Source organism: Streptomyces roseifaciens, assembly GCF_001445655.1.
GTDB lineage: Bacteria > Actinomycetota > Actinomycetes > Streptomycetales > Streptomycetaceae > Streptomyces > Streptomyces aureoversilis.
Window position 1 is genome coordinate 174295 of sequence record NZ_LNBE01000001.1, and the last position, 55888, is coordinate 230182.

Annotated in this window: 54 protein-coding genes and 2 pseudogenes (2 of these 56 running past the window's edge); 28 read left to right on the plus strand and 28 right to left on the minus strand. The window is 70.4% G+C overall.

Going from position 1 to position 55888, the window contains the following annotated elements:
- A protein-coding gene (locus AS857_RS00685; protein WP_420823901.1) for a DNA alkylation repair protein crosses the window boundary here: on the minus strand, positions 1–137 show its 5' portion. Its footprint begins 535 nt before the window's first position; only the first 137 of its 672 coding nucleotides appear in the window; the start codon lies at positions 135–137; its stop codon lies beyond the left edge, outside the window.
- Positions 138–734: 597 nt separating this feature from the next.
- Between AS857_RS00685 and AS857_RS00695 the strand changes: the two genes are divergently transcribed.
- Together AS857_RS00695 and AS857_RS00700 are read left to right on the plus strand one after the other, a co-directional pair.
- Positions 735–1646, plus strand: coding sequence for a lysozyme (locus AS857_RS00695; RefSeq protein WP_058041108.1), 912 nt, complete (start codon positions 735–737; stop codon positions 1644–1646).
- A gap of 237 nt (positions 1647–1883) precedes the next feature.
- Positions 1884–2204 carry a GatB/YqeY domain-containing protein gene (locus AS857_RS00700; RefSeq protein WP_058041109.1) on the plus strand — a complete coding sequence of 107 codons (321 nt, stop codon included), beginning with the start codon at positions 1884–1886 and terminating at the stop codon, positions 2202–2204.
- A 141-nt stretch (positions 2205–2345) separates the two neighbouring features.
- Here the strand turns inward: AS857_RS00700 and AS857_RS00705 are convergent, their stop codons facing one another.
- From AS857_RS00705 to AS857_RS00715, 3 genes are all read right to left on the minus strand, one after another.
- Entirely contained in the window at positions 2346–3152 is an 807-nt protein-coding gene (locus AS857_RS00705) for a hypothetical protein (RefSeq protein ID WP_144440672.1), read from the minus strand.
- 62 nt (positions 3153–3214) lie between these two features.
- The gene (locus AS857_RS00710; protein ID WP_144440673.1) at positions 3215–3724 is read right to left on the minus strand and encodes a hypothetical protein; all 510 of its coding nucleotides are present in this window, start codon (positions 3722–3724) and stop codon (positions 3215–3217) included.
- 146 nt (positions 3725–3870) lie between these two features.
- Positions 3871–5040 carry an FAD-dependent oxidoreductase gene (locus AS857_RS00715; protein ID WP_058041112.1) on the minus strand — a complete coding sequence of 390 codons (1170 nt, stop codon included), beginning with the start codon at positions 5038–5040 and terminating at the stop codon, positions 3871–3873.
- A gap of 237 nt (positions 5041–5277) precedes the next feature.
- On the opposite strand from AS857_RS00715, the gene AS857_RS00720 reads away from it, so the two are divergent.
- The 5 genes from AS857_RS00720 (at position 5278) to AS857_RS00740 (ending at position 11254) form a co-directional block, all read left to right on the plus strand.
- On the plus strand, positions 5278–5886 hold the full coding sequence (locus AS857_RS00720) for a TetR/AcrR family transcriptional regulator (protein ID WP_058041113.1): 609 nt from the start codon (positions 5278–5280) through the stop codon (positions 5884–5886).
- A 147-nt stretch (positions 5887–6033) separates the two neighbouring features.
- The gene (locus tag AS857_RS00725; protein ID WP_058041114.1) at positions 6034–6639 is read left to right on the plus strand and encodes an ArsR/SmtB family transcription factor; all 606 of its coding nucleotides are present in this window, start codon (positions 6034–6036) and stop codon (positions 6637–6639) included.
- Positions 6636–7925, plus strand: a complete 1290-nt coding sequence (locus tag AS857_RS00730; protein WP_058041115.1) for an MFS transporter — start codon at positions 6636–6638, stop codon at positions 7923–7925. Before AS857_RS00725 ends, AS857_RS00730 begins: the two co-directional genes overlap by 4 nt.
- A 405-nt stretch (positions 7926–8330) precedes the next feature.
- Positions 8331–9218, plus strand: coding sequence for a methyltransferase domain-containing protein (locus tag AS857_RS00735; RefSeq protein WP_058041116.1), 888 nt, complete (start codon positions 8331–8333; stop codon positions 9216–9218).
- Between the two features lie 455 nt (positions 9219–9673).
- Positions 9674–11254: a TROVE domain-containing protein gene (locus AS857_RS00740; RefSeq protein WP_058041117.1), complete on the plus strand. Its 1581-nt coding sequence runs from the start codon at positions 9674–9676 to the stop codon at positions 11252–11254.
- Positions 11255–11276: 22 nt separating this feature from the next.
- Here AS857_RS00740 and AS857_RS00745 read toward each other — a convergent pair whose 3' ends face one another.
- Positions 11277–12134 (minus strand): LysR family transcriptional regulator, encoded by an 858-nt coding sequence (locus tag AS857_RS00745; protein ID WP_058041312.1) that lies wholly within the window; start codon positions 12132–12134, stop codon positions 11277–11279.
- A 156-nt stretch (positions 12135–12290) separates the two neighbouring features.
- On the opposite strand from AS857_RS00745, the gene AS857_RS00750 reads away from it, so the two are divergent.
- Positions 12291–12986: an SDR family oxidoreductase gene (locus AS857_RS00750; protein WP_058041118.1), complete on the plus strand. Its 696-nt coding sequence runs from the start codon at positions 12291–12293 to the stop codon at positions 12984–12986.
- 119 nt (positions 12987–13105) lie between these two features.
- Here AS857_RS00750 and AS857_RS00755 read toward each other — a convergent pair whose 3' ends face one another.
- The 3 genes from AS857_RS00755 to AS857_RS42185 are packed head-to-tail and all read right to left on the minus strand — an operon-like array spanning position 13106 to position 14117.
- A complete protein-coding gene (locus tag AS857_RS00755) occupies positions 13106–13435 on the minus strand; it encodes a branched-chain amino acid transporter permease (protein ID WP_058041119.1) in 330 nt (109 codons plus the stop codon).
- The gene (locus tag AS857_RS42180) at positions 13428–13691 is read right to left on the minus strand and encodes a hypothetical protein (protein ID WP_079109956.1); all 264 of its coding nucleotides are present in this window, start codon (positions 13689–13691) and stop codon (positions 13428–13430) included. The genes AS857_RS00755 and AS857_RS42180 overlap by 8 nt, the downstream gene beginning before the upstream one ends.
- Positions 13692–13730: 39 nt before the next feature.
- Positions 13731–14117 (minus strand): AzlC family ABC transporter permease, encoded by a 387-nt coding sequence (locus AS857_RS42185; RefSeq protein WP_079109957.1) that lies wholly within the window; start codon positions 14115–14117, stop codon positions 13731–13733.
- Here AS857_RS42185 and AS857_RS38450 point away from each other — a divergent pair.
- From AS857_RS38450 to AS857_RS00775, 3 genes are all read left to right on the plus strand, one after another.
- On the plus strand, positions 14116–14265 hold the full coding sequence (locus AS857_RS38450; protein WP_216823926.1) for an Lrp/AsnC ligand binding domain-containing protein: 150 nt from the start codon (positions 14116–14118) through the stop codon (positions 14263–14265). The genes AS857_RS42185 and AS857_RS38450 overlap by 2 nt on opposite strands.
- Positions 14266–14319: 54 nt before the next feature.
- Complete coding sequence (locus AS857_RS00770; protein ID WP_058041120.1) at positions 14320–14850, plus strand: GNAT family N-acetyltransferase; 531 nt, start codon at positions 14320–14322, stop codon at positions 14848–14850.
- A 176-nt stretch (positions 14851–15026) separates the two neighbouring features.
- A complete protein-coding gene (locus AS857_RS00775) occupies positions 15027–15590 on the plus strand; it encodes a hypothetical protein (protein WP_144440674.1) in 564 nt (187 codons plus the stop codon).
- A 200-nt stretch (positions 15591–15790) separates the two neighbouring features.
- On the opposite strand, the gene AS857_RS39740 is transcribed toward AS857_RS00775, so the two are convergent.
- The 3 genes from AS857_RS39740 to AS857_RS00785 form a co-directional block, all read right to left on the minus strand.
- The gene (locus AS857_RS39740) at positions 15791–15943 is read right to left on the minus strand and encodes a hypothetical protein (RefSeq protein ID WP_160330159.1); all 153 of its coding nucleotides are present in this window, start codon (positions 15941–15943) and stop codon (positions 15791–15793) included.
- Between the two features lie 103 nt (positions 15944–16046).
- Positions 16047–19265 (minus strand): tetratricopeptide repeat protein, encoded by a 3219-nt coding sequence (locus AS857_RS00780; RefSeq protein WP_058041122.1) that lies wholly within the window; start codon positions 19263–19265, stop codon positions 16047–16049.
- Positions 19262–19720 (minus strand): hypothetical protein, encoded by a 459-nt coding sequence (locus AS857_RS00785; protein ID WP_058041123.1) that lies wholly within the window; start codon positions 19718–19720, stop codon positions 19262–19264. Before AS857_RS00785 ends, AS857_RS00780 begins: the two co-directional genes overlap by 4 nt.
- A 575-nt stretch (positions 19721–20295) precedes the next feature.
- Between AS857_RS00785 and AS857_RS40805 the strand changes: the two genes are divergently transcribed.
- Entirely contained in the window at positions 20296–20817 is a 522-nt protein-coding gene (locus AS857_RS40805) for a hypothetical protein (protein ID WP_245699520.1), read from the plus strand.
- Between the two features lie 339 nt (positions 20818–21156).
- Here the strand turns inward: AS857_RS40805 and AS857_RS42190 are convergent.
- Both AS857_RS42190 and AS857_RS40815 read right to left on the minus strand, forming a co-directional pair.
- A pseudogene (locus tag AS857_RS42190) lies at positions 21157–21453 on the minus strand (ATP-binding cassette domain-containing protein); the annotation flags it as partial.
- The gene (locus AS857_RS40815) at positions 21414–21797 is read right to left on the minus strand and encodes a hypothetical protein (RefSeq protein WP_245699522.1); all 384 of its coding nucleotides are present in this window, start codon (positions 21795–21797) and stop codon (positions 21414–21416) included. The gene AS857_RS40815 and the pseudogene AS857_RS42190, both read right to left, overlap by 40 nt.
- Before the next feature lie 494 nt (positions 21798–22291).
- Between AS857_RS40815 and AS857_RS00800 the strand changes: the two genes are divergently transcribed.
- Positions 22292–22750: a VOC family protein gene (locus AS857_RS00800; protein ID WP_058041126.1), complete on the plus strand. Its 459-nt coding sequence runs from the start codon at positions 22292–22294 to the stop codon at positions 22748–22750.
- Between the two features lie 68 nt (positions 22751–22818).
- Here the strand turns inward: AS857_RS00800 and AS857_RS00805 are convergent, their stop codons facing one another.
- Entirely contained in the window at positions 22819–23811 is a 993-nt protein-coding gene (locus AS857_RS00805; RefSeq protein WP_058041127.1) for a radical SAM protein, read from the minus strand.
- A complete protein-coding gene (locus AS857_RS00810) occupies positions 23808–24788 on the minus strand; it encodes a helix-turn-helix transcriptional regulator (protein WP_058041128.1) in 981 nt (326 codons plus the stop codon). Before AS857_RS00810 ends, AS857_RS00805 begins: the two co-directional genes overlap by 4 nt.
- Positions 24789–25081: 293 nt before the next feature.
- Here AS857_RS00810 and AS857_RS00815 point away from each other — a divergent pair, with 293 nt between their 5' ends.
- Positions 25082–26803: an MFS transporter gene (locus AS857_RS00815; RefSeq protein ID WP_058041129.1), complete on the plus strand. Its 1722-nt coding sequence runs from the start codon at positions 25082–25084 to the stop codon at positions 26801–26803.
- A 21-nt stretch (positions 26804–26824) separates the two neighbouring features.
- The gene (locus AS857_RS00820) at positions 26825–27652 is read left to right on the plus strand and encodes a VOC family protein (RefSeq protein WP_058041130.1); all 828 of its coding nucleotides are present in this window, start codon (positions 26825–26827) and stop codon (positions 27650–27652) included.
- 40 nt (positions 27653–27692) lie between these two features.
- On the opposite strand, the gene AS857_RS00825 is transcribed toward AS857_RS00820, so the two are convergent.
- Both AS857_RS00825 and AS857_RS00830 read right to left on the minus strand, forming a co-directional pair.
- On the minus strand, positions 27693–29990 hold the full coding sequence (locus AS857_RS00825) for an ATP-binding cassette domain-containing protein (RefSeq protein ID WP_058041131.1): 2298 nt from the start codon (positions 29988–29990) through the stop codon (positions 27693–27695).
- 98 nt (positions 29991–30088) lie between these two features.
- Complete coding sequence (locus AS857_RS00830) at positions 30089–31033, minus strand: Gfo/Idh/MocA family protein (RefSeq protein WP_058041132.1); 945 nt, start codon at positions 31031–31033, stop codon at positions 30089–30091.
- 118 nt (positions 31034–31151) lie between these two features.
- Here AS857_RS00830 and AS857_RS00835 point away from each other — a divergent pair, with 118 nt between their 5' ends.
- The gene (locus AS857_RS00835) at positions 31152–32159 is read left to right on the plus strand and encodes a helix-turn-helix transcriptional regulator (protein ID WP_058041133.1); all 1008 of its coding nucleotides are present in this window, start codon (positions 31152–31154) and stop codon (positions 32157–32159) included.
- A gap of 526 nt (positions 32160–32685) precedes the next feature.
- Here AS857_RS00835 and AS857_RS00840 read toward each other — a convergent pair.
- The gene (locus AS857_RS00840) at positions 32686–33252 is read right to left on the minus strand and encodes a nucleoside deaminase (RefSeq protein WP_058041313.1); all 567 of its coding nucleotides are present in this window, start codon (positions 33250–33252) and stop codon (positions 32686–32688) included.
- Positions 33253–33409: 157 nt separating this feature from the next.
- Between AS857_RS00840 and AS857_RS00845 the strand changes: the two genes are divergently transcribed.
- The 6 genes from AS857_RS00845 to AS857_RS00870 all read left to right on the plus strand — a co-directional run bounded on the left by AS857_RS00845 (position 33410) and on the right by AS857_RS00870 (position 38972).
- Entirely contained in the window at positions 33410–34339 is a 930-nt protein-coding gene (locus AS857_RS00845; RefSeq protein ID WP_058041134.1) for an antibiotic biosynthesis monooxygenase, read from the plus strand.
- A gap of 44 nt (positions 34340–34383) precedes the next feature.
- A complete protein-coding gene (locus tag AS857_RS00850) occupies positions 34384–35763 on the plus strand; it encodes an FAD-binding oxidoreductase (protein ID WP_058041135.1) in 1380 nt (459 codons plus the stop codon).
- Between the two features lie 200 nt (positions 35764–35963).
- Positions 35964–37031 (plus strand): polyprenyl synthetase family protein, encoded by a 1068-nt coding sequence (locus AS857_RS00855; protein WP_063804126.1) that lies wholly within the window; start codon positions 35964–35966, stop codon positions 37029–37031.
- A gap of 65 nt (positions 37032–37096) precedes the next feature.
- A complete protein-coding gene (locus AS857_RS00860; protein ID WP_058041315.1) occupies positions 37097–37732 on the plus strand; it encodes an ABC transporter ATP-binding protein in 636 nt (211 codons plus the stop codon).
- On the plus strand, positions 37729–38529 hold the full coding sequence (locus tag AS857_RS00865) for an ABC transporter permease (protein ID WP_058041136.1): 801 nt from the start codon (positions 37729–37731) through the stop codon (positions 38527–38529). The genes AS857_RS00860 and AS857_RS00865 overlap by 4 nt, the downstream gene beginning before the upstream one ends.
- Complete coding sequence (locus AS857_RS00870; protein WP_079109959.1) at positions 38526–38972, plus strand: SRPBCC family protein; 447 nt, start codon at positions 38526–38528, stop codon at positions 38970–38972. Before AS857_RS00865 ends, AS857_RS00870 begins: the two co-directional genes overlap by 4 nt.
- Before the next feature lie 20 nt (positions 38973–38992).
- On the opposite strand, the gene AS857_RS00875 is transcribed toward AS857_RS00870, so the two are convergent.
- Positions 38993–39646: a TetR/AcrR family transcriptional regulator gene (locus AS857_RS00875; protein ID WP_058041137.1), complete on the minus strand. Its 654-nt coding sequence runs from the start codon at positions 39644–39646 to the stop codon at positions 38993–38995.
- Positions 39647–39801: 155 nt separating this feature from the next.
- Between AS857_RS00875 and AS857_RS00880 the strand changes: the two genes are divergently transcribed.
- The gene (locus tag AS857_RS00880; protein WP_058041138.1) at positions 39802–40446 is read left to right on the plus strand and encodes an SRPBCC family protein; all 645 of its coding nucleotides are present in this window, start codon (positions 39802–39804) and stop codon (positions 40444–40446) included.
- A gap of 82 nt (positions 40447–40528) precedes the next feature.
- Here the strand turns inward: AS857_RS00880 and AS857_RS00885 are convergent, their stop codons facing one another.
- Entirely contained in the window at positions 40529–41122 is a 594-nt protein-coding gene (locus AS857_RS00885; RefSeq protein WP_058041139.1) for an MBL fold metallo-hydrolase, read from the minus strand.
- Positions 41123–41252: 130 nt separating this feature from the next.
- Between AS857_RS00885 and AS857_RS00890 the strand changes: the two genes are divergently transcribed.
- The gene (locus AS857_RS00890; RefSeq protein WP_058041140.1) at positions 41253–42161 is read left to right on the plus strand and encodes a GlxA family transcriptional regulator; all 909 of its coding nucleotides are present in this window, start codon (positions 41253–41255) and stop codon (positions 42159–42161) included.
- Positions 42162–42198: 37 nt separating this feature from the next.
- Here the strand turns inward: AS857_RS00890 and AS857_RS00895 are convergent, their stop codons facing one another.
- The 4 genes from AS857_RS00895 to AS857_RS00910 all read right to left on the minus strand — a co-directional run bounded on the left by AS857_RS00895 (position 42199) and on the right by AS857_RS00910 (position 47536).
- The gene (locus AS857_RS00895) at positions 42199–42900 is read right to left on the minus strand and encodes an aspartate/glutamate racemase family protein (RefSeq protein ID WP_058041317.1); all 702 of its coding nucleotides are present in this window, start codon (positions 42898–42900) and stop codon (positions 42199–42201) included.
- 165 nt (positions 42901–43065) lie between these two features.
- Complete coding sequence (locus AS857_RS00900; protein ID WP_058041141.1) at positions 43066–43983, minus strand: galactosyltransferase-related protein; 918 nt, start codon at positions 43981–43983, stop codon at positions 43066–43068.
- A complete protein-coding gene (locus tag AS857_RS00905; RefSeq protein ID WP_160330161.1) occupies positions 43971–45962 on the minus strand; it encodes a glycosyltransferase in 1992 nt (663 codons plus the stop codon). The genes AS857_RS00900 and AS857_RS00905 overlap by 13 nt, the downstream gene beginning before the upstream one ends.
- 20 nt (positions 45963–45982) lie before the next feature.
- The gene (locus tag AS857_RS00910) at positions 45983–47536 is read right to left on the minus strand and encodes a carbamoyltransferase C-terminal domain-containing protein (protein WP_058041143.1); all 1554 of its coding nucleotides are present in this window, start codon (positions 47534–47536) and stop codon (positions 45983–45985) included.
- A gap of 191 nt (positions 47537–47727) precedes the next feature.
- Between AS857_RS00910 and AS857_RS00915 the strand changes: the two genes are divergently transcribed.
- Both AS857_RS00915 and AS857_RS00920 read left to right on the plus strand, forming a co-directional pair.
- A complete protein-coding gene (locus AS857_RS00915; protein WP_144440675.1) occupies positions 47728–48579 on the plus strand; it encodes a galactosyltransferase-related protein in 852 nt (283 codons plus the stop codon).
- Positions 48572–49510, plus strand: coding sequence for a sulfotransferase family protein (locus AS857_RS00920; RefSeq protein WP_058041145.1), 939 nt, complete (start codon positions 48572–48574; stop codon positions 49508–49510). The genes AS857_RS00915 and AS857_RS00920 overlap by 8 nt, the downstream gene beginning before the upstream one ends.
- On the opposite strand, the gene AS857_RS00925 is transcribed toward AS857_RS00920, so the two are convergent.
- The gene (locus tag AS857_RS00925) at positions 49492–50565 is read right to left on the minus strand and encodes a glycosyltransferase family 2 protein (protein WP_058041146.1); all 1074 of its coding nucleotides are present in this window, start codon (positions 50563–50565) and stop codon (positions 49492–49494) included. The genes AS857_RS00920 and AS857_RS00925 overlap by 19 nt on opposite strands.
- Positions 50562–52256 carry a carbamoyltransferase C-terminal domain-containing protein gene (locus tag AS857_RS00930; protein ID WP_079109961.1) on the minus strand — a complete coding sequence of 565 codons (1695 nt, stop codon included), beginning with the start codon at positions 52254–52256 and terminating at the stop codon, positions 50562–50564. The genes AS857_RS00925 and AS857_RS00930 overlap by 4 nt, the downstream gene beginning before the upstream one ends.
- 580 nt (positions 52257–52836) lie before the next feature.
- On the opposite strand from AS857_RS00930, the gene AS857_RS39745 reads away from it, so the two are divergent.
- On the plus strand, positions 52837–53451 hold the full coding sequence (locus AS857_RS39745; RefSeq protein WP_058041149.1) for a hypothetical protein: 615 nt from the start codon (positions 52837–52839) through the stop codon (positions 53449–53451).
- On the opposite strand, the pseudogene AS857_RS42505 reads toward AS857_RS39745, so the two are convergent.
- Positions 53430–53522, minus strand: a pseudogene (locus tag AS857_RS42505) (DUF4259 domain-containing protein); the annotation flags it as partial. The gene AS857_RS39745 and the pseudogene AS857_RS42505 sit on opposite strands and share 22 nt — an antisense overlap.
- A gap of 284 nt (positions 53523–53806) precedes the next feature.
- Between AS857_RS42505 and AS857_RS00945 the strand changes: the two are divergent.
- Positions 53807–54844 carry an amidohydrolase family protein gene (locus AS857_RS00945; RefSeq protein WP_245699523.1) on the plus strand — a complete coding sequence of 346 codons (1038 nt, stop codon included), beginning with the start codon at positions 53807–53809 and terminating at the stop codon, positions 54842–54844.
- A 104-nt stretch (positions 54845–54948) separates the two neighbouring features.
- Here the strand turns inward: AS857_RS00945 and AS857_RS00950 are convergent, their stop codons facing one another.
- Positions 54949–55888: the 3' portion of a M14 family metallopeptidase gene (locus AS857_RS00950; RefSeq protein ID WP_107105476.1), read on the minus strand. Its footprint extends 443 nt past the window's final position; the window shows 940 of its 1383 coding nt (coding positions 444–1383); its start codon lies off the right edge, out of view — the gene reads right to left on this strand; its stop codon occupies positions 54949–54951.

Here is a 55888-nt window from a genome sequence, read left to right on the forward strand (position 1 = left end):
AGCCGCTTCGCGAGCGCGCGCAGCTTGCCGAGGTTCACACCGTGATCGTCACCGTGTTTCTCGTTCACCGCGCGGGTCTTCGGGTCATCGAGCCCGGCCAGCTCGGCCATCACCTCGGCCAACGCCGTCTCGGCCACCTCAGCCTCCTGTCCATCACGTGCGAGATTCAGCCTACGACGGTTCACGATCGGCCTCGCCCGGTTCACCACGGCCGGCCGTCGCACCCCCGCACGCGTCGTACCGGTCCATATCGCACAGGTGTGCGTCACGGGTCATCCGGCTGCCTGCCACCTCGTGCGCTGCCGGGGCCTTGATGTGAGCGTGGCAGTACAGCGTGGAGCCCGAGAACTGCGAGGAGGTGATCGTCGTGGCGGGACCGAACAGGGAGGTTCCGGGCGAGGACATCGTCAAGGGCCGGCCGATACGTCCTCGGCGAGCCGGGGGGTCCGGACCGGACCGGGCCGGGTCGGCCGCAGAGCGTCGACGTGTCCGCCTTCGTGGACCTTGCCCGGGCCGAGCCCGTCATGGTTCTGCACCACGACACCCGCCGCGACCGGCTGATCAATACCTTGATGAAGCAGACCGGCAAGCACAAGACGGCCTGACCTGCGCACCGCGGGTCTCCGCCGCGGGCCGCATCTCCGTCCGCAGCCGGATAGATGGAATGGTCATACCAATGCGGTGACCGTTGAATTCCCCGCTCCCTCCCCCCACCATGGCCTCGGAGGCACCTCATGCCCGAGCACCACTCCGGCCCGGGCCGCCCGCATCCCCCCACAGCGGCGGCCATCCTCCTCTCCCTGCTGACCGTACTCACCCTGCTCGTCACTCTCCCCGGTACCGCCGCCGCGGTGCCCGGGAACGACATCCGGCCGACCCACCCCGAGCAGGACTGGATGGGCTCGACCATCCGCGCCCACGAGGGCGAACGCGGCCCGGTCGCCAAGGGCTCCTCACTGCCCGACCCCTCGCTGCCCGACCTCCCCCTGGCGGGCCCCCCGGCGAGCGCCTCGGTGAGCGCCGGGGTCAAGGGCGTGGACGTCAGCAGCCACAACGGCAACGTCTCCTGGTCCAAGCTCTGGAGCAGCGGCATCAGATTCGCCTACGCCAAGGCGACCGAGGGCACCAGCTACACCAACCCCCACTTCACCCACCAGTACAACGGCCCGTACGACGCGGGCATGATCCGGGGCGCGTACCACTTCGCTCTGCCGGGCAACTCCAGCGGCGCCGCACAGGCCGACTACTTCGTCGACCACGGCGGCGGCTGGACGGACGACGGCTGGACTCTGCCGGGCGTGCTCGACATGGAGTACAACCCCTACGGCAGCACCTGCTACGGCCTGAGCACGGGCCGGATGGTCGACTGGATCGAGGACTTCCTCGACGCCTACCGGGACCACACCGGGCGCGACGCGGTGATCTACACCTCGACCGCGTGGTGGAAGAAGTGCACCGGCAACCACGGCGGATTCGGCAAGTACAACCCGCTGTGGGTACCGCGCTACGGCTCTTCCTCCGGTGAGCTCCCGAACGGCTGGGACTTCTACACCTTCTGGCAGCACACGAACACCGGCCCCACCGTCGGCGACCACGACCGCTTCAACGGCTCGTACGACAGGCTCGAGGCGCTCGCCTACGGCTGACCGGGCCACGGGGTGAACGACGGTGGGCCCTGGCTCCTCGGCGCCGGGGCCCGCCGTCGTTCACCCACCAGCAGCCAGTACTGCGGTCTAGCCTCGTGCTTCTTGTCGGGGGTGGAGTACCCCAGTTGGCGGGAAGCCCGGTGCTGCACGTATATCGCGTTGTGAGCCCATGGGCAGGCGCATAAGGTCATCGGCATGTCTGTACGTCTTCGTATGCGTCAAGCACTGCCGGAAGCGATGCGCGCCCGTGACAAGGCCGCAGTGAGCGCCCTGCGCGCGACACTGGCCGCGCTGGACAACGCCGAGGCGGTGCCCGTGGACGAAGCGCAGCTCCGCGGCGTGGCCCTTGAGCATGCGCCGGTCGGTGCCGGCGCCACCGAAGCACCGCGGCGTGAGCTGAGCGAGCACAGCATGGTGGATGTCGTGCGCGCCGAGGTCACCGAACGGCTGGAGGTCGCAGCGCAGTTGACCGCACCCGCGCATGCCGACCGAGCCGCGCAGCTCCGCGCGGAGGCTGCCGTGCTGCTTCGCTTCCTCGACGGCCCCCGCGCCGCATAGGATCCGGCGCTGCATCACCTGCGTACGACGAGCAGGAGCAGGAGCAGGAGCAGGAGCAGGAGCAGGGCAGGCCGGGAATGGGTGCGGTCGGCGTGCGGTCGGGCGCGCTCCGGGGCCGCCCCGAGTTTGAGCCGGCTCTTGTTACGGCCCGGCGTCGGGTTGTGTGATCTCGACCAGGCGCGGGGCGGAGAAGCACCAGCGCAGCCACAGCACTGATTCGATGTCCCAGAAGGGTGCCGCGGCCAGGCCGTCCGCCACCGGGATGCGGAACCCCTGGGCCGCGACGATCGCGCGCAGGGTCATGTGCACCCCGGCGAAGTCCCGGGCGGCCTTCGCCCAGTCGGGGTAGACGTCGTCGCCGCGGACCAGCGGGTAGCGCCCGACGAAGGCCGCCCAGTCACATGCGCCGCCGATGTCGAGGACGTCGGCGGTGAGGTCGGTGACCGGCAGCTCCCAGGTCTGCCAGGGCAGGGGGTGGAGACTCGATCCCAGATCGAGATACATCCGCCACATGCCCGGCCCGTCACGCCGCGCCGTGGACGTGTAGAGCCCCAGGTGGAACGGCTTCGTGCTGGGCGGACCGGAATCCCCGCCGGGCTCGGTGAACCGCTCCCGGTCCGGGGCGGGCCGCCGGTGCGGCATCAGCTCGTGCGGGCTGGTGCCGATCCAGTGCTGTCGTGTGCGGTCGAGCGGCCCCCGGACGAGGCACTCCTGGTCCCGGGCGAGCCGGGCCAGCAGCAGGCAGCCGTCGGCCATCTCGTCCGCCTCCTCCACCTCGGACGGGGCAAGGACGGCCGGACCGCCCGCCAGGGCCGTCACTTCGGGTTCGGTCCACCCCGTCATGACGGAGGTGAAGTGGCGCAGGCCGGCGTCCGTGCCGGCGGTCGGGTCCGCCGTGTCGAGCTGTGTCACTCGCCGGCGAAGGATCAGGGCAGGGGTGGGACGCACACCGTGATCCTTCCCCGGTGGCGCCCCCTGCAACACGGCGCCGTCCTTCCGGCGGCCGCGGGTCAGCAGGAGAGGGAGACCTCCTGGCCGAGAGCGTTGGCCGAGTCGGTCGGCGGGTTGTAGCCGGGCGGGAAGACGACCTTGAAGTACATCCAGCCCCGGTATTTGCCGGGGCTGCAGCTCACGGCCGCGTTGTTCTGGGCGCTGCGGGTGTTCCTCTGTGTCCTCGGCGTCGACTGCTTGACGAGATGCCCGTTCTTGTACAGGGCCGCGCGGGTGGTGATCTCCGGCACCGGTGCCGAGCACGAGACCGTCACGACGACGTTGATGGTGCCGGGCACGTGGGTGGAGTTGTGCGGGCGCTGCACCTGGCCCTGGCATCGGATCACCGCGGACGCGTCGGCGTCCGAACCGGCCTTGCCGGCATCCACGCTACCCCCGTCAGCGTCGCGCCCCTCCGGCACGGTGGCCGGAGCGGACGGGTCGCCGGCCGCCGCGGCGGGGGAGGTGCCGCCGACCAACGCCAGGACCGCCATTGACGCGGCGGCGACTGCCGTCCTCCATGTGCGCATATCTGCTCCTCCATGTGCGTCTGCTCCGGTTTGGGTGTGGGCACACCAAGAAGAGACTGTACAAAGGGGAATCGATTCATCATGAAAGCTGACATGTGTTCGAGCGTGGATCCCGGTCGGTTCGGGCGCTGCATTGTCGGCCGGACTCAGCTGGTGTGAGCAGGATGCGGGTCGGGGAGGGTGCCGGACGGCCAGAGCGTCTCGGGGAAGGCGGCCTCGTCGGAGTCGGTGTCAGGCATGAGGGTGGTGAGCATCTGCTCGGCGGTCTTGGCGTTGTCGGCGGCGCGGGGCAGCATGACGCTCTCGTAGGCGTCGAGTGCCGCGTCGATGGCGGAGTGGTCGATGACGGCTCGGGCGAGTTCGGCGCCGTCGAGCAGGGCGAGGTTGGCGCCGACGCCGGCGGGCGGCATCAGGTGGGCGGCGTCGCCGAGCAGGGTGATGCCGGGCACGCGCTGCCAGGAGTGGGGAACGGGAAGGGCGAACACGGGCCGGTTGATGAATCCGCCCTCGTTCTCGCGCAGGATGTCCAGCAGACTCTCGTGCCAGCCCTGGTACTGGGCGAGGAGGCGCGCGCGTACGGCTTCGGTGTCCGCGAGGTCGAGGCCGGCGTGCCAGTCCTGGGGGCCGCGGAAGGTGACGTAGGCGCGGACGTGTCCGTTGCTGTTGCGCTGCAGCACCAGGCTGCGGCGGCCCGCCTTGGCCGTCATGGTGCCGCGGCCGACCAGGTGGGCGATGCCGGGGTGACGGTGGTCGACGTCGTCGAAGTGGGCTTCCACCATCGTGACACCGGCGTAGGAGGGTTGGGCGTCGGAGAGCGCGGAGCGCACTCGGGACCAGGCGCCGTCGGCGCCGATGACCAGGTCGAACTCCTCGACGGTGCGGTCGTGGTGGTGCAGGCGAGCGGCGCCGTGGGGGAGCGGGGTGACGGCCCTTACCGAGTGGCCCCAGCGCACTGTTCCGGGGGCGAGGGAGTCCAGCAGGAGCGCGCGTAGCTGACCGCGGTCGATCTCGGGCCTGCTCAGATCGCCCTCGCCGGCCTGGTCGTGGCGTATGAGCGACGCGTGGCGGTCGTACAGGCGCCACTCCTGGCCTTCGGGCCGGGACAGGGCGAGGAACTGGTCGAACAGACCGGCTGCGCGCAGGGCTGCCTGGCCGGTGTCTTCGTCGATGTCGAGAGTGCCGCCCTGTGAGCGGGAGTGCGGGTGGGTCTCGCCCTCGTAGACGGTGACCGGCACGCCGTGCTGCTGCAGGACGCGTGCGCAGACGAGGCCGCCGAGGCCGGCGCCGGCGATCGCGATGCGAGGGGTGGTGAACATGAGGGTCACGCTCCGTTCGACGGTTGAGGAGAGTGCTGGTGTCTTGCGGTGACGCCCTGTTCCGGGCAGGGCGGATCAGCCGTTCCGGCGTGGGGGCGCGCCACGGATTTCCGGCAGCTGAGTGCCAGTCAGATGTACCTGATCACAGAAACACAGCCGCCCTAAAAGTACAACTGCTACGACTTTCTATCCGATTGCCTTTGCGATCGAATCCCCTCAAGCGGGTAGGGTGGGCGCATGACTGGCACAGCGACAGGACGCCGCGAGCGCAAGAAGGCCCAAACCAGACAGGCCCTGGCGGATGCCGCGGTGCGGCTGTTCACCGAGCGCGGCTTCGACGACGTCGGTGTGCGCGAGGTGGCGGAAGCGGCCGACGTCTCGCTGAGCACGCTCTTCAAGCACTTCCCCAGCAAGGAAGCCCTCGTCTTCGACCTGGACGCGGACGTCGAGAGTGCCCTGGTCGCCGCCGTTAGTGACCGGGCCCCCGGTCAGTCCGTGCTGCACGCCCTGCGCGACCACATGGTGCACGCCCGTACCGCTGTGCGGACCGACGACCCCACGTACGTCCTCGTCGAATCCACTCCCGCGCTGCGGGACTACGCCCGGCGCATGTGGTCGCGCCACGAGAAGACGCTGGCTGCCACCCTCGCCGAGGCCACCGGGCTCACCCCGGAGGACCCCGCCGTCGCCGGCCTGGCACGCTTCACCCTGGAAGCCCCCAGCATCGCCCGTGCGAGCGAAGACCCGCCCCGGACCATGCGCGACTTGTTCAACCTGCTGGAACACGGCTGGGCCACCACCCTCTTGGCACGACAGGGGGAGGGCTGCCCCGGTCGGGACGGGTGACGGCGATCGGATGCTGCAGCAGTGCAGGCAGGCTGACCCACCGTCAAGAATGCGAGCCGCGTCAGGCGTCCATCTTCTGAGCGTGTTGCAGAGGATTCTCTGCAGAGGGCCCTATGCAGAGAGTCCTCTGCAACTTACGATGTCGGCATGGCCGATGAACCCGAGCGCACATCGCAACCCGCCAAGCCCACACGCCGCCTCGATGCGCGCAGCCTGCGCGGGCTGGCCCATCCACTGCGGATGCGGATCTTCGAACTGCTGAGTCTGGACGGCCCCGCCACCGCCACGGGGCTCTCCGAGCGTCTCGGGGAGAACACCGGGACCGTCAGCTGGCATCTTCGCCATCTCGCAGAGCACGGCTTCATCGAGGAAGAGGCCGAACGGGGAACGAAGAGGGAGCGCTGGTGGAGAAGGGCCGGCGGCACAAACGAGCTGCACACCACCGATTTCCGTGACGATCCCGACAGCCGTGGTGCGCTGTCGGTCTACTTGCACGAACTGGTGCACCAGTACTTCGGCAGGGTGACGAACTACCTCAACGAGGACTGGGATGACGCATGGCGGGGCGCCGGCACCGTCTCGGACTGGCGCGATCTACGGATGACGCCGGATCAGCTGGCGGCGCTCAACGCGGACCTGATGGCGGTCATCGCCCGCCACACGCCCGCCCCGGACACCGAACCGGACCCCGACGCGCTGCCCGTCGTCGTGCAGCTCCAGTCGTTCCCCCGTAAGAAACGGGGCACCGCATGACCCGGGGCACACACCGCGGCGGCCTCCTGCGGCGCCACCGGGACTTCCGCCTGCTGTGGTGCGGCGAGACCGCCGGCAAGTTCGGCGCCTCCGTCACCGGGGTGGCGATGCCGCTGATCGGCGTAACCGAGCTGCACGCCGGCACGTTCACGGTCGGCCTGCTGACCGCGGCCACCTGGAGCCCTTGGCTGATCATCGGCCTCCCCGTGGGCGCCTGGGTGGACCGGAACCGACGCAGGCCGATCATGCTGGCCGCCGCCGCGGTCTCCTTCGTCCTGTTCGCCGGCGTCCCCGTCGCTGCTTGGGCCGGTCAGTTGAGCACGGGTCTGCTGCTGGCGGTCGCGCTCCTGACGGGCACGGCCGCAGTGTTCTTCCAGACCGCTTACAGCGCCTACCTCCCCAGCATTCTGGAACCCGACGACCAGCCCGAAGGCAACGCCAAGCTGCACGGCAGCGCAGCCGCCGCACAGATCGCCGGGCTCAGCTCGGGCGGCCTGGTCGCGCAGTTCGCCGGTGCGGTCAACGCGATGTTCGCCAACGCCACCACGTTTCTCGTATCCCTCCTCTGCCTGTCGGGCATCCACCACCGCGAGCCGCGCCCCACCAGAACCTCTCGTCGCTCCAAAACTCTGGTCGGTGACATCGGTGAGGGCCTGCGGCTGGTCGCAGGAGACCCCTGGCTCCGCACCCTGACGCTCTTCGGCGCCACCTCCAACCTGGCCCTCATGGGATACCAATCGATCCTGGTGGTCTTCCTGGTCCGAACCGTCGGACTGGACCCCGGCCCCGTCGGCGCAATCATCGCGGCCGCCGGTGCAGGGGGCGTCGCCGGAGCCCTCGTCGCACGCAGGGTCGCCGCCCGGGTCGGCACGGCCCGCGCGACGCTGCTCTTCGAACTGGGACTGCCCGTATTCGCCCTGCTCATCCCACTGACCACGGACGGGGCCGGAGCCCTGCTCTTCATAGCCGGCGGCTTCTGCGTCTCCGCCGGTGTCGTGGCCGGCAACGTCATCAAAGCAAGCTTCCAACAGCGCTACTGCCCACCGGAGCTCCTCGGCCGCCTCACCGCAACCACAGCATTCCTCAACTACGGAACCATCCCGCTAGGAGCATTGCTCGGCGGAACGCTCGGCGAAGTCCTCGGGGTCCACGCGGCCATGTGGATCACCACAGCAGGCGTCCCTCTCGCCGGGCTGCTCCTGCTCTTCTCCCCGATCGGGCGGACCCGGAACCTGCCGACGTCCGGCGCGGTCGATGCATCGGGCGTCGCCTACCAGCGGGCGTGAACGCCAGGGCGGTTGGAGGGCCGTGAGCACGCCGGTACCCTGCGGGTTCGGTGTCGTCGCATGGGGGTCTGAGAGATGTCATCCACCTCGTATCCCGGGCGGGGTACGCGCGTGGCCATCCGCCACGTCCGTCACCTGGGCCATCCGCCCGGAGCCGATGTCCCCGAACCCGACGCCTCTCATGGGGCCTGCTCCTACTGTGGGAGACATCCGGAGACATCCGGAGACACCTCGGATCCGAGCGTAAGGGGAGGACAAGGTGAGCGGTCAGGATCGACAGTCGGGTGACGGCGAGGTCGGAGGTCCCTACTCGAGTCCGGGCGACCCCGGGAACCCCATGCCCCAGGAGGAGCCGCTGCCGGAGGAAGACGATGATTAGCCGCTCGGCAGGCAAGGCTCGGTGCCGTGGTGAATGCTGAGGCCCTGCGGGCACGGTGCGCGCAGGAACTGGAAGCAAGTCCGCGTGGCTACTTCGGCGGCCTGTCCTGGCTCCGTGACGCCTTCGCCTCCGTACCGCGGGAGCACTTCGTGCCGGACCGCATCTGGTGGCCCCGCCCGGGTGAGGACGGCCAGTACCTCCTCATCGACCGCAGCAAGACCCCGAAGCGGTGGCTGAAAGCGGTCTACCTGCTGAGAACCCCGCTGATCACTCAGATCGACGACGGTGCAGTCCCCCCGGACGGCCCGGCGAGCGGAGCCTTCACCTCCAGCATCTCCTGCATCACCGTCGTGATCGAGATGCTGCGCCACCTCGCCCCCGCTCCCGGGGACCGAGTGCTGGAGATCGGGACGGGCACCGGCTACAACACCGCCCTCCTGGCCCATCGCACAGGCCCGGACACCGTGACCACCGTCGAGATCGACCGGGCGATCGCAGACCAGGCCAGGCAGCGGCTCGACGCCGCGGGCGTCCGTGCGCGGGTGGTGACCGCGGACGGAGAGCAGGGCGACCCTGCGGACGCCCCCTACGACCGCATCGTGTGCACCGCCTCGGTCCGCCGCATCCCCCCGGCCTGGCTGCGGCAACTGCGCCCCGGTGGTGTCCTCGTCGCCCCTTTGGACACCCCCGCCGGCCACGACATCACGGTCCGCATGACGGGCACCGGCCGAGGCGGCGCCGTCGGGCGCCCCGTCGCCACCGTGGAGTTCATGCGCCTGCGAGGCCAGCGCGCCCCCCGCCTCCACACAGACCTCGGCTGGCCCGCCGGCATCGACGCGCAGCGGTGGAGCGACTACGAGGTACACGCCGATCAGCACGGACAGCGCATCCGCCCGGGGCGTTGCCAGACCTGAAAAACCCTTGGCGTCCTCGACGTCCGTACTCCTAGAGTGATCGGTGTCCAGGTGCGAAGACGGGACCTACTTCGACTCTTAATCGGGAGGCCGCGGGTTCGAATCCCGCCGCCGGCACACAGGCCGGCGTAGCTCAGGGGCAGAGCACCTTGTCGGTTCCGCCGTCTTGAACTCTGGACACAAAGCTTCAGCACCTCCCGGTGCGCGAGCCACGGCTACTTCGTTGTGATCGAATCCCATGCCGTGGCCACTTTGAACTCGGGAGGCGCGGCACCGGGGCGTCCGGTGCGCAGGTGACGGTTACTTCCGGAACAGCCGGTCGCGGGTTCGAATCCCGTCCCAGCCAAGGGCTGGTGTAGCTCAGCCAGGCAGAGCAGCTGTCTGTACCGTCGCCGACCTCGTGATCTCGGACGCCCCCGTGCCGTGCTTCCCCGGACGAATTCGGGGGAATTCGCATGGCACGTTTCAACACCCGTGCACCCAAGGCAGCCGGGCCCGTCTCTCCCGTGACCACGACCGGGCGCACCCGCACCCACCTGGGCGGCAAGGGACACGCGCGGGACGACCGCTCCGAGCTGTTCCTGCTCGCGGTCGCCAACTTCGTCTCCCAGCAGACCTACCACGAGAGCGGTACCAGTCGTGACGACCGGTTCGCCGCACTCGTACGCAAGCTCGCCGTCGAGGACCCGGCCTGGACCGCCGGCCTCCTCCGGTGGCTGCGCGGCGACGGCCGGATGCGCACCGCCTCCCTCGTCGGCGCCGCCGAGTACGTCAAGGCACGTCTCGACGCCGGCGCCACCGACGGCCCCACCAACCGCCAGGTCGTCGACGCCGTACTGCGCCGCGCGGACGAGCCCGGCGAGATGCTGGCCTACTGGACCTCCGCCTACGGCCGGAACGTCCCGAAGCCCGTCAAGCGAGGCATCGCCGACGCGGTCAAGCGCCTGTACACCGGCCGCAACCTCTTGAAGTACGACACCGCCTCCAAGGGCTACCGCTTCGGCGACGTCCTCAACCTCGTCCACCCCACGCCCGACCCGGACAAGCCGTGGCAGGGCGCGCTGTTCCAGTACGCCCTGGACCGCCGCCACAACCCGGACACCGCCACCCCGCCCGCCTCGGACCGCACCCTGACCGCGCACCGTGCGCTGATGGCCGTGCCCGTTGAGGAGCGGCGGGCTGTGGTCACCGGCCCCGGTGGCGCCGAGCGGCTCGCCGCAGCGGGCATGACCTGGGAGGCGCTGGCCGGGTGGCTGCAGGGCCCGATGGACGCGGCGGCCTGGGAGGCCGTCATTCCCTCCATGGGCACGATGGCCCTGGTCCGCAACCTGCGGAACTTCGACGAGGCCGGAGTGTCCGACGCGGTCGCCGAGCAGGTGGCCGCCCGGATGGCCGACCCGGAAGAGGTCGCGCGTTCCCGGCAGTTCCCCTTCCGGTACCTGGCCGCCTACCAGCACGCCCCCTCGCTGCGCTGGGCCTACCCGCTGGAGCGGGCCCTCGGTCACTCACTGGGGAACGTGCCCCAGCTGCCCGGCCGGACCTTGATCCTGGTCGACCGCTCCGGCTCCATGTGGTCACCGCTGTCCGACCGTTCACAGCTCAACCGCGCGGACGCCGCCGCCATCTTCGGCACGGCCGTGGCGATGCGCGCGGCCGACGCCGATCTCGTCGAGTTCGGCACCACCAGCGCGCCCGTGACCTACCGTCAGGGCGAGTCGGTCCTCAAGGTGCTCGAGCGTTTCGGGAGCCTCGGCGGTACCGACACCACCGAGGCGGTACGCCGGCACTACCGCGGCCACGACCGGGTCCTGATCGTCACCGACGAACAGGCGGCCTACCACCACGCGGGCGACCCGACCGAGCAGGTTCCGGCCCACATCCCGGTCTACACCTGGAATCTGGCCGGTTACCGGCCCGGCCACGGCCCGTCGGGATCCGCCGACCGGCACACCTTCGGCGGGCTCACCGACGCGGCATTCCGGATGGTGCCGCTGCTGGAAGACGGCCGGGACGCCCACTGGCCCTGGGAGGACTGAGCGCCGGCGGCCTCGGTCTTGTCTATCGCTGCATCGCTGCATCGCTGCATCGCTGCATCACCGCATCACCGGAGTGCCGGCGCAGCGTCGCGGTGGCGATGTCCAGGAAGTCCCGAACGGGGCCCGCGCAGCTGCTCTCCGGTACCGCCAGGCAGGTCTCGACGGGCAGGGCATCGGTGACGGGCAGGTAGACGAGGTCACGGCGGGAGTACGAGCCCGCCACGCTGAGGGGGACGAGCGCGATGCCCTGCCCGGAGGCGATGAGTTCGAACTTCTCCTCCAGCGAGGACGTCCGTCGCGTCCTGACGTCGAGGATCGACTCACCGTCGAGATCGGCCGACGTGAGTGTGTGCCGGCCGGCCAGCGGATGCGTCACGGGCAGGCACGCGACCTTGGTCTCGTGACCGATGGGGACGGTGCGCAGCCCCGAATCGTCGAAGGGGCGCCGGAGGTGGCCGACGTGCGCGCGGCCGTCGCGGAGCGGCGCGTCCTGCTCCCACCAGCGCAGCGGGAAAACATCGATCTCGACCTGCGGGTGGCTCGCCGTGAACGCCCGGATCGCGTCCGACACGTGCAGGCCGGGTGAGAAGGCGATGACGAGCCGCTGCGCGCCCCGCTCGACCTCGTGTACGCGCCGCAGCGCCGCGGCCACCACCGTGGTGATCCTTCGCGCCTCGTCGTAGAGCTGCTGCCCCGCGGGGGTCAGCTCAACACTGCGCGTGGTCCGCGTGAACAGCCGGCATCCCAGCTCCTGCTCGAACGCGCGGATCTGCCGGCTGAGGACCGGCTGCGCGATGAACAGCGCCTGTGCCGCCCGGCCGAAGTGCCGGTGCTCGGCCACCGCGACGAAATAGCGGAGCTTGCGCAGATCCAGATCCAGATCCATGCCTCAACGGTATCAATGCGGTCGGAAGAGTATTGGACGCCCGGCGGGACCACTCGGAGACTCGAATGGTGAGTGATCGTCACCACCACTCCGGCGGACGGCGGTTGCGAAGGACGATGCGCGACAGCTCTGACCCACGATAGGAATCACATGACCGACACCCGTAAGACCGCCCTCATCGTCGGGGCCTCCCGGACCCTGGGCCTCGGCCTCGCCGCCGAGTACCTTCGCCGCGGCTGGGACGTCATCGGCACGGTCCGCGGCAGCCGGCGCACCGGTCTCCACGACCTGGCCGAAGCGTCCGGAGGGCGGCTGACCATCGAGTCGCTGGAGATGACCGAGCCGGAGCAGATCTCGGCCCTGCGCGACCGACTGGCACGGCGCACGCTCGACCTGCTCTTCGTCAACGCCGCCATCACGCGCGGCGACATCCCGATCGGCGAGGTCCCGACGGACATGTTCACCGAGGTCATGATCACCAACGCACTCAGCCCGATGCGCGTAGCCGAGTCCTTCCGCCCGCTGGTCGCGCCGACCGGGACCATCGGCATCATGTCCTCCGACCAGGGGAGCATCTCTCTGAACGATGACGGCGGCCAGGACCTGTACCGAGCCAGCAAGTCCGCGCTGAACCAGCTGATGCGGAGCTACGCCGCCCGCTATGCCGAGGACAAGCGGACGCTGCTGCTCATGGACCCGGGGTGGGTGCGTACCGAACTCGGTGGACCTGACGCCGATCTCAGCGTGGAGGAGAGCATTCCAGGGGTGGCGGAGACGATCGAGCGCCACCGAGGGGAGCCCGGCCTCCACTTTCTCGATTACCAGGGGCAGGCCGTGCCCTGGTAGACGCCGCGACCGGACCTCGCCCCGTCGCGCAGGCCACTGCGTCACCTCGCGTCACCTCGCGTCACGATCACCGACTTCGACCTGTAGCGGCAGCGCCGAGAATCTGAGTCAGGCGGGTTTCAGGGGGCGAAGACCGTGCTGGCCAGGATCACATGGGCGGCCGTGCCGCCGAGGATGCTCAGCAGCGCGTTGCGGCGCCACAGGTGCAGGCCGACGGTGACGGCGAGGGCGGCCGGCGGGGCCAGGGTGGGCGCGTGGGTGAGGGGGAGGTCGCGCAGGCAGTAGGCGAGGAGGATCACCATGACGCCGGCGGGCATGCGCGTGCTGAGGTACTGGACGGTGCTGCTGGCGCGCAGGGGCGTGAGGACGGCGAAGGGAAGGGCTCGCAGGCCCCAGGTGACGGCGGCGGCGACGAGGACGGCGGCGATGGCGTAGCGCGTGTCAGGCATGGGTCGGCTTCCTGCCGGTGGTGAGGTGGCGGGTCAGGAGGGAGGCGGTGAACAAGGCGAAGGCGGCCAGGAGCATCTGGCCCGGGAAGAGGAGCCGGGCGGCCAGAGCGCTGAGCAGGGCGAGCGCGGGGGTGGGCAGGTCGCCGCGCAGGTCCCGGACGGCGTCGAGGGCGAGGACCGCGAACATGGCGGTGAGGGCGAAGTCCAGGCCGGTGACACCGTCGGGGATGAGGGAGCCGAGCAGGGCTCCGGCCACTGCGCTGCCCGCCCAGTACAGGTGCAGGAAGAGCTGCAGCTACAGAATGCGCCGGCTGGGCCAGGCGCGGGCCTGCTTCCCGGTGGTCAGCGCGTACGCCTCGTCGCACAGGGCGAAGGTGGCGTACGTCTTGCCGAGGCGGCCGGATATGCGGTGCAGGGGGAAGGACAGCGCGTAGAAGACGTGCCGGACGTTCACCATGAACGCGGACAGCGCGACGGCCGTCAGTGGGGCCGCGGCCGTGACCATGCCGATGAGCAGGAACTCGAACGATCCGCCGAAGGCGAGCGTCGCGGACAGCCCCGCCCACCACCAGTCCAGGCCCGACTGGGTCACGAGTGCTCCGAAGGCGAGGCCGAGCGGGACGAATCCCAGGCCGGCGCCCGCAGAGTCGTTGAGCGCCGCACGCGCCGAGTTTCGCCGCATGTACGGGCGGCCCGACTACTTCATCCGCGTCGCCGTGGCCGATCACGCTGCTTACGAAGCCTCCCTCACCGGCAAGCTCAGCTGCTTGCCCGCCGTCCTCCGCCTCGAATCCCACCTGACCATGAAGGAGATCAAGACCAACCGGTAAGCGCGGCACGCGACAGCTCACGGTGATGCGCTCGGGAGTGCCTAAGCTTCGGCTGTGCACGACACCACTCATGGCATACGCATCAGACCGGGCAGCCTTGCCGACGCGCCGGCCATTTTGGACATGCTCGACTCCGCGGTGGTCTGGATGAACGATCGCGGCAATACCGAGCAGTGGGGTACGACACCGTATTCGCAAAGGCCGGGCGGGGTGATGCGGGTCGAGCGGTACACAACCGAGAACGCCCCTTACATCGCGGAGCTGGACGGGAGACCTGTCGGAGCTCTGGTGCTGGACTCCGGGCCAAGTCCGCAGATGCCGATCGCACCGGCCGAGGAACCCGAGCGGTACGTCCGGCTGCTGCTCTCCGACCGACGGTACGCCGGCCTGGGCATCGGGGCGGCCCTGCTGGCCCGTGCTGCCGAGGAGACCCGGCGGGCCGGCGTGAAGCTGCTTCGGGTTGACTGCTGGGCGGGCGGCGGGGGTGAACTGGTCGCGTTCTACGAGCGGAACGGTTTCATCTCCACCGACCGGTTCCTGTCCGGAGCCTGGCCGGGACAGGTGCTGGCCCGGCGGGTCGGCTGACGGCGCACAGGCGGGAAAACCTGCCGGGGTTCGGATGGCATGTCCGGGTGGCTACGGTCGCGGCCCGTGACACAGCAGTGCAGCGTTCAACTGGCTGGGAATGCCCTTGGTGTATGCCTGGCCGCAGCGGAAGGATCCCGGGTGTTGGCAGACCGTCCACGACCTGGGAGTTGCCCATGAGTTCACGTGTGACACGTATCGCCATCGCTGCCGGTGCCGGCCTGCTCGTCCTGGCCGCAGGGAGCGCCACCACCGCGCAGGCCCGGACGGAGCCTGTGTCCGGGGGCAGGACTTGCCTGGTCAACGTCGACACCAACAGCACCCGGTGCTTCGGCACCTTCCGTGAGGCCGTCGCCGCTTCCACGGAGGGACGGATCACCGACGCGCCCCTGTCCGGCAAGGACGCCGCGCGGGACCGGAAGCTGGTCGACAGACTCCGCGTGTCCTCCGCCGCGAGAGGGAACCTGAACGCCGAGCTCGCCATTCTCTACGAGCACTGGAACTTCGGCGGCACGTCGATCATTCTCAACGGCGGCGCATGCCAGAGCGGCAACGGCCGGGACTACGCGGGCGAGTTCACCGATTGGGCGGACAGCATCAGCTCGGTCATCCCCGTCGCCTGCTGGATCGAACTCTGGGCCGACCCCCACCAGACCGGTACGCACCAGGAGTACCGCGACTCCACGCCCTATGTGGGGGATGCCATGAACGACCGGGCAAGCTCGTACGCCCTCCTGTAAGCAGCACGTCCCACTCGGTACGGCGGCGGTGCCGCCGGTGGCAGAGCCACTCACGGCGCCACTGGCGGCGCCGCCTGTCCTGCTACTTCGTGCAGGCGTTGCCGGTCCTCGTGGAAGCCCATATCGTCGGCCACGGCCATACGCCGGATGGTGGGCCCCGCTGAGGCGTACCGGTTCGCCTCAGCGGGATGTTCGGCGGATCAGCGGGTGCAGTTGATAGCGGCGTTGGCCCCGTAGTAGCCGGGTGCGAGCCGGTAGGAGTCGGCGTAGAGCAGCACGCACTGCTCATTGAGGAATCCGCTGATCACGGCGGCAGCCGCACCGGCGACGATCTTCGCGTCGGGCGTTCGCATCACGACATGATGGTGCCGACCGCCCGCCTTGCTACGGTCGTCGCCGCCGAACTTGCCTGTGGGCCCTGGGCGGATGCCAGGACCGCACAGGTGCCAAGGTGGCTCAGACCCGAGGTAGGTCCGGGATGGTCTCCCGTTTGTGGCGCATGTCGGCGGCGTCGGTGTGGCGGCCCAGGGCGTCGAGGACATCGGCCAGGGTGGTCAGGGCACGCTTCAGCAGCGGGATGTAGGAGGGGTACTGCTCGGCCGCAGACCAATAGGTGTTCACTGCGGCCAGGGCCTCCTGCAGCGCCGACGGCAGGTCGAGCCGGGCGTGCAGCCGCATCTCGGCGTAGAAGAGTTGCCGGCGGGTGAACTCGGGCAGATGCGCTCCGGGGGCGGATTCGGCGAGCGGTCGCAGGAGCTCCAGGCTCTCCTCGCTGACGCCGAGCATCTCGTCGTACCGGCCCAGCGTTGCCAGTTGCTCGCCGAGCGTGCCCAGCGACATCGCCAGCTGCGCGCTGTATGTGGCCGGGCCGCCGAGGGCGACCAGTTGCCGGTACCGGCCGACGGCCTCTTCGAGTACCCCCGCGGCTTCGGCGGGTCGGCCGACGGCGGAGTGGCGCAAGCCCATGTTGAACAGACAGGCCGCGAGGAGGGGCATGTACGCGCGAGGGTCCTCCTGGGCGAGCCTGCGGCCGGTCTCCAGTGCCTCTCGCGCGGGCGCGACGGCCTCTGTGTGCCGAAGCGTCTCGGCGAGGCGGATGCCCAGGTTGCTCAGGCAGTCCACGAGCTCGGGCAGGTACGCGGGCTCGTCCTGGGCGAGGTGCCGGGAAATGCCGACGGCCTCCTCCTGCGGCGCGACCGCGTCCTGCAGCCGGCCCCCCGCCGACAGCAGGCCTGAGACGCGGGTGAGGACGGAGACCAGGTGCGGAAGGTGCCGGTCGGGCCTGTCGGCGGCGAGCCGGCGGTACAGGGCGAGCGCCTCCTCGAAGGTGACGAGCGCGTCGTCGCGCCGGGACAGGGTTTCCAGCTGTCCGCCGAGGTTGCACAGGGTTTCCGCGAGGCCGGGGCGGAAGGCGGCAGGGTTCGCCTTCTCCAGCCGGCGGTACAGCTCGACGCACTCCAGGTTGGGCGCCATGGACTCCTCGTGACGCCCGAGGCGTGCCAGGGTGAGGCCGAGTCCGTGGAGCGTCGCGGCCAGTCCGGGCAACTCGGTCTGCGGGGCGGCCGCCACGAGGGTCCGGCCGTAATCCAGGCACCCCTTGTACAGCTTCAGCGCCTCCTCCGGCCGGCCGTTCTCGGACAGGAGCGAAGCCAGCTGGCGTGCCGTCGCCGTGTAGTTCGGCAGGTGCCGGACCGCCTCGTTGCCGCGGTTGCCCTCCACGACCTGCTGGTACATGAAGAAGGCCAGCTCGGCGTATTCGATGGCCTGGTCCGGCCGGCCCAGCCGCTTCAGCAGGGAGGACAGTGCGCCCGTGGCACGGGCGAAGGGGGCCAGGTAGAGGTCCTGGTCGTCCTGGGTCAGCCTGCGGAGCACCCGCACCGCCTCGACGGCGGGTTCGGTCGCTTCCGCCGGCCGGCCTGCCTCCGCGAGCAGCTCGCTGAGGTGGCTCAGGCTCGCAGCGTGGTTGTGCAGGTCGATGTCGTCCGGCCGGCCGGCGGTCACGACCGCGCGGCTGTATGCCACCGCCTGGGCCTCGGCGTCGAGGGCCTCGCTCCTGCGTCCGGCGTGCGAGAGCCGGATGGCCAGGGTGTGCAGGGCCTTGCTCCGTTCGCGCGGCTGCTCGGTGACGGCGATCCGGTGCCGTGTGACGCGCTCGGTGAGGACCGCGTACCCGGCGTCGATGTCGACGTGCCGCGTGTTCCCGGTCACGGACCGGAACACGCGCTCGATCCCTTCGACCACGTCGAAGTCGAGTTCTTCGGCCCTTGCGAGTGAGGCCAGGGCGACGCTGCCCGCGTCGAGCGCGAGCCCCGCGTCCCGCTGCAGCGCCGGGAAGAGGTGTCCCTGCCCCACGTGCGGCCACCGGCCGGCCGCCTCCGCGAGGAAGGTCACCGCACGCGGTGTCCAGGGCGCTGCCGCCCCGTCCCTGCCCCGCGCCAGCAGCGCGGTCACCCCGAAGGCGGCCCAGGGGTCGGTGGCGTACCCGGTGACGGGGCTGCCGGGCAGGGTGAGCGCCAGGAAGTCCTCCGCCAGACGGTCGGGCAGCAGGGGTTCGAGGACGTGGGCGCCGGCCGGGTCGGTGGGCGGGTAGCAGACCGCATGGTCGCTGAGCAGCTCGTCGGGGGCCGTCTCCGGTATCAGCCTGCCCAGCACGGCGCGGCCGGCGGGGCGGGTCACCGCGCCGGTGAGGACGGCCGTGAAGACCGCCCGTCTCATGACGTGGTCGGCCGTGCGGTGCGGCAGCCCCGCGGCCGCGTTCTCGTGGAGCTGCCGCCAGTTCTCGTGCTCGCGGTCGAGCAGGTACGCGGTCAGGCCGGTCATGTCGCCGGGCGGCCGACGCCCGTGGGCTCGTGCGTCCACGGCGACCAGGGCGGCCATCTGCACGGCGAGCGTCAGCCCGAAGTCGTCGTGACCGAGCGGCCCCGGCGGAGCGATGGACTCGACGTCGGGGATCCCGGGGTAGCGGGCGGCGAAACAGGTCCGGGCGGCCACGAACATGCGGCCACGCTCATCGCCCTCCGCGGGCAGAGGGCGCAGCAGCTGGTCCGAGGTCTCGATGTTCTCGCGCAGCCGGTTCAGCTGCCCGCGCACGGCCGGCCAGCCGTGGGCGGAGCGGCCGATGAGCAGGATCCGCGCCGGGACCCCCTGTCGCAGCAGCCGGTTGTGGAACAGCCAGCTCAGGTGCGAGACGGGCCACCGGTCGGCGTAGTCGACGAGGACGAGGACGCCGGTGTGCCCGTCGAGCCGCAGGTCCTGGCTGCCCTCCGCGGGCGGGGCGGTGTCGGTGCCGTGCACCGCGGTGACGACCTTCCACCCGGCCGCCTCGGAGTCGGCGGCGAGCCGCGCCGCCAGCCGCGTCTTGCCCTGGCCGCCGGGACCGTGCAGCCAGCGCACGGCCATGCGGGCGTGCTGGTCGCGCCAGGAGATCAGCTCGCCCACCTCGGTGTCACGGCCGGTGAAGTCGACGACCTCGGCCCGTGCGTCGAGCATGCGGCTGGGCTGGGCGCGCAGCCACTCGCCGTCGAAGCCTAAGAGTCTGCGGTACGCGAACAGCAGGTAGACCGGGGTCCCCGCGCCGAAGACGTGGATGTCCGCGCCGATGGCCCCGTACGCGTGCCCGTTCTCCGCCCGGACCTCCTGACGCAGGACCGCAGGGCTGCCCGGACCCTCGGTCACCGCGCCTCCCCGGAGGGGTCGGGGGCGATGGGCACCTGGCTCTGGTTCACGGTGTAGTGGTTGACGTTGCCTCCTTGCGCGGCGTACGTCGTGCCGTGGTCGCGTGCGATGTTGGTCTGCTGCCAGGTCTGCCCTGTCTGCTGCGGCGCGATCTCCGCGAGCGCAGCCCGCAGTTCCGCCTCGGCCTCGGGATGGTCTCTCAGCAGCGTCTCCAGCTCCAACTGCCAAGATCCGACCAGAACTTGCCGTACCCGCTCCAGGCGTTCCCGGTCGTCGGCCCGGGCGATCTGCGCAGCGCCCCGGTCCAGCTGGGCTCGGATCACCGACCCGTCGTCGTCCGCACGCCCGAAGACGCGCGCGAACAAGTCCTTCGTCGCCTGCCAGGCGTCCGTCGCCATGCTGTTCACGAGCACCGTCGCGGCGCTGAGCACGAGGGCCGCGGAGGGGTCTGCCATGTCTTCCTCCTGTCGAAGCTTTTTACGACAGTAGGGAAGAGGTGTGCGACACCGGCTCGGTTCCGGTGGAGAGCCGTCGGCAACACCCCTCGGGGGTGAGGGTGCGGGAGGCCTGCCGACGCAACGGCATCTCCGCCTCCTCGGAGGCGGAGAGTCGATAAGTTGTAGGCCATATGGATGAATTGCGGCATCTGTTCGGGTGGAGTTGGGCAGTTCACAGGGGCGTTTGTCCGTCATTGCGATGCCTGGAGGCCGAGATGAGACACGCACGTTCCCTGGTGATGTCGGTCGTCGCGATTCTCGCGGCAGCGGCTACGACCGCCACCGCACAAGGTCAAGGTCAAGGCCAAGGTCAAGGAGACGGGGCGCCGGAGCGCGTGAAGTCGCGTGTCATGGCCGCGCATACCGTGCACGTCGGCCCCGGCATCAGCATCCCGCCGGGTGAAGCTCGCATTGCGCCGCCGGTGACGTGCCCGAGCGGGGAGGTGGCTTCCGGAGGCGGATTCGAGACCACCGGAACTTCCGTGTTCCCCACGTGGTCCCGTCTTCAGCCCGGCACCCGCAATGCCTGGCAGGTGAGGGGGTTCAACGCCGGTGGCGCCGCGGAGCGCATCAACGCCGTCGTCATCTGTACGACGGCACCACACAGCGACCACTCGGGCAGCGTGTCACTGAACCCGGGCGACTCCGGCCTCGCCAACGGTCCCTGCAACGACGGGCAAGTCGCCAGCGGAGGCGGGTTCTCGTCCACTTCGGACCTCGTCCGACTCTCCAGCTCCGTCAACCAGGCCAGTACCTGGAGTGCCGGTGCCACCAATCAGGCGGCCACCCCTCAGACCCTGACCGCGCTGGGGATCTGTCCCACGGTCCCGCACCACACCGCGTTCCGGAGGGGGCCGGTTGCGGCGGGGGCAACCGGGGAGCTCACCGTGCTCTGCCCCGCGGGGGAGGTGGTGACCGGTGGTGGCGGCAGCGGCCCGAACTCCACCTTCATGCGTGACTCGGCTCCGTCGGGCAACGGCTGGAGGATCCGGAGCACCAACACCAGTGACGGCAGCAAGACGCTCACCGTCGTCGCCGTGTGCACCGCTCTCTAGAGCCGGTCTTCGCGGCGCTTGATGCGGATGTGGACGGCGCCACTGCTCAGGCGGTGGCGCCGTCGCGAGCGAACTTCCCGAGAGCGCGAGCGAACTTCCCGAGAGGGAGCCCGGCGTCAGAGAACGCAGATCCCGGCGAGGCAGGCGCGGATGCCGAGGAGCGGGCAGCAGTCGGTGAGGCTGCCGCAGGGCCCCTGCACGAGGCTGCAGTCCTGGCAGGCGGTCCGGATCTCCTTGCGGATGATGACCTTCTCCCAGCGAGGTGTCCAGCCCGATGGGCAGGGACTTGAGGAGGTCCGCGAGCCCGGCCCGGTGAGCGGCCGCGACGACGGTATCGGCATCCGTGCCCCGATCGGGCCGCCCGAAGTCGATGTTGTCACCGGCGGAGAGTTTGTAGCGCTGGAAGTCCTGGAAGACCACGGCGGTCGCGGCGGACAGCCGGGCCGGGTCCGTGAGCGTTTCGCCGTCCCAGGTCAGGTGGCCGCTCGTCGGCGGGTGGAGGCCGGCGAGGATCTTGGCGAGCGTGGTCTTGCCGGAGCCGTTCTCCCCGGCCAGGGCGACGACCTGCCCGCTCCGTAGCCGCAGTGACACCTCCGTCAAGGCTGGAGCCACCCGTCCGGGGTAGGCGAAGGACACCTCCCGGGCCGCGAGCGTGCCGAAGGCGGAAGGCGCCCGTGCGGGCGCCGGAGCCGGCGCCGCCGTGAAGGTGGCGAGGTCGCCCACACGCAGAGCAGGTTGCCGCCGCCGATGCCGATCAGGGAGGTCACGGCGTCCAGCCGGGAGCGCAGCACCGACACCCCGCCGATGGAGGCCACCGCGGCTCCGGCGGTGAGGTGGCGGGTATGTGCCGCCCAGGCCAGATCCACCGCGAACCGCACCCCGGACCACACTTCGCGCGGGCCCACGACCCCGGCCGCGACGGCCACCCACAGGCCGGCGGCCCGGCCGGGCCCGGCGTCCGGGACGAGACAAGCCGCCAAACCGGTGCAGGCCCCTGCGAACAGTACGACGTTCCGGGAGAGTTGAATGCCCGAGACCGGGCGTGTGGGCGGCCATCATCGCGCAGAGGAACGCCACCCCGATCGCGGCCCGCGCGCCCACCGCGACATACGCCGTCAGAGCGACGATCCCCACCGGGGAGGGGAGGGGGAGCAGCGGGGCTTCCTTGCGGAGGATCGCGGGCCCTCGCTGCGACTGCCCCGGTCGAGTCAGGCCCAGGGAGATGGCCAGGGATGGACGCCTGGCCGGTTGCTTCGACGACTGCGGGTACCGCGAGGCGTGCGACAGCCGGGTCACCGAGCCAAACGAGGCTGCTGGCCCTGCTCCGCCGTGAGCGCATTCCGCCCGGGGCGCTAACCGGGGCGCCAATAGGTCATATTCCGGCCTATTAGCCGCCTAACGTGGAACGTGTCGCAGGGAAAACACCCTGTTTACGCGTAATTCGCCGATACATCCCAGAGGGAGGAAGCCCGACATGGCTCTCAAGGAAACGATGCAGCGATTCACCCCGATGCTCTACGTTCGGGGCAGCTACGAGGCCGTCGCGTTCTACCAGGACGTCTTCGGTGCCGAGGAGATCCAGGAGCGCACCATGCTCCTGTCGCAGGTGCCGGGCATGAGCGAGATCCCGGGTGCGGACAAGGTCGTCGTCTACTCCAAGCTGCAGTTCGCCGACGGCAGTGGCCTCAACGTCGCGGAGCTGTCGGACGAGGGTGTCTACGCCAAGGACGGCGGCGCGGTCGTCGGCAACAACATCCACGTGGGGCTGCAGCACACCGATCCGGCCGTGCAGAAGGCCGAGTTCGCGAAGCTGGCCGAGGGCGGCGCGGTGCTGGAGCCGCTGGAGGAGAAGTTCTGGGGCACGCAGTTCGGCATCGTCCGTGACCGGTTCGGCGTGATCTGGGAGTCCAACTGCTACCTGCAGCAGGGCTGATCACCTAGCCGTGCCAGTGCGCGCCCGTGCCCGTGCGCGCACGGCACCGCCCCCGTTTCCACGGCCTGTCAGCGGCCGCGGGAGCGGGGGCTTCCCGTATCCGGGGTACGGCTGCTGCTGACGTCGCGTATGTAGTCCTCCCACCGTGGCAGGCCGTGGCCGGCGGCCCGGGCGTGGATGTGGGCGGTGACGTCGCGGACGTAGGCGTACGGCATGGCGCGGTCGACGGCATAGGAGACGGCCAGGCGCTCGTGGAGGTGGGGCGGGAGGTGGGCCGCCGACTGGCCGAGGAACCAGTCGCGGGCGCCGGGGCTGATGCGCATGACGTCGGGCCAGACGGTGACGGCCCCGGCGTCGGCGCAGGCATCGACGAGGGCGTTCAGGGCGTCGGGGTGGTCGCCGGCGTGGGGGATGACGCGGGAGATGAGGACACCCGCGGGGACTCCGGCCGCGCGCAGGGCGGCGACGGTGGCCAGGCGGGCGCGCGGAGGTGCGGCGTGGGGTTCGAAGGCGCGCCGGACGCGTTCGTCGAGGGAGCCGAGCGAGGTCATGACGAGGACGTTCGCGGCGCGCGCGGCTGCGGCGTAGAGGGGGATGTCGCGGCGCAGGAGGGCGCTCTTGGTGGTCGTGGTGAAGTTGACGCGGTGGTCGGCGAGGGCGCGCAGGATGCCGGGCATGAGCTGGTAGTGTCCCTCGGCGCGCTGGTAGCAGTCGGTGGAGGTTCCGACCATGACCCAGTCCTCGCCGGTCTTCCCGCCGCGCAGTTCGCGGCGCAGCACCTCGGCGGCGTTGGTCTTCACCACCACCTGGGTGTTGAAGCCCGCTCCGGTGTCGAAGCCCAGGCGGGCGTGGCCGTCGCGGGCGAAACAGTACGTGCAGGCGTGGGTGCAGCCCCGGTACGGGTTGAGGGTCCAGGCCATGCCGCCCGGCCGCGCGCCCGCGACCTTGTTGAGCAGGGTCCGGGCCCGCTTCTCGTGGAAGGTGATGTCCCGGAAGCCGGGGGCCGGTGCGGGTGGCGGGGTGACGAGGGCCGTGTCGAAGAGCCCGGGCTGTTCACTCATCGCGCACCGGCTTCCTGCCCGGCGCTGCGTGCGGCACGCAGGACGCGTTCGCCCAGTACCCGCAGGTGTTCGCCGAGTTCGGGCGGGTCGAGGACGTCGAAGTCGAAGCCGAGGACGGCGACGCGGTAGGCGAGGTATTCGAGGGAGTCCGCCCCGGTGAGCAGGCGGCAGGTGTCCTCGTCGGCGGCTTCGACGACGCCGAGGGTGGCCGGGATCCGGTCGGCGACCTGCTCGGCGGGGGCGTGGACGAGCAGCAGGGCGCGGTGACCGGCGGTTCCGCTGAGGGTGCCGGCCACCCACGTCGCGGCGTCGACCCCTTCGGGCAGCTCGCGGGCCGGTACGCGGGCGCCGGTGCGCAAGGGGTCGGTGAGGCGGTCGAGGCGGAAGGTGCGCCAGTCGGCGCGGTCGCAGTCGTGCGCGACCAGGTACCAGCGGCGCCCGGCGGCCACCAGCCGGTGGGGTTCGACCAGGCGCCGCGTCTCGCTGCCGTTCGCGGCGCGGTAGGTGAAGCGGAGCTTCTCGTGCGCGACGCAGGCGGCCGCGATCAGTGCCAGGTGCTCGGCATCGGCGGTGGGGCCGCCCTGGGGGACGGCGACGGCGGCTTCCTGGAGCACGGTCACGCGGCGGCGCAGCCGGGAGGGGAGGACCTGTTCCAGCTTGGTGAGAGCGCGTACGGAGGTCTCCTCGATGCCGGTGACCGAGCCGGCCGCGGCGGCGCGCAGACCGATGGCGATGGCGACGGCTTCCTCGTCGTCCAGGAGGAGGGGTGGCATGGCGGTGCCGGCGGTCAGCCGGTAGCCGCCGGTGTTGCCCTGGGTGGCGTGGACGGGGTAGCCGAGTTCGCGCAGGCGGTCGATGTCGCGGCGGATGGTGCGAGGGCTCACGCCGAGGCGGTCGGCGAGCTCGTGGCCCGGCCATTCGCGCGGGGACTGCAGTAGCGAGAGCAGTCGCAGAAGGCGGGCGGGTGTATCACTCATGCCCGGGAGGATGACAGCCCAATAGGACATTTCCCGGCCTATTGCGCTTCGCCAGGCCCTCTGATCAGGCATTTCACCCGACCAGGTCCGGACGGGCCCGGCCGGGAAGCCAATAGGTCATGTCCTGGCCTATTGGCTTTCTACGGTCGTATCAGAGCTTCACAGACGCTCCCGCTGCATCGGCCGACGCTGACGCCTGCTCCCTTTTCTCGGCGCCGGGACACGGCTCTCCCCGCACCGCGCTCTCCACACCGTGCAGCCGCCACGCGCGATACCCCACCTGGAGTACCTCGATGAATCCCCCTGCCACCGCCTCCTCCGTCCCCTCCCATGCTCCGCCTGATCCGCGCCGTTGGCCGGCCCTGGCCGCGCTGCTGACGGCGACGCTGATGGACGTCATCGACGTGACGATCGTCAACGTCGCCATCCCCCACATCCAGGACGACCTCGGCGCGTCCTACACCGCCGTGCAGTGGACGGTCGCCGGGTACGCGCTGACCTTCGCGCTGCTGCTGATCACCGGCGGGCGGCTCGGTGACGTCTTCGGCCGCAAGCGGATGTTCCTGCTCGGCATCGCCGGGTTCACCGTGGCGTCCGCGCTGTGCGGGCTCGCGGCGAACGCGCCGATGCTGATCGCCGCGCGCGTCGCGCAGGGCGCGATGGCGGGTCTGATGGTTCCGCAGGTCCTGGCGACCGTGCACGTCACCTTCCCCAAGGGGGAGCGGGCGAAGGTCTTCGGCATCCACGGGGCGATCACCGCCACCGGCACCATCCTCGGCCCCGTCCTGGGCGGCATCCTCGTACAGGCCGACCTGTTCGACCTGTCCTGGCGGCCGATCTTCCTGATCAACCTGCCCGTCGGCCTGGCCGCCCTGCTGATCGCCTCCCGCGCGATGGGCGAGTCGAAGGCCGAGCAGCCGCCGCGCGTGGACCTCGTGGGCATGGGGCTGGCCGCGCTGGGCCTGCTGATGCTCATCTACCCGCTCACCGAGGGCCGTTCGCTGGACTGGCCCGTCTGGACCTTCCTCATGATGGCCGCCGGCGTCTGCGTGCTCGCCGTGTTCGTCGTGCACCAGAGGGCCAAGACCGCCTGTGACGACAGCCCGCTGATGCCCACCGGGCTGTTCAAGGCCCGCAGCTTCAGCGCCGGGATCGGCGTGCAGCTGCTGGTGACGCTCAGTCTGAGCGTGTTCTTCCTCGCCTGGATGATCTACCTTCAGATCGGCCTCGGCTACAGCGCCCTGCGCGCTGGCCTGGCCGGACTGCCGTTCTCCGTCGCCGTCATGGCCGGCGCCGGGCTGGCGATGGGCGCACTGGTGCCCAGGTTCGGCCGCATCGTTCTCCAGGCCGGCGCCTTGCTGATGGTCGCGGGACTGCTGCTGTTCTCATGGCAGGTCGGCGCGGCGGGACCGGCGATCGGTTACTGGCAGATGGCCTGGCCCATGGTGGTCCTCGGACTCGGCATGGGAATGATCGTCGCCCCGCTCACCGACACCGTCCTGACCGACGTCCCCGTCCGTGACGCGGGCTCCGCCTCCGGTGTCAGCGCCACGGCCGGCCAGCTCGGCAGCGCCTTCGGCGCGGCCCTGGTCGCGGTCGTCTTCTTCGGACTGCTCAGCAGCCACACGGCGAACGACGACGTCACCGCCAGGCTCCGCACCGACCTGGCCACCACGTCGCTCGGCACCGAGCAGGCCGACCGTGCGGTGACCGCATTCACGATGTGCCACCGCGAACGCGCCGCCCAGGCCGACCCCGGCCGCACCCCGGGCAGCTGCACCGCCCTGGCGCCTGCGCACGGCGACCCGCGTGCCGCGGACGCCCTGCGACGGGCCGGACAGCAGGCCAACGCGCGGACCTACACCGACACGATCGGCGAGAGCGTCCTGTACGTCACGGGACTGATCGCCGCAGCTCTCCTGCTGATGTTCGCCCTGCCCCGGAAGGTCCGTACGCCGGACCCCGCGGCGGACCAGCAGGACACCACCCCCACAACCGCTGTCAACACGGCCTGAACGCAGGAAGAGAGCCTTCTCATGAGCTTCATGTCCCCCGGATCCGTAGTCTGGTTCGAGATCGGCACCGCCGACATCGCCGCCGTGCGGGACTTCTACGGAAGCGTGCTCGGCTGGACCTTCGAGACCGACCAGGACTCCTCCACCGACGGACGCGTCTACACCCGCATCATGGCCCCGGGCGCCCCGTGGCCCATGGGCGCGATCGAGCAGGGCGGGAGCGGCGGCACCGGTGGCGAGGCCGTCAACCTCTCCGTGCTGTCCGCGGACGTCCACGATGACGTCGAGCGCCTGAAGAGGCTCGGCGCGACCGTCGTCGTCCCGCCCACCACGGTCGGCGAGGTCACCGTCTTCGCCCGGCTCCGCGACCCGCTCGGCAACGTCTTCGCCCTCTTCTCCCGCACGACCTCGGAGCAGCTGGAAGAGCGGGCGGCCGCGACGGAGGAGCACATCGAGCAGGCCGCCTACGCGCCCGTCCCGGGCGGCTTCGCCTGGTTCGAGATCGGCACCACCGACCCGCGGGCCACCCGCGAGTTCTACGAGGCCGCGTTCGGCTGGCGGTTCGAGAAGGACGACAGTGCGGGCGGCAAGCCGTACTACAACGTCTTCACCGGAAACGAGTGGCCCTCGGGCGGCATGTACGACCACAGCACCGGCCCGGGCGGCGCCGACTACACCATGCCCTCGTTCATGGTCACCGATGTGGCCGCGACGGTCGCCGGGGCCGTCGCTGCGGGGGCGACGGTCGAGCACGGTCCGGACGGCAACCCGGACGGGCTGGCCTTCGCCCGCCTGATCGACCTGAAGGGCAACCGCTTCGGCCTGTTCTCGATGCCCCGGCAGCCCTGACGCATGAGGAAGGGGCCCGGCGCGCCGGCGCCGGGCCCTGTCATGCAGCCAGGTCCTTCCGCAGGGCTCGTGCGGTGTGGGAGGTGCGGTGCTCGAGCAACTGGGCGGGGGTTCCGGTGAACAGGACCTGCCCGCCGTGGCGGCCGCCCTCCGGGCCCATGTCGATGACCCGGTCGGCGCGCTTGACGACATCGAGGTTGTGCTCGATGACGATGACCGTGTTGCCGTCGTCGACCAGCCGGTCCAGCAGCCGCTGGAGGGTTTCCACGTCCGCCATGTGCAGGCCGGTGGTGGGCTCGTCCAGCACGTAGATGCTGCTGCGGCTGCCGAGGTGCCCGGCGAGCTTCAGGCGCTGGCGTTCGCCCCCGGACAGGGTCGACAAGGGCTGCCCCAGTGTGAGGTAGCCGAGCCCGACCTCCACGAGCGTCTCCAGCGCCGCCCGCACGCCCTTCTCTCCCCGTCCGGTGAAGAACGCGCATGCCTCCTCGGCGGTCAGGGCGAGGACATCGGTGACCGTCCTGCCGCGCAGGGTGTGCGCGAGCGCCTCGGCGCTGTAGCGAAGGCCGCGGCAGGACTCGCACACCGTGGTGACCGGGTCGGCGAAGGCCATGTCCGCGGTGACGGTGCCCTTTCCGCCGCAGGCCGGGCAGGCGCCGGTGGAGTTGAAGCTGAACAGGCCCGCCGGAACGCCGTTGGCGTCGGCGAAGAGCTTGCGCACGGTGTCCATGATCCCGACCCAGGTTGCCGGGGTGGAGCGGGAGTTCGCGCCGATCGCGCTCTGGTCGATGAAGACCGCCTCGGGATGCCGGGCGGTGAACTCCTCCGATATGAGCGTGGACTTGCCGGACCCGGCCACGCCGGTGACCGCGACCAGGACACCGGTGGGGATGTCCACGGACACGTTCTTGAGGTTGTGCAGGCTCGCCCCCGTGACCGGCAGGTGCCCGGTGGGGGTGCGGACGTCCTCCTTCACCGGCAGCGCACGGCCCAAGTGGCGGCCCGTGAGGGTTCGTGCCCGGCGCAGGCCGGCGACGCTGCCCTCGAAGACGACGTGACCGCCATGGGTGCCGGCGCCGGGGCCCATGTCGACGACGTGGTCGGCCAGCGCGATGACGTCCCGGTCGTGCTCGACGATCAGCAGCGTGTTGCCCTGGTCCCGCAGCCGGGTCAGCAGCTTGCCCACGCGGTGGACGTCGCGCGGGTGCAGGCCGGTGGAGGGCTCGTCGAAGATGTAGGTCATGCCGGTGAGGCTGGAGCCCAGGTTGCGCACGATCTTCAGCCGCTGCCCCTCGCCGCCGGAGAGCGAACCGGTCTCCCGGCCCAGGTGCAGATAGCCCAGCCCGATCTCGTCGATGCGCCGCAGACCTTCGATCGCCGCCCTCGCGATCGGCGTACCCAGAGGATGGTCGACCTCGCCCAGGACGCGGATCAGGTCGGTGATCTCCATGGCCATGTGGTCGGCGATGGACAGCCCGCCCACCTTCGTCTTCAGGGCGGCCGCATTGAGCCGTGCGCCCCGGCAGCCGGGGCACTCGGCGTCGGTGGTGAACTTCTCCACCGCGTCCCGTGTCCGCTTCGAGAGTGTGGAAAGGTCCCGGTTGAGGTAGAGCCGGTTGAAGCGGTCGACGATGCCCTCGTAGGTGACGTTCTGGGTCCCCATCCGGGTCGCAAGCTCGATCTTCACCTCGCCGTCGGTGCTGCCGTGCAGCAGCGTTTGCCACTCCTTCTTCGTGTACGAGCGCAGCGGCTTGTCGTTGTCGAACAGTCCGGAGCGGGTGAACAGCGTCCACTGCACGCCCCCGACATTGAACAGAGGGAAGAGCAGGGCCCCGGTGTTCAGGGACTTGCTCCGGTCGAAGAAGCGGTCCAGGTCGAGCTGGACGGTACGGCCGAGCCCTTGGCAGGTGGGGCAGGCCCCGGAGGGGTCGTTGAAGGAGTACGCGGTGGACATGCCCGCGGACGGCGTGCCCGCGCGGGAGAACAGCAGCCGTATGAGCGAGGCGATGTCCGTCATCGTGCCGACCGTCGAGCGGCTCCCGCCGCCGACCGGCTTCTGGTCCACCACGATCGCGGGAGAAAGGTTGCCGATGCCGTCGGCCTCGGGCTTCTCGTATTTCGGCAGGCGGTTGCGGACGAAGGCCGGGAAGGTCTCGTTGAGCTGCCGCTGGGACTCGACGGCGATCGTGTCGAAGACCACCGAGGACTTTCCGGATCCGGACACCCCCGTGAACACCGTGATCATCCCCTTGGGGATGGTCAGGCAGACGTCCTTGAGGTTGTGCTCGCGGGCACGGGTGATGACGATGCCGTGATCGTCACGACGGGGCTTGGTGCTCATGCGGTGCTCCTGGCAGGTGGTGCGGGCCCGGACCAGGCGGTGACGGTCTGGGCGGCCCCGGTCCGGGAGGGGGCGGGGACAGGACTGAAGGGGTGGGGTCAGGACCGGGTGAGGGCCTGGTCGACGTCGAGCGCCAGTCGCAGCGTCTCGGTGGCCGCGCGTGGGGTGAGGAGGGTGTCCTCGGTGCCCTTGGCGACGCAGTCCAGAACGTGGTTGATCGCGGCGGTGTAGTTGTCGGCGGGGGAGAGGCCGACCTCGCGGGAGCCGGCCGGGGTGTACTCGGTCAGGCGCATGACCGGGCCGGTGCGCTCGAAGGGACGCTCGTGCAGTTCGAGGACCCCTTCGGTGAACGTGGCCTCGAAGCCGTGGGTGACGCCGTACGAGGCCGGGACCATCGACGAGGCGGTGTACTCCACGACCGCGTCGTCGTAGCGCAGCACGGTCTCGGCAGCGGCCCGCCCGTCGCCGGCGGTGACCCCGGTGGCGTGGATTTCCCGCGGCAGGCCGAGGGCGGCGACGGTGTAGTCCAGGTCGGAGAGCATCACCTCCAGCGCGAGCTTGCCCAGGCCCAGGTCGACCGGGCCCCAGATCGGGCCGGCCTTGCGGTACGAGCGCAGGGCGCGCAGCTCACCGAGGGAGCCGTCCCGGATCACCCGGTGCAGGTGCTGCACGGCCGGGTGCACCCGCATGAACATGTCGATGAACACGTGCTTGTCGCTCGCTTCGGCGGCGCGGGTGATCTCCTCGGCCTCGGCGACGGTGGGGGCGATGGGCAGCTCGCACAGCACGTGCTTGCCGGCCGCCAGCGCCCGCAGGATGTGCTCCTTGTGCAGGGCCGTCGGCAGGCAGACGTCCACCAGGTCGACGTCCGGGTCGTCGTAGATCGCGTCCACCTCCGTGGTCGTGGCGAAGCCGAAGTTCCGGGCGAACATCGCGAGCTTCTCGGGGCTGCGTCCGTAGACGACCACCTCGGTGCCGGGGCGGGCGGCGTAGACGCCGGCGTGGGCGACGGCGAATCCGGTTCCCAGCAGTCCGATCTTCATGGCGACACATCTCCTCAGCGATATGCGAGGGAATCATCTGGTTCGTTCCCTCCGGCAAATCCCACGCTAGGAGCCTTTTAGGACATGACTCGTCCGCATGTGGAGTCACAGTGGAGGCATGACGACCGACATGCCCGCCCGGATGCTCCGGCTGCTCTCGCTCCTCCAGGCCCGCCGCGAATGGGCCGGTACGGAGCTCGCCGACCGGCTCGGCGTCACCACCCGCACCCTGCGCCGCGACATCGACCGCCTGCGCGAGCTCGGCTATCCCGTCGAGGGCACCACCGGCCGCGCAGGCGGATACCGCCTCGCCGCCGGCACCGCCATGCCGCCACTGGTCCTGGACGACGACGAGGCCATCGCCGTTGCCGTCGCCCTGCGCACCGCCACCACGGACGTCACCGGCATCGAGGAAACCGCCCTACGCGCCCTCGCCAAACTCGAACAGGTCCTCCCCGCCCGCCTGCGCGCCCAGGTCACCGCACTCCAGCACGCCACCACCGCACCCGTCGCCTACGGAGGCGATGCACGCAACCGGGCCGACCCGGCGGTGCTGGCCCTGCTGGCCGCGGCCTGCCGCGACCACGAGATCGTCACCTTCGACTACGCCACCCGCCACGGCACCCCCTGCCCCCGCCGCGTCGAACCCCACAGTCTCGTCCCCGCGGCCGGTCGCTGGTACCTCGTCGCCTACGACACCCGCAAAGACGACTGGCGCACCTACCGCCTCGACCGCATCACCGACCCTGCCCCCACCGGCCACCGCGTCCCGCCCCGCGAACTGCCCGCACCCGACCCCGCCGCCTACGTGGCCGCGAAGATCGCCTCTGCGCCCGCCCGCTACCGCGCCGTCGCCACGGTCGCGGCCCCCGCGGACGCCGTCCTCGCCCGCACCCAGGGCCTGCCCGAGCGCGTCACGCCCATCGGTACCGACACCTGCACGGTCGACCTCTCCGGTGACTCCCTCCACCGCATCGCCCAACTCCTCGCGGCACTCGGCGGGATCACCACTGTCGAGGCCGACCCGGAAGTCCTCGCCCACTTGCGCGACACGGCGCGACGCACTCTACGGCTCACGGAGGGCAGAGGCGTGCCCGATACGCCTCCGGCCGGAGAACAGGGGTGAGTAAAGAAAGAAGCGGGGCGCGGGGCTCCGAGGGCTCGGCTGCCTCGGAGCCCCCGAATCTGTCAGCGGCGCTTCTTGGTCCTCTTCTGCTGCGGCGGGTTCCACTCGCCTCGGTGAATCTGGCAGCGGGAGTACCCGATCATCGCAGGCTTCTTGCACGGCTTGCCCGACTTCGTTCGAGTCGAACCGCACTTGACCTGTTTCCCCATGCACCCTCCCCACCCGGCTGGTGATGCGTCAGGTGAATCGTCGCCGACGGGGGGTGCATGCCGCGCTCGATGCTGCCGCTCGCGGCTCGTTCCAGTCCATTCAAGGCCGAATATCCGCTTTCCTTCACCAGCGCTGCGCCCTTGCGTCACGCATGCCTGCCTTGCCACAGGTGATTGCGTGACCAACGCTGGTGTCATCAGGTGCCAACGCCCGACTGAAATACCGCTGATCGACATTTCGGAGTCGGCCGGCGTGACCGACTCGTACATGACCGGATCGCACTGAGGAGACTATGACGTCGGGGCGGAGCATCCGCTCAATACGGGTGCCGGTTCGGCTTGTTCGTCCATGCGTCGTAGGCGTGCGCGCCGATTTCGGGATGCATTTGCTCGATCTTGATTCTCCGCTCGTCGAGCGGCTTCCCGAAGTCCTCGTACTGGAACGAATCGTCGAAACCGATGCGCCGGGTGTCGTCCAAGGCGCAGCTGAAGTAGACGGCGTCGATCCGGGACCAGTAGATGGCGCTCATGCACATCGGGCACGGAGCGCCGCTGATGTAGATGGAGCAGCCTTGGAGCATGCGGGCCCGCTCGGGTACGGGGTCCGGTGAGCCTTCAGGGCGGGGGACGTATTCCAGCGTGCTCTCGTTCTGATGCTCTTCGGCGATCGACGGCGCCTCGGGGTTGAGGTATTGCACGGCCTTGCGGATGGTTTCGACTTCGGCGTGGGCCGTGGGGTCTCCGGTCAGCAGGACCCGGTTCTGTCCGCGGGCGATGATCTCCCCGTCTCGGGTGATCACTGCGCCGAAGGGGCCGCCCCAGCCGTTCTCCACGGACTCGGTGGCGAGGCGCACCGCTTCGGTGATGAGCTCTTTGTGTTCCATCGCGGAGTCTCCCATCGGCGTCGGTTTCCCGCTGCGGAGGGGGCTCGCGGAGCAGGTAATAAAACGCCCGGTTTGCCCTGTAAATACCCTATCGACTAGGCTACTCCAGGTGAGTCCACGTGCAAGCCGTGACTCCACGGCCGAGAATGCCACCGTTGTGACCTCGCAGAAAGTGCGCGCAGGCCACGCCGACGAGTACCAGCGCTGGCAGAACCGGACGAACGAGGCGGCCCGCGAATTCGACGGGTTCGAGGGATCCGAGGTGTACCCGCCCGGCGCGGGCTCCGAAAACGAATGGGTAGCAGTATTCCGATTCTCCGGGATCGACTACCTCACCGCCTGGCTGGAATCGGACCGCCGGCAGCAACTGCTCGCCGAAGGCCGGAGACTCTTCGAAGAGGACCCGACACAAGAGGTGCTCCGCGGCGGCACCACGGCCGAACAGACCCCCGAGACCGTCACGGCCGTCATCTCCCACCAGGTGAAGCCCGGGCGCGAGGAGGGCTTCCTGCGGTGGCAGGAGAAGGTCCTCAAAGCGCAGGAGAAGTCCCCCGGATTCATGGGGTCCGAGTTGTTCAAACCGGTCGAGGGGGTCGAGGAACGCTGGGTCGCCGTCTTCCGGTTCGACTCCCGCGAGCACCTCGAGGAATGGCTCGAGTCCGATGCCCGCAGCAGGCTGCTCGAAGAGGGGCGCGCCTACTTCGCCTCCTACGACGTACGCAAGGTCGGGTCCGCATTCAGCGGCTGGTTCCGCTTCGGCAAGGGCGCGCAGGACGCTGCTCCGCCCAACTGGAAGCAGGCCATGTCCGTGATCCTCGCGCTCTATCCCACGGTCATGGTGCTGAACCTGACCGTGGGATACGAGCTGGACGATCTCAAGGTGCCCGGATACATAGGCCTGTTCATCGGCAACGTACTGAGCGTCAGCATACTGACCTGGGTACTGATGCCTCTGGTGAACAAGGCTCTGGGCTTCTGGCTCGCACCCAGCCGCGCGCGCAGCCTCCGCGTCCACGTGGCGGGTGCTGCGGCAGTGGTGCTCTGTTATCTCCTGATCATCGTGGTCTTCGGCCTGACAACCCACTGACCGACCCCACCGCCGGCCGCAACAGGCCCATCGAGGAGGCGAGGATGTCCGGGCGCTCACCCTCAGCACGCTTCGAAGGAACCCTGATCCGGCGGGGCGACCGCGCGTACGACAGAGCCAGGGACGCCGCGGTGTGGAACGGGCTCAAACCGGAGCGCTTCCCCGAGGCCATCGTGCAGGCGGCGTCCGAGCGGGACGTTCCGGAGGCCCTTTCCTACGCACGCTCCGGGGGCTTGCGCATCTCGACGCGTTCCGGTGGACACAACTGGTCCGGCTCCCAGCTCCGCGACGGGAGCCTGCTGATCGACCTCTCCGGGCTCCGGCGGTGCAGCATCGACCCGGGATCGGCGACGGCCGCTGTGGGGCCCGCCGCCACCGGGGAGGATCTGGTCAAGGCGCTGGCTCCGTACGACCTCGCCTTTCCCGTGGGCCACTGCCCTTCCGTCGCGGTGGGCGGATTCCTGCTCAGCGGCGGACTCGGTTGGAACTCTCGCGCCTGGGGACCGTCATGCGCCGACGTCCTGGAGATCCAGGCCGTCACCGCCGACGGCCGGACGGTCACCTGCAGCGAGACCGAGAACCCCGACCTCTTCTGGGCCGCCCGCGGCGCGGGGCCCGGCTTCTTCGCCGTCGTCACCCGCTTCCGGCTCCGCTTGCACCCCCACCCGGGGGCCGTCGTGACCACCAGCCTCACCTTCCCACTGGCCGCAACCGGTCCCGTGGCGGCCTGGGCGGAACAGGTCGCACGCGAACTCCCGGTGAACGTCGAGACGGCTCTCGTCCTCACGGCTTCCGGTGAACCGACCACCACAGCACCGCCCGGTCCGCGGATCCTGGTCGGCATGACCACATTCGCCACGACGCACGAGGAAGCACTTGCCGCTTTCTCGCCCGCCGGGTCCTGCCCCTTCGCCGACAGCATCGTCCTCCGGCAGGAGCCCGAGCCGACGTCGTTCGCCCGCCTGCACCAGGGCACCGGTGCGGCATGGCTTTCGGCGCACCGGTACGCGGCCGACACGCTGTGGTCGGAGGAGTCGTACGAGACGCAACTGAACCGTATGGCCGACGCGGTGGCCCACGCGCCCTCCGGTAATTCTCTCGTGCTCGCGCCGGTGCAGCCCGTATCCGAAGAGCCCGCCCTGCTACGGAACATGGCCTTCTCGCCGCTCGGCGAGTCCTACCTCGTGTGCTACGCGATCTGGAACGATCCCGCTGCGGACGCGACCAACGCGCAGTGGCTGCGGGACGCCATGGCTTCGGCCGATCCGTCGGGGCACGGCGGGCACTACATCGCCGAGACGGACCTGGAAGCCGACGCCTCCCGGGCCCGGCGCTCGTACGCACCCGCCGACTGGGACCGCCTGCAGGAGCTCAAAGCCGCATGGGACCCGGAGAACGTCTTCCACTCCTACCTGGCACCGTGAGCCGAGGGCCCCGGCGGACGCCTCGGATGTCTCGGACGTATCGAGGTGGTCTTTGCCGGCAGCGAGCACGGGCAGCCGGCTGCTGAATCCGGCCGGACCGCGACTGCCGCCGTAACTCCCCGATCGTCCGGTTCGTTATGCGATGGGCGAAGGCCGGAGATGACCACTCGGGCTGCAGACCACTGGGGGACGAGACAGTAATGACACGCATTCTGTTGCACAGCGCTGTCTCGCACGGCACGTCGAAGCGGCCGCCGGGAAGTGGGGAGATCCTGGAGCGGGGGACGGCGCTCGTCGAGCCCGAGCTGCGCCGGATCGTGGCACGGCTTCATCCGTCCGTGGCCAAGGTGTGCCGCTACCACATGGGGTGGGACGCAGAGGGCTCCGAGGGCCTCGTGCAGCGAGCCGGCAAGCGTGTGCGCGCGGCGCTGGCGGTGCTGTCGGTCCGCTCCGTCGGAGCGCCGGAGCGGTTCGCCGCCGTAGCCGGAACGGCCGTCGAGCTCGTGCACCAGCTCTCCCTGCTGCACGACGATGTCATGGACGGTGACACCGAGCGGCGCGGTCGGCCCGCTGCCTGGGCCGCGTTCGGTACGGGCCCGGCCGTGCTCGCCGGTGACGCCCTCGTCGTGCAGGCGGTAGCAGGGATCTTCCAGGCGCAGGCTCCCGGGGCTGCTGCGGCCACCAACGCTCTCATCGTGGCCGTGGAGAAGATGGTGGAGGGGCAGGCGGAGGACCTTTCGCTCGAAGGGTGGTCCGTGAGCGAGGTCTCGCCGGACCAGTACGTGCGCATGGCACGCGGCAAGACCGGCGCCCTCTTCGGCTGTGCCGCGGCCTTGGGCGCCGTGCTGGCCGACGCGCCGGCTCCCGTGACGCAGGCACTCCACTCCGCGGGGAGCGAGTTGGGGGTGGCCTTCCAGATCCTCGACGACATCCTCGGCCTGTGGGGTGAGAGCACGATCACCGGGAAGCCCGTCGGGACGGATCTGATGCGCGGCAAGAAGACGTTGCCCCTGCTGCTTGCGGTCGGCTCCGGCACCGCCGCCGGTCAGCGGCTCGCGGCCCTGCTGGACTCCGGTCCGCCGGCTCCGGCTGACGTCCCCGAAGCCATGCGGCTGCTGGAGGAGACAGAGAGCAGACGACGTGCCGAGGAGATGGCTGTCCGTCACGTGGCCTCGGCAACCGCCGCCCTCGGCGAGGCGGCAATCCCTGCCGACGTGCGGGAACAGTGGCGGCATTTCATCACCGACCTGTCCCGCCGTAGCAGCTGACAGTCACCACGACGACGATCGTTACGCAGGAGGAAGCACTCGCCGTGCCCCGAACCCCGCATGCTCTGCGCGTGCACGACGTACACAAGTCCTACCGGTCGCGCCGCGTGCTCCGAGGCGTCTCGTTCAGCCTGGAGCCGGGCACACTGGCAGGCGTCGTGGGTGAGAACGGCTCCGGGAAGAGCACGCTGCTGCGCATCCTGTGCGGCCAGATCGCTGCCGACTCCGGCGAGGTCGAGCACGGTGGCTCCCTGGGGTACTGCCCGCAGGAGACCGTGCTCAACGACTCCCTCACGGTCGACCAGCACCTGAGCTGGTTCCGGACCGCCTACGACCTGGAGGGGCTCGGCCGGGCCGGGGAACTGCTCGAAGAACTCGGTTTCGCCGAATACCGGCACACCCGTGTGGACGCCCTCAGCGGAGGTACCCGGCAGAAGCTCAATCTCACCCTGGCGCTCATGCACGACCCGGACGTGCTGTTGCTGGACGAGCCGTACCAGGGCTTCGACTGGGAGACGTACCTCCGCTTCTGGGACGTCGCGGCCCGGCTCCGCGAGCGGGGGCGCTGCGTCCTCGTCGTGTCGCACCTGGCCTGGGACACCGAGCGGCTCGACATCGTGCTCCGTCTGCGTCACGGAGTGGCAGCACCGGGGGAGTCCGACGTGAAGCGCGCGGTGACGACGCGAGGGGCGGACCGTTGACCTGGACTCGGAGAGGGCTCCGCACGGGCGCCTCGTTCGCTCTCCTGGAACACGCTCGCAACCATCTCGCCCTGGTGCTGATCGTCGTGTACATCCCCCTCTGGCTGACGCTGGAGCACTTGTTCGTCACCCCGGCGCCGGCGCGGTTCCTGCTGCGCGCGACGGGGCGTACCGTCACCGTCAACGGAAATCATCTGACGATGGTGTCCGGGGCCGTCAACACGGTGACGCTCATCGTCGGCTTCATGATGTTCATCACGACCTTCAAGTCCCTCGCCTTCGACCGCAGGCTCGCGTTCGCCGGCTACCCCCGGACCTTTCTGCTCCTGAGCAAGGTCATTGCCATGACCGTCGCCTCCGCCCTCATCGCGGGTTACACCACGGCCGTCATCTGCTGGTACTGGGATCCCGTCCGGCCGGGGCTCCTCGCGCTCGGTCTGTTCACCGCCGCGGTCGCTTACGGCGGTATCGGCGTCCTCCTCGGCGCCTTTCTGCGCAACGAGCTGGCGGCGCTGTTCGTCATCATCATGGCGAGCCTGCTCGACACCATGCTGCAGAACCCCATGAGCAATACGGGAGCCGACAAGGACGGGCTCCAACTGCTCCCCGGCTACGGTCCGACACAGGTCAGCGTTGCAGCAGGTTTCACCTCCACGGACACCCCGTACGGACACCTCCTGCTCGGCCCGCTGTGGTTCCTGCTCATGTGGGGACTCGGAACCGCCGCCTTCTTCGCTCGCACCCGCAACCACCTCCGAGTGCCCCGGAGCACACAGCCGACAAGGAGACCGACGTGAGCCGCCACGAGATGCACTTCGCCGGACTCTGGAGGGCACCGCTCCCGCCCGGCGTCATGTACGCGAAGCTTGCCGACATCGAGCACTACCCCGAGTGGTGGCCGGCCTTCCGTTCCGTGAAGCAGACCGGCGAACGGGAGTGCGAGATCGTCATCAGGTCGATCATGCCCTACGAGCTGACGGTACGGCTGACACCTCTCGTCCAGGATCCGGTCGAGCGTGTCCTGGACGCGGCACTCGAAGGGGGCATCGCGGGCAACGTGCGATGGCACGTGGGAGACGACGGCGGGCACGGCTGCGTGGCCTCCTTCACCGAGCGCGTCAGCGTCAGGAAGGCCGCGTTGCGGCGCTGGATGCCACTGGCACGCCCGTTCTTCCACCTCAACCACGCCGTGGCCATGCGATCGGGACAGCGCGGTGCCAGGCTGAACAGGTCCGCGTAGGCGTTGCACCGCGTGCGTTGTCAGGCTGGGTGTGCCAGGAGGTCGTCCAGTTCGGCTGTGAAGAACAGGGCGGGGTCGAAGCCCATGTTGGTGAAGTGGCCGGCGAGTTCCAGGGACAGGACGCCGTGCAGGCGGGTCCAGACGGCGAGGGCCCGGTGGAGGGCCGCGGGCGGGGCGGGGTGTCCGTCGGCCCACTCGCGGTGGTCTTCCAGGTGGGCGGTGAACGGAGTCGCGGGGCCGTCCGGGGCGAGCGCCGTGCACGCGTCGAGCAGGGTTTTCATGATCTCGTCGGCGATGCCCGTGATGTCCTCGGGTGCCCGGTAGCCGGGGACGGGGGTGCCGTAGACGAGGAGGTACCGCTGGGGGTCCTCCAGGGCCCAGGCTCGTAGGGCGTGGGCCAGTGCGGCGAGGCCGGCACCGGTGGCGGAGGCCGTGCGGAGGGTCTCGGCGAGGCTTCGGTACGCCTCCCGGACGAGTTCGGTGATCAGCTCGTCGCGGCCGGCGAAGTACCGGTAGAGCGCGGGCCCGCTCATGCCCATCTGTTTGGCGATCGCGTTGAGGGAGAGCGCGGAAGCCCCCGCCGTGGCGATCTGCTCCCAGGCGTACTTCTTGATCTCCGCGCGCACCTGGGTGCGATAGCGCTCCCGTGGGCCGCTCGCGTCCGTCGTCGCCATGGCCTGCCACCTTCCCCGTTTATGTGGCTACACCTTCAAGATGTGGTTAGAGGCTATCACGGACCTGTTGACCCCTCACTTCGCATCGCGTTATAACTTCTAACGAAGGTTCGAGCTTCTAGCCTGCCTGCTAACCGGCTGACAAGGGGAAAATCGTGTCCGGTATCCGCAGCACCCGCGTCCGCGCTGCCCTGTTCACCGTCCCGCTCGTCGCCATCGGCCTCCTCGGCATCGCTGCCGCGCCGGCCGGGGCCGCCGCCACCGCCACTCACCCCGTCAAGTCCCTCACCTGCCGCGGGGAAGGCGTCGACCCCGACGCCCTCGTCCGCTCCCGGACCGAGACCGTCATCCACGCACCGCTGCGCACCATCTGGAAGCTGCAGACCGACGTGGAGCGCTGGCCGTCCTGGCAAGGCGGCATCACGGCCATGAAGCGCCTCGACCATGGTCCGTTCCGCAAGGGTTCGGCGTTCCGGTGGACGACCCCGGTGCCTCCCAACCCCACGACTCCCGCCACCAGCCTGGAGATCACCTCAACCGTCGAACAGCTCAAGCGCGACTCCTGTATCCGCTGGACCGGTCCCGCGGTCGCCGAGGGTCTGCGCATCGACGGCGTCCACGTATGGAACTTCACCCGGGTCAAGGGCGGCGTCCGTGTGAGCACCGAAGAGACCCATACCGGTGCCGAGGTCGAAGCGGACGTCCCTGCCGCGACCGAAATCCTCCACCAGGGCCTCGAAGCATGGCTGCGCGACCTCAAGACCACCGCCGAAGCCACCACCCACAACCGGCCGCACTGAACGAACAGCCAGCCCCGGACCTATGCCGCCGTTCCCCTCGGCCTCATGCGAGAGGAGGGCGGCGGCGACGCCCGGACAAGCCCTAGCGCGGCACGGTGTCGTCCGCCTCGAACGGGCCGCCGTGGCCGGGCACGATCAGGTCGGCGGCGGCCAGCACGCGAAGCCGGGAGGCGCGCAGTACCTCGCGGTCCGGGGCGACGGGGTCGTCCGCCGGCCCTTCCGAGTGCCACCACAGGTCGCCGGCGAACGCCACCACGCCGGAGTCCGTGCCGGCCAGGAGCGTGATGTCCTCGGGGCTGTGTCCCGGAGTGCGGATCAGCCGGAGCGACGGGGTCAGTTCGTAGCCCTCCGCGTCCCGGTTCTTCCACTGGTCGCCCCGGTACTCCACCTTGTGGTCATGGACCCGGGCCCGGCCGAACAGGCCCACGTTCATGGTGTTGTCCGGGTGGTGGTGGCTGAGCACCACGTCGGTGATGTCGTCGGGCCCGAGCCCCAACTCCGCGAGCGGGCCGAGGATGTGGTCGCGGTGGGCCACCATGCCCGGGTCGAAGATGACATGCCGGCCGGCGTCGGAGACGTACGAGACGGTGGCGGCGACTCCGGGTCCGGTGGAGCCGACGTAGCCGGTGGTCAGGATCGTGTACACGGCGCTGCGGCCGAGCGGTGCGTCTGTCATGGCCTCAATGCTTCCGGGCCGGCCTGCCGTTCACGAGTGGCACATCTGCCGCTGATCGCAGGTTTCGTGCCACACTGCTCACGTGCCTCCTTTCGCTACCGTCGCCGCGTACGCCCCGCCCGGAGTCGGCATGCTGGCCGTCGGCATCGTCACCGAGGTGTTCGCCCCGCGCGGGGAGGGGCTGCCCGGCTTCGACTTCGCCCTGTGCACCGACCGGCCCGGGCCGGTCCCCACCGACGTCGGCGTACCGATCGCCATCGAGCACGGCCTGGACCGGCTGGCCGCAGCCGATCTGGTGATCGCCCTGCCATGGGCCGATTTCCGCACCCCGCCCGGTCCCGCCGTGCTCGACGCGCTGTCGGCCGCACACGAACGCGGTTCGCTGGTCGCCGCCCACTGCGTCGGCGCGTTCGCGCTCGCCGCCGCCGGGCTGCTCGACGGCCGACGCGCCACCACCCACTGGCGGTTCGCCGAACTGCTGGCCCGTCGCCACCCGGCCGTCACCGTCGAACCCGACGCCCTCTACATCGACGAAGGGCGGATCACCACGGGAGCGGGAGCCGCCGCGGGCTTCGATCTGTGTCTGCACCTGCTGAGGCGGGAGTACGGAGCCGCGATGGCCAACGCCATCGCCCGGGACATGGTGCTGCCCGCCCACCGCGACGGCGGGCAGGCGCAGTACCTGGCCGCTCCCGTCCCGGAGAACTGCCAGGACGAGCGGCTCGCCGAGGTGCTCGCCTGGGCCCGCGAGCACCTCCACGAACCGCTTCCCGTCGCGGAGCTGGCCCGTCGCGCCGTGATGAGCAAACGCTCCTTCGCCCGCCGCTTCGCCGCCGCCACCGGAACCACCCCGCACGCCTGGCTCCGCGGCCTGCGACTGAGCAGCGCCGAGGAACTCCTGGAGACCACGGACCTGCCGGTCGAGGAGATCGCCCGCCGCGTGGGATACGGGAGCGCGGCCGTCCTGCGCGAACAGTTCGTGCGCCGCCGGGGAGTGCCACCCCGCTCCTACCGCCGCTCCTTCACCAGCGCGCCGTAGCGGATCACGTGAAGCGGGACAAGAGCGATCGGTGTGCTCAATCGACGTGTGCGGTCAGGGCCGCGTCGACCGCAGCCTCCGCATGCAAGCGGGCGGTGGGGAAGAGCGGTACGGGGCTGTCGTCGGCGCCGATGAGGAGCTCGATCTCGGTGCACCCCAGGATGACGCCCTCGGCACCCGCGTCGACGAGCTCCTCGACGACCTTGCGGTAGGCCGCACGCGACTCGTCGCGGACGACGCCCATGCAGAGCTCCTCGTAGATCACCCGGTGAACGAGCGCACGTCCCTCGGAGTCCGGGACGCACACGTCGAGCCCGCCGGCCGCGAGGCGGCCCCGGTAGAAGTCCTGCTCCATGGTGAACGCGGTGCCCAGCAGCCCCACCCGGCGCAGCCCCGCGGCGCGGACGGCGGCTGCGGTGGCGTCCGCGAGGTGCAGGAGCGGGACCGAGGTCGCGGCCTCGACGGAGTCCGCGACCTTGTGCATGGTGTTGGTGCAGATGAGCAGCAGATCGGCGCCGGCCGCTTCCAACGACCGGGCGGCGTCGGCCAGGACCTCGCCGGCCTCCGCCCAGCGCCCCTGGACCTGCAGCTGCTCGATCTCCGCGAAGTCCACGGAGTGGAGCACGCAGCGGGCCGAATGGAGACCGCCGAGCCGCTCGCGCGTCCGCTCGTTGAGGATCCGGTAGTACTCCGCCGTCGACTCCCAGCTCATCCCGCCGATCAGCCCGATCGTCTTCATGCCCGTGTCCACGCCCATGCTCCTGCTCCTTGTACGGCACCGCGTTCACACGAACCATAAGGCAGCAGGCGGATGTGTCGCACTCTCATAAGAGTTGCTTTGAGTGCTTCAAGGTGTGGCTTGCCAGAAGTCGGTTGCAGACAGCGGACTTGCGAATGGGATTTCCTACGGGGTGCGGAACCGACCACCACTGCGCAGGTCTTCCTCGATCATGGCTGCCGGGCCCGCCGCCAGGCGCTGCCGGAGGCGGTCCTCGTTGGCGGGCCGCTCCGGCCCTGCGACGTAGTGGCGGGGGTGTTCCAGATGGAGGCAGGCGAGGGAGGCGCCGGTGTGCCAGAGGCGGATCAGCGGGGCGCGTGAGACGAGCTTCACCAGCAGGTCGTCGTCCTCGCAGCCCCAGCCCGCGTAGGCCGCACAGTATCCGCCGATCTCTGCGAACCGGTCTGCCGGCAGCAGGAGTTGCCCCCAGTGGAAGGGCGCCTGACGCTGCATGTACTTCGGGAGGCCGGGATCGTACGCGGCCCGTGGCGGCCAGACCATCGGGGTGGGCACCTGCAGAGCGCCCACTCCCAGTACTTCCCATTCGAGCCGTTCACCGGTGTCGGGGACGAGGGCCGGACCGGGCGCCGCCCTGACGTAGCATGACCGCCCGACCGTCGCCGTCACCCGCATGCCGACGGCTTCCGCGAGAACGGTGCCGGTACGGGCGAGGGCCTCGACACCACCGGGAAGCCGGTACATCCAGGGCTGGGCGAGAGCAGCGTCTCCCGCCAGGTCCAGGCACCGCCGCAGATAGTCCCGGCCGAGCGGGAGGACGTCGGCGTCCGTCAGGCACAGGAGGGGCGAGCGGGCAGCGGCGGCGGCGATGTTGCGCAGCACGCCCGCCGACCGGATGCCCGGGTCGGCGCGGATCACCCGTACCCCCGGGAGGACTGCGGCGAGGTCCCCGGCAAGGTCCCCCGCGGTCGCGATCACCACCTCGCAGGGTACGTCCTGCGCCAGCCAGGCCCCGGCGACGGTGGCGAGGCAGGCGCGGCCCCGGTGGTCCCCGTAGAGCGGGATGGCGATGGTCACTTCGGGCATGAGGGACCCTCCTGCAGGGTGCGGCGCCGACGGGCCGAGTGGCTGATCTCGATGCGGTTCTTCCAGAGGTGCAGGAGGTGGTGGCAGGCGGCGGGGCCCTGTGCGGCCACCAGGTCTGCGTGCTTGGCGAGGATGTACTGGTGCTCTTCGAGGAACAGCTCGCCGGGGGAGGCGAAGGTGAGCGATGCGGCGTGCCGCCGGTAGGAGAAGAGGACACGCGGGATGACGTCGCCCGGGTGCCCGGCGCGCTCCAGCCGGATGAGCAGTTCCACGTCGTCGAGGGTGGGCAGCCGCTCGTCGTAGCCGCCGATCGCGGTCAGCGCCGAGCGGCGCAGGAGGCGGGTGCGTTTGCCGCCGGTGTTGAGGAAGGGCATCAGGCCGGGGACGGTGCCGAGGGGTGCGTCGACCGTGTCCACGAGGTCGAAGTGCCTCACGTAGCAGGTGACATGGCCCAGATCGGGGGCGCGGCGCAGGGCGGCCACGGCGGTGGCGACACAGTCGGGCTGCAGCAGGTCGTCCCCGTCGAGCGGGAGGATGAACTCCCCGCGCGCCGCGGCGACGCCCGCGTTGTAGGCCGATCCGGGACCGCCGTTGGGCTTGTCGACCTTGACGACGCCGGTCAGTGCGTCGAAGGCGGCGCGGGTCGCGGGGTCGGTGGAGCCGTCGTTGACGACCACGACCTCGACCCGCGGGTGGGTCTGCGCGCGGACGGAGGCGAGGGTGTCGGGCAACCAGCGGCCCTTGTTGTAGACGGCGATCACGACGGAGACGGTGGGGAGCATGCCGCCGGCGGATCCGGTCCGCGGGGGGCGGCGCGCTTCGCGGTAGTGGCCGACGAGCCGTCGAGCGGCGTCGACGGGGTCACCGTAGGCCCGGGCGGCGGCGGGCGCGCGGCGTGCCGCCTCGCCCAGGAGCCGGTGGTCGTCGCCGGTGAGCCGGCCCAGCAGGCGGGCCAGCGCGCCCGGGTCGTCCGCGGGGGTGATGAAACCGGCCCCCTGGTCCGTGACCACCTCCGCCGTGCCACCGCCGGAGGTACACACCACCGGGCAGCCGTGGCTCATCGCCTCCAGCGCCTCGTACGGGCAGTTGTCCCAGCGGGCCGGGACCACGCAGAGGCGGCTGTTCCGCCAGAGGTGCGCCCGGTCGGGTACTTCCGCGGGGTCGAGGAAGGAGACGCGTCCGCGCAGCGGCCCGGTGACGAGCCGGGCGAGGTGCTGGTCGTAGGGGAGCCCGAGCCGCCGGTGGGCGCTCCGGGGGCCGAACAGGGTGAAGGTGACGTGCGGGTCGGCGCGGGCGAGGCGGGCGGCTGCGGCCAGGAAGACGTCGGCTCCGCCCAGGGGGCTCAGCGGGCCCGCGAACGTCACCTGCCGGGGGCCCGCGGACGTCACTTGGAGGTCGGCTTGGGGGATGGGGCAGGGGCTGTAGCGGCACCTGCTGTTGAGCGCCCGTGCGTATCCGGCGACGCGTCGCGAAGGGAGCAGCAGCAGGTCGGCGTGGCGCAGGCAGTAGTCCTCGGCGTATGCGGCCATCGCCCGGTCGGTGTCGCCCGGCTGCTCCCCGCTGAACGGAGCGGTCAGCGCGGCGGGTGCGTGCAGCCGTACGGTGAGCGCAGTGTCCGGGAACTCGCCGAGCAGGCGCTTGGCCCGGATCGTGGTCAGGCCCTCGCCGTCGCGGTCGGCGAACTCCACCGCGTCGAGGCCGGGCCCTGTGGTGGCGAGGGTCCGCAGGGCCCGGTAGACCCGGTCGGCGTGGGCGTGCGCCGGTGTCAGGTAGGTGTGGCTCTCGTCCGGTGCCGGCAGCGGAACGGCCTGGAGTCCGTGGCGCCCGGCGGTCGCGAAGTCCCCGGTGGCCGCCAGCAGACGGACGGAGTGGCCTTCGCGCACCAGCTGCCGGCCGGCGTTGAGGACGTAGCGGCTCACCTGGTCCCACGACGGGGAGAAGTCGCGTACGACCAGGGCCACCCGCAGGCTCGGTCGCACGCCGGCCCCCGCCTCCGCCCTCACCGCCGGCGGTAGCACTGGTCGCCCACCGCCATGATGTCGACGCCCCGCTTCTGGCAGTAGTGCGTCAGGTCGGACATGTGGTTGATGAATCCGTGACCGTTGAAGTTGAGCGAGGTGTTGCACAGCACCCCCGCCCCGTACTGCGCGGCGAAGGCCGAGAGCAGGGTGTGCAGGGCGGCGTTGTCGCCGGGCGAAACGGTCTGGACGCGGGCGGAGCCGTCGACGTGGGTGACGGCGCGCAGGTCCACGGAACGCACCTTGCGGAAGTAGAGCATGTACGGGTCCTCGAAGCCGCCGTGGAAGAGGGCGTCGGTGTCCTCCACGCGGCAGCAGGGCGCGATGGGCCGGTAGTCCTCCCGCTTCTTGATGGCGTTGAGCCGCTCCTTCGTGCTCTCCCGGAACGGTTCCGCGAGCAGCGAGCGATGGCCGAGCGCGCGTGGCCCGATCTCCCAGCGGCCCTGGACCCAGGCCACCACCGCGCCCTCGCCGATGGCCCGGGCCAGGGAGGCGTGGTCGAGCGCGGACCGGTGCCACACCGCCGGGTCGGGCTCGGTGTCGTGGACGAAGTCCAGGCCGCTGTAGACGTTCCAGTCGAGGTGCGGGTCACCGGTGAGCGCGGCCAGGGCGTCGGCGGCGGTGCCGATGGCCGAGCCGGAGTCGTTGGTGACGGGCGGCACGAACACGGAGGAGAAGTGACCGAGGTCGGCCCACAGGGCGTTCCAGTCGCAGTTCAGCCCGCAGCCCCCGGAAATGAGCAGCGGTGTGCCGGCGGGCAGGTGCGTGCGGGCGGCGTCCGCGAAGATCCCGAAGAGCCGGTTGCTCAGCAGGGCTGCCGCGGCTTTGGTCTGCGGTGACTCGACACCGGCGTCGTAGAGCGGGGTGTCCCGGAAGGCTTCCTTGGGCGGCGGATAGACGGACGGCAGGGCGAGGATCCGGTCGACCGCCCGTACGATCTCCCGGTCCGCGTCGCCGGGTTCCGCGTAGGCGGCCAAGGCCATCAGCTTTCCCGCATCCCCCAGGCGGGGCGCCGCGGCCCGCGGCTCGAAGGAAGGGTCGGCGACGGCGTAGAGGAAGGCGTAACGGCCGCCCGGCTCGTCGAGCACCGGAATGTGCCGCACGACGCGGCCGTCACGGTCGACGACGTAGAAGGCGCCGGTCGCACCCTCCCACACCAGGACGCTGCGCAGTTCGGCGTCGTCCGGAGGCGCCATGCCCAGCGCCATCATGATGTGCGAGCGCTCGTGCGACGAGGAGAAGTAGCGGACGTCCTTGCCGAAGAAGCGCAGCGGGCGCTGTTCGACGGCGTGATGGCCCGCGTACCCGGCGCCGATGGGGCGGTGACCCAGCGGCCTCTGGTGCTGCCAGCCGCCGAGGGCGACGACGTCGGGCAGGTCCCCGGCCAGCTCGGCAGCTTCCAGTAGACCCGTGGCGTCCATGGGGGCGTAGCGCCTCCCCGAATCCTTCTCTGCCTCCAGCGAGTACAGCAGTTTCCTGTCCCGCACGATGGCGATCGTGCCGTCGTGACCCGGCTTCACGGCGAATATCAGCATTTCCTGCTCCTCGGCGGTCGGACAAGAACTGCTCTTTGCGTTTCCCCGCGGGGTGCCGCCCCTGCGCCATGGCCGAAAAGCCCACGGCCGTGTTCTCCGGACCCGGGCCGGGACCTATCGTCCCGGGGATGACCCGGAATTCGACTGAGGTGAGTGTGGTAATTCCGCTCTACGGGCGGCACCCGGGGCGGTTGAGCATCAGTGCGGTGGTCGCGGCCTGGCTGGCCCAGGACGTGCCCTGCGAGGTGATCGTCGCGACCGCGGGAGAGCAGGCGCTCGGCGACGCCGGCGGCGCCCGGCTGCTGCGCGCCTCGCCCGGACTGCGAGCGCCGGGACTGCTGCGCAACGCGGCCGCGGCGGTGGCGGCCGGCCGGATGCTCTATCTCTCCGACGCCGATGTGGCGCCGCTGGGGCGCGACTACCTGAGCCGGGCGCTCGCAGCGGCCCGGGCCCGGGACGGCGCCTGGGCACAGCCGTGGATGTACCGGATCGACAGGCCCGCGGACGGCACCGGGGTGGTGGACCTGCGCCCCGGGCCTGCGGTGGGCGGCCGGCCGTATTGCACGGCGACCGTGGACTCCGGCGGGACCCTGCGGCCCTGCCCCGGTGAGGTCATCACCCGCCGGCGCATGCTGCACTGCGGTGCCGTCACCACCGAGGTCCCCGTGATGTACCCGCCGCCCGGCACGTCCCCGGACCCCGCCGACCGGCGGGACTGGCGGGCGCCCTTCCACTGGGGTGCGATGCTGCTCGAGCGCCTGCTGTTCGAAGAGGTCGGCGGCTACTGCCGGCGCTATTACGGCTGGGGCTGCGAGGACGACGACCTGTTCGTGAAGGTCGCCTCCCGCGTCCCGGTCTCCCTGGCCTGGGACGAGAGCGGCACCGGCATCACCTGTCTGCACTTCGAGCACCCCTACCCGTACAGCGGCACGCCCGAGCGGGAGGCCAACAGCGCCCTGTACTCGCGGCGGACGGCCGGGGGGCCTGCCGCGATGATCGAGCAGGACCTCGCCGACGCACGAACGGTGGTGGCCCGTGCCTGAGCCGTCCCTGGTGCCCGAACCGGCCCCGGTGCCCGAGCCGCACCCGGCGCCCGAGCCCGCCCCCGTACCCCCATCCGTATCCGTACCCGAACCGACCCTGGTCTTCCTCCTGGGCATCACCAAGCGCAGCGGCACCAACTTCCTCTTCGACCTGCTCAGAGAGCACCCGGACATCGAGATGCGCCCTCCCCTCTGGGAGGACTACGTCCTGGAACGCATCGGTCCGGTCGCCGACTTCGCCGCCGGGCTGACCGGTCTCTGGCGGGACTGGTGGGACATGGACCAGAGCGAGGCCGACCGCTTCGTACGGGCCATCGGCGCAGGCATCGAGTCCTATCTGACCGAGGACGCCACCACCCGCTTCGTCCTCCTCAAGACTCCGACCCCCGCCAACCTCCATCTCGCCCCGCTGCTGTTCCCCCGCTCCCCGTTGATCCTTCTCGTCCGCGACGGCAGGCAGGTCGTCGACTCGGCCCGCCTCAGCTTCGGCACCGGCGAAGAGGAGACCACGTGGCGCTGGGCGGACGGCGGGCGGCAGATCCTCGGCTTCCTCGCCGACGCCGGGCAGTCGCGCGAGCCCGGACCTGCCCGGTTGCTCGTGCGGTACGAGGACCTCGTCGCCGATACCGAAACCCAGCTGCGGCGGGTCTTCGGCGCGCTCGGGGCGGACCCGGAGACCTACGACTACGCCCGTGCCGCGAACCTGCCGGTACGGGGTTCGTCCGTCGTGCGCGGCGGTGCGCGGCAGGTCCACTGGGAACCGGTGGCCCGGCCGGAAGACTTCGATCCGCTGACCCACCACCCCGCGTGGGAACCGGAGCGGCTCGCGGCCTTCGCAGCGGTCGCGGGCGACGTGCTGGAGGCCTTCGGCTACCCGCCGCTGAACGAGCCCCCCGGCCGCGCGCGCGGCGCTCACCGGATCAGCTCGTAACACTCGACACCCGGCCGTCCCGGACCGCTGACGCGCCGCAGCCGGTGCCGGGGCAGCCGCCGCTCGCCCGGCGGCTGCTGCAACAGGTTGCGGTAACGGTCGAGTGCCTGCTCCAGGCGTGCGCGTTCGGCCGCCCGGGGCACATGCCGGCCCTCGTGCCGCAGATGGAAGGAGACCCACTCCAGCGCCGGAACGACGTAGGTGCCACGCGCCGCCATCAGGGCGCCGAAGGCCAGGTCCTCCGCGCCCCAGTGGGTGCCGTACTCCTCGGGGAAGCCGCCCGCCGCCACGGCGTCGGCGCGCTTCACACAGAGACTGTGACTGCTGACCATTCCGGGCAGGTCCCAGAAGCCGATGGCCCGGCCGTGCCCGAAGTCCTTGAAGTACCGGCTCTCCCGGACCGGTTCGAAGGACGTGCGGTCGCAGTGCGGCACGTCCGGATCGGCGGTGACCAGCAGGTAGCGGTCGCCGCCCCGGTTGCTGAGCCAGCGCCAGTCGCGCTCGATACGCGGTGGGGGCGAGCCGTCCGGGGCGAAGAAGACCTCGGGCCCGGTGTTGTCCCGGAAGCCGGTGAACAGACAGCCCTCCGTGTGCTGCTGGCGCAGCGCCAGCAGGGCGGTCATGGCCGGGGGCACCCGTATGTCGTCGTCCAGGAAGACCACTGTGGAGCCCGCGGCCGCGGTCAGCCCGACGTTGCGCGCCGGGCCCGCCCCCAGGTTGACCGGACTGCGGACCACGGTCACCGGAACCGTGAGGCCCGCGTCCAGCACCACCCGGTGCACCGGCGGCTCGGAGCCGTCGTCCACCACGATCACCTCGAAGCCGCGCCAGAGCTGGGCCTCCAGGCCGGCCAGCGTCCCGGCGAGCGGGCGCCCGCCGTTGTACGTGGCGACGACCACCGAGACCGGCTCCGAGATCCCCTCGGGGACCCGGTCGATGGGACCCGCCAGACCGAAGCCGGTACGGGCGCGGAAGGACCGTTCGACCCCGGAGTAGTCGTTGTCGTGCGCCCGCAGGCCCTCCAGCACGGTGACCGGTGCGGCCCGCCCGGTCACGACCGCCGGACCAGGTAGGGCGGCATGGCCAGCAGATCGATGTCCGGGCTCTCCACCATGAGTTCCACCGCCTGGCCGGGGGTGAGGACCATCGGCCTGCCCTTGGTGTTGAGCGAGGTGTTGATCACCCCGGGAAGCCCCGTCTCCTCGCCGACCGCGGCCAGCAGCGCTCCGAACCCGGTGTCCGCCGCGGGCACGACCTGTGCACGCGTCGTTCGGTCCACGTGGACCCCCGCGGGGGCGTGCTCGATGCGCTCGCGGCCGACCAGGTGCATGTTGAGCATGTAGTCGCTCAGGCCCTGGACCGGGGGCTCCATGTCCAGCTCGCGGAAGCCCTCGGCGGTGAGGGAGAGCGCCGCCGGCCGCCAGGCCTCACGGCCCTTGACCCGGTTGAGCCGGTCCAGCGTCGTACGGTGGCGGGGCGAGGCGAGCAGGCTGCGGGCGCCCAGCGCGCGCGGCCCGAACTCGTTCGGCCCGTCGAACCAGGCGACCACCTCGCCCTGCGCGATCGCGGCTGACACCTCGGCCGTCAGCTGCTCCTGGTCCAAGGCGACCGCGGTACAGCCGGCGCGCTGCAAGGCCTGCTCGACGGCCCCGGCCGGCACCGGCGGCCCGAAGAAGACCGGCTGTCCCGCCTCGGCCGGCAGCGGCGGCGGCATGGTGCCGCCGTACAGGCCTTCCGCGAGCAGCGCGGCACCGAAGACCGTGCCCCCGTCATTGGGCGCGACCGTACCGGAGACTCTGGCGTATCCGCTCTCCAGCGCGATCCTGCGGTTCATGTGCGCGTTGAGTGCGACCCCGCCCGACAGCAGCAGAGTGTCCTCACCGGAGAGCCGCCGCGCCCGGGCGGCCAGAGCGAGCCCGGCCTCCTCCACGGTCAGCTGGACGTCGGCGGCGAAGGGGGCGTAGTCGAAGGCGTTGGCCGAGGATGCGGTGTACGGGAAGACGTTCTCCTCGAAGGCGGCGAGCCACTGCTTGCCCAGCTTGCCCCAGCTGGGAGCGGTGGCCAGATCGCCCCGCAGCCGCCGGTCGAGCGAGAACCCGCCGGTCGCAGCGTCGAAGGTCATGAACCGCATGTCGCTGGTACGGCCGTAGGAACTGAGCCCCATCAGCTTGCCCGCACCCCAGAAACCGAGCTTCGAGTACGCCGCCGCCGCTCCGTAGAACATGCCCAGCGACCAGCACTTGCCGTAACGCTCCAGGAGCCGGAAGCGGCCGTCGTCCACGTGGAAGAGGGAGGTCGAGCCGTCGCCGCCCCAGCCGTCGGCGACCAGGATGTCGGCCCTTCCGTACGGGTTGAGGAAGTAGGCACCCGCGGCGTGGCACAGGTGGTGGTCGAAGAAGGTGATGTCGCGGGTACCCAGCTCGGACGCCAGGCCCGGCAGGATCGTCTCGGTCAGCGCGTCCGTGACATGGACTCCGCAGGGTATGCCGGGGGCTTCGGTGGCCGGCGTGCCGGGAGGGGCGTCCGCCCAGGCGTAGCCGATCGCCTGGATCTCGCGGGGATGCACCCCGAAGGCGTCCAGCAGCACCCGAACGGCATCCTGAGGACCTTCGCCCGGTGCGTGCCGGCGGCGGCTGACGCGCTCCTGCTCCAGCGCACCCACCACCGTGCCGTCGACGGCGAGGCAGACCGCGCCGTCGTGACAGCCGGGCACATCGGGTCGGCCGACGAGACCGAGGACGATCATTCATACCTCCTGGTGGAATTCACCCGTCGCACCAGAGTGATGCGGCACACTGGCACCGGCCCCGCACACATGTGTTGAATGGCTCCTTATCCCCCTCTCTTCGGCCGATTCGGCGGGCTTGCGGAAGGGGTGGAAGAGGCCGGGCAGCGGTGTCGGATATGGGGCTTCGGGGGGCTTGCGCCCGAAGCGTGGTGCGATGGATTTCGGCTGCCGCAGCGGTTTCCCCGGGCGGATCGGGAAGGCCGTCCGGGCATGGACACGTCCTGACAACCATGGCCGTGCAGGCCCGCATGCGCGGGTTCGCCGAGGACGTCATCGACATGGCTCAGGTCCGCGAGTTCACCACTGCCCTCGCCCCCTGGCGGCGCGAGCCGGCCGTCCGTGGGTTCATCCACCGGACTCGTAAGGACCTCGGAATCGCTGCCTGGTTACTCACCGGGGCGGGGGCTGGGTGGGCAGCCGTCAGCTCCGCCTGCAGCCGCCGCTTCCATCCAGGCGGGGTGTGCCACAGCGCAGTACGGACGGATGAGCTTGCGGATGGGACCGTTGGCCGTGTAGAGGTCGGTGGGTGGACCCTGTCGTGCCCCTGCAGTACATCCCCCCGCCTGGCGCGCCGCTGCGCGGCGGAGAACCGTTCACCGGCGCGGAAGGAGCAACCGTCCTCGACTTCTGGCGGTACGCCTTTCCGGATCTGAAGACCAACACCACCCGGGGCCTGCTTGCGGAGTTCCTCGTACACCGCGCTGTCGGTGCACAGCAGAGGAACCAGGAGTGGGAGAGCTTCGACGTGCTGACCGCCGACGGGCTGAGAATCGAGGTCAAGAGCAGCGCCTACCTCCAGGCATGGGGCCAGCGCGAAGTCACTAGGATCGTCTTCGATCGGCTGCGAACCCGCACCTGGAATCCGCAGACCGGTGACGCGGCCGAGCCCAGCTTCAACGCCGACGTGTACGTCTTTGCCGTGCACACTGCCATCAGCCACGAAGAATACGACCCCTTGGACGTCGGCCAGTGGCAGTTCTACGTCGTCCCCGGCCCCGTAATCGAAGCCAAAGGCACGAAGAGCCTGGCCCTGAATTCCGTCCGAGCCCTGGCCGGGGATCCCGTCCCCTACTCGGGCCTGGCTGCCCGGATCCGCGCCGTCGACCCCCGTGCCAGGTCAACAGTCCCTCGCAGGGGCTCCTTGGGGCCGTAGGCAGGGCTGACCGGCTCACTGCCGGGACACTGAGCTGCGACGAGGGCGGCTGCGGCCACGGCCTCCGCCCCCTCGGAGCTGGTGCTCATGCGGCCATGTGTGCCGTGTGGGGGAGTGTTGTGCCGCCTGTAGGCGTGAAAGCTGAGGGGGAGGCTTCGGGTGCGCCCCGCGCGCCCTCCCGTACGTGCGCAGAGGAATGATTCAGTAGCGCTCTGTGACGATAGTGTGCGGTGTGCCGACGCCTCATCGAAGGCTTGTTCTGGCGTCCGCCCGCACTGAATGAGCGGAGGCCGTCATCAGCAGCGCGACCCGGATCAGCAGGCGGCTCGGTATTGCCGGTGCGGTTCTGACGGCGGTGGCCATCGCCGCCTCGCCGGCAGGCGTAGGCCACGCCCTGGCGGAACACGGCTGTTTCGACCGCGCGAGAGAGCCGTACACCTCGGTGGTCGACAGTCACCTTCACTTCCGTCCGTTCGGTGGCCGGCCGGTTCCGTTCGAGGAGCTCAACGGCTATCTGAGCAAGAGCGGCGTCCGCTACGCGAGCGTCTATGGCATCGGGCAGATGCTGCCGACGGACTCCGGCTGCACCTACTACCTCAACTGCCCCGGCACCCCCGTGGTGCCGAGCATGAAGAATGACTTCGCCAACGCCGTGAACTACCTGGAGGCGAAGCCCAAGGATCCCGATCTCGCGCTCTCCATGACCTTCATGGACCTCAACCACCCCGAGACCATCCCGCCCGGGATCGCGCTCTACGACAAGGAGTTCCCGGGGATGTTCCGGTGGGCGGGGGAGGTGAACCTCGTCAAGCAGGCGCTGTTCCCCAATCACCACACGTCCGCGACGAGCGAGAACATCAAGAACTGGGCGCCGTTCATGAAGGTGCTGCGGGACCGGGGGATCCCGATCACCATCCACTCGGATCTCGGCAGCGACAAGGAACCTGTGAAGTACCTCCACCTGATGGAGGAGACGCTCAGGCGCTACCCGCAGAACAAGATCGTGTGGGCGCACATGGGGCTGTCCAAGGAGCTGTCCACCATGGACCCCGACGAGCACATCTCCATCATGACGAGGCTCCTGGACGCCCACCCCAAGCTGGATCTGGACCTCAGCTGGCGCGTCCTGGAGGACCAGTACTTCAGCAAGCCCGGCGTCCGGCAGAAGTACGCCGCGTTCCTCGACCGGTATCCGACCCGGGCCATTCCCGGTACCGACTTCGTCGCGTCCCGGGACAAGGACTACAAGGTCTACGAGCAGGAGCTCGAGGTCACCAGCCGCATCAACAAGGCCTTGGGCGACAAGGCGTTCCGCCACATCGCCCTCGGGCAGAACTACTTCCGGCTGCTCGGCCTGAAGAAGGAGGCTCCGGAGGTGTGCGGGGCGGGGTGACGCCCCCATGGTGTCCGCCGGGTGAGTGGATCGGCGTGCCGTGCCGGAAGACGGGGTGCTCGCATCCCGTCTTCCGGCACGATCAGCCGTGGGTCGGCCGTCCGTCAGCAGTGGTCGACGGGTTCGGCCGCGGTGAGTTCGTACGACGCCCTGGCGTCCAGCAGCAGCGGTACCAGGGACCGCAGCGGCTGGCGCAGCGGGACCAGCGCTCCGCCTGCGGGTGACGGGACGGTTTTGATGCCGTGCAGGGCGAGTTCGTCCTGAGTGTCCGCGTACTGCTCGGCGGTGAGCCGGTAGGCGCAGGGCGGGTCGGGGAGGGTCTGGCCGGGGGGTGGGGGTTCGTTGTCGGCGCCGCCGAGGTGGACCGGGCCCCGGTCGGCGAAGCCTTTGGCGCGTGCTGCGGCCGTGGCCGAGGTGATCTGCCTGCGTCGTTCGTCCGCGAAGGCGAACGTTCCGTCGAGAGCGGCGAGGTGGGACCGCACGCGGCGCCGGTTGTTCAGGGCCGGGTCCGCTTTTTCCGCTTCCGTCATCGGGTTGACGCGGCTCTCGATGAGCAGGCCGATCGCGTGCTTGATGCCGGAGGTGTTGCGCAGGATGCGCTCCTGTCCGTCGCCGGCGACCTGTTTGACGGGGTCGCCGGTGGCGGGGTCGGTCCAGATGCCGTAGGTGCCGGTGCTGTGCCCGGCGTCGTGGGCGGTGGGGCGCACATAGGCCCCCGAGAGGGTCTGTGCCTCCCGGTGCACGCGGGGATCGGTGTTGAGGTTGCGGGGCCAGAGGTCGAACAGGTCCTTGTCGTAGTACGGCGGGGTGGCGCCGTACTCGTGCAGGTCGTAGACGATGTCGGGCCGGTGGTCCCGGATGACGGCGGCCAGGGCGCGGCTCTCGGCGGTCTTGAGAGCGAGGTGGTCGCGGTTGATGTCGACTCCGTCGGCGTTGGTGCGCTTGTCGGCGGCGCGGCCGTCGGGGTTGGCGGTGGGGACGACCAGAACAGTGGTGCGTGCGAGGAAGCGCAGCGTGGCCGGGTCCGTGGCGTGGGTGAGGTCG

Excerpts from the sequence above, each read along its gene's own strand:
- AS857_RS00840 (WP_058041313.1), bottom strand. The coding sequence starts at position 33,252 with ATGGAACACAAAGAGCTCATCACCGAAGCGGTGCGCCTCGCCACCGAG.
- AS857_RS00710 (WP_144440673.1), bottom strand. The coding sequence starts at position 3,724 with ATGCGCACATGGAGGACGGCAGTCGCCGCCGCGTCAATGGCGGTCCTG.
- AS857_RS00725 (WP_058041114.1), top strand. The coding sequence starts at position 6,034 with ATGGCCGATGAACCCGAGCGCACATCGCAACCCGCCAAGCCCACACGC.
- AS857_RS00885 (WP_058041139.1), bottom strand. The coding sequence starts at position 41,122 with ATGACAGACGCACCGCTCGGCCGCAGCGCCGTGTACACGATCCTGACC.
- AS857_RS00785 (WP_058041123.1), bottom strand. The coding sequence starts at position 19,720 with ATGGCAGACCCCTCCGCGGCCCTCGTGCTCAGCGCCGCGACGGTGCTC.
- AS857_RS00830 (WP_058041132.1), bottom strand. The coding sequence starts at position 31,033 with ATGAAGATCGGACTGCTGGGAACCGGATTCGCCGTCGCCCACGCCGGC.
- AS857_RS00835 (WP_058041133.1), top strand. The coding sequence starts at position 31,152 with ATGACGACCGACATGCCCGCCCGGATGCTCCGGCTGCTCTCGCTCCTC.
- AS857_RS00815 (WP_058041129.1), top strand. The coding sequence starts at position 25,082 with ATGAATCCCCCTGCCACCGCCTCCTCCGTCCCCTCCCATGCTCCGCCT.
- AS857_RS00820 (WP_058041130.1), top strand. The coding sequence starts at position 26,825 with ATGAGCTTCATGTCCCCCGGATCCGTAGTCTGGTTCGAGATCGGCACC.
- AS857_RS00720 (WP_058041113.1), top strand. The coding sequence starts at position 5,278 with ATGACTGGCACAGCGACAGGACGCCGCGAGCGCAAGAAGGCCCAAACC.
- AS857_RS00930 (WP_079109961.1), bottom strand. The coding sequence starts at position 52,256 with ATGATCGTCCTCGGTCTCGTCGGCCGACCCGATGTGCCCGGCTGTCAC.
- AS857_RS00800 (WP_058041126.1), top strand. The coding sequence starts at position 22,292 with ATGGCTCTCAAGGAAACGATGCAGCGATTCACCCCGATGCTCTACGTT.
- AS857_RS39740 (WP_160330159.1), bottom strand. The coding sequence starts at position 15,943 with ATGCGAACGCCCGACGCGAAGATCGTCGCCGGTGCGGCTGCCGCCGTG.
- AS857_RS00730 (WP_058041115.1), top strand. The coding sequence starts at position 6,636 with ATGACCCGGGGCACACACCGCGGCGGCCTCCTGCGGCGCCACCGGGAC.
- AS857_RS00755 (WP_058041119.1), bottom strand. The coding sequence starts at position 13,435 with ATGCCTGACACGCGCTACGCCATCGCCGCCGTCCTCGTCGCCGCCGCC.
- AS857_RS00825 (WP_058041131.1), bottom strand. The coding sequence starts at position 29,990 with ATGAGCACCAAGCCCCGTCGTGACGATCACGGCATCGTCATCACCCGT.
- AS857_RS38450 (WP_216823926.1), top strand. The coding sequence starts at position 14,116 with ATGTACGGGCGGCCCGACTACTTCATCCGCGTCGCCGTGGCCGATCAC.
- AS857_RS00700 (WP_058041109.1), top strand. The coding sequence starts at position 1,884 with ATGCGCGCCCGTGACAAGGCCGCAGTGAGCGCCCTGCGCGCGACACTG.
- AS857_RS00775 (WP_144440674.1), top strand. The coding sequence starts at position 15,027 with ATGAGTTCACGTGTGACACGTATCGCCATCGCTGCCGGTGCCGGCCTG.
- AS857_RS00890 (WP_058041140.1), top strand. The coding sequence starts at position 41,253 with ATGCTGGCCGTCGGCATCGTCACCGAGGTGTTCGCCCCGCGCGGGGAG.
- AS857_RS00850 (WP_058041135.1), top strand. The coding sequence starts at position 34,384 with ATGTCCGGGCGCTCACCCTCAGCACGCTTCGAAGGAACCCTGATCCGG.
- AS857_RS42185 (WP_079109957.1), bottom strand. The coding sequence starts at position 14,117 with ATGCGGCGAAACTCGGCGCGTGCGGCGCTCAACGACTCTGCGGGCGCC.
- AS857_RS00810 (WP_058041128.1), bottom strand. The coding sequence starts at position 24,788 with ATGAGTGATACACCCGCCCGCCTTCTGCGACTGCTCTCGCTACTGCAG.
- AS857_RS00805 (WP_058041127.1), bottom strand. The coding sequence starts at position 23,811 with ATGAGTGAACAGCCCGGGCTCTTCGACACGGCCCTCGTCACCCCGCCA.
- AS857_RS00895 (WP_058041317.1), bottom strand. The coding sequence starts at position 42,900 with ATGAAGACGATCGGGCTGATCGGCGGGATGAGCTGGGAGTCGACGGCG.
- AS857_RS00750 (WP_058041118.1), top strand. The coding sequence starts at position 12,291 with ATGACCGACACCCGTAAGACCGCCCTCATCGTCGGGGCCTCCCGGACC.
- AS857_RS00695 (WP_058041108.1), top strand. The coding sequence starts at position 735 with ATGCCCGAGCACCACTCCGGCCCGGGCCGCCCGCATCCCCCCACAGCG.
- AS857_RS00715 (WP_058041112.1), bottom strand. The coding sequence starts at position 5,040 with ATGTTCACCACCCCTCGCATCGCGATCGCCGGCGCCGGCCTCGGCGGC.
- AS857_RS00875 (WP_058041137.1), bottom strand. The coding sequence starts at position 39,646 with ATGGCGACGACGGACGCGAGCGGCCCACGGGAGCGCTATCGCACCCAG.
- AS857_RS00910 (WP_058041143.1), bottom strand. The coding sequence starts at position 47,536 with ATGCTGATATTCGCCGTGAAGCCGGGTCACGACGGCACGATCGCCATC.
- AS857_RS00900 (WP_058041141.1), bottom strand. The coding sequence starts at position 43,983 with ATGCCCGAAGTGACCATCGCCATCCCGCTCTACGGGGACCACCGGGGC.
- AS857_RS00855 (WP_063804126.1), top strand. The coding sequence starts at position 35,964 with ATGACACGCATTCTGTTGCACAGCGCTGTCTCGCACGGCACGTCGAAG.
- AS857_RS00740 (WP_058041117.1), top strand. The coding sequence starts at position 9,674 with ATGGCACGTTTCAACACCCGTGCACCCAAGGCAGCCGGGCCCGTCTCT.